The sequence below is a fragment of the Sorangium sp. So ce204 genome (assembly GCF_051526795.1).
GTDB classification, from domain to species: domain Bacteria; phylum Myxococcota_A; class Polyangia; order Polyangiales; family Polyangiaceae; genus Sorangium; species Sorangium cellulosum_B.
The window spans coordinates 8,659,934-8,717,604 of sequence record NZ_CP150317.1 but is presented as its reverse complement, the minus strand read 5'-3'; the positions used below and the strand labels follow the sequence as shown (position 1 = coordinate 8,717,604).

The window sequence follows — 57,671 nt, the reverse complement described above, 5'->3', positions numbered from 1 at the left end:
GGCGCATAGCGGAGCCCCAGGTTGAACCGGAAGCGCGGCGCGGTGAACGCGCCGCCGGAGGCGAACGGGATGGCGCCGCCGCCGCCCGCGGACAGCGAGACGTCGCCTGCGAGCAGCGGGGCGCTCGTGGCCGAGAGGATCCACTCCGCCGGCACAAGCGCCGGGGCTCCGGCGGGCTGCTCGGCGAGCGTGTAGAGGGCGAACGCCTCCGCGGACGCCGTGAGCCAGCGGTCCGGGAGCACGTCGACCGAGGCGCCGAGGGCGCCGAGGAGCTGTGGGCCGACCTCGGCGTCGATCAGCGTGCTCGATCCGCGGAGCCGGGCCCCGACCTCGGTCGCGAGCAGGAGCTTGCCGAGCCGGTACGCTGCGGTGACGCTCGGCGCGAGCGTCACGGTCCCGGCGCTGGCGAACACCGACCCATCGCCGGTCGGCACGCCCAGATCGAGGCGCGCTGCCAGCGAGAAGCCATCGAGCGGACCACGCTGGGCCGGCGGCACGATCGCGAGCGCGGCGCCCAGGCGAGCGTCGCGCATCACGCTGCGCTGGAGCTCCGTGTCGGTGCCGAGGACGTCGGAGAAGCCCGCCCCGTCCTGGTACAGGGTGACGGGAGCGGCGACCGTGACCTCGAGGCGATCGGTGAGCCCGAACGACGCCAGGAAGGTCGCGTCGACCATGTTGTCCAGCGCGTGGATGACCGTCCCCTCGGGGTCGGGCGAGGCGGTGCGCAGGCCCACTGGCCGCGACAGGTAGCTCGCCACGAGGCCGAACGAGGCCTTCGCGCTCGGAGCCGTCCCTGTGCTCCCCACGGCGAAGAAAGGGCCGCCGCCCGCGTGAGGCCAGAGGTTGTCGGCATCGATACAGCCCGACAGCCCGCTGGCCGGCGCGCACTCGTCCGCGCGCACCGGCGCCGGAAGGAGGGTCGCCATGAAGACCCCGGACGCCACCAGCAGCGGGAGGCTCGATCGTGCAGGCTCCCTCCGGTTGGCGCGCATCGCGCCCGACCCTCTACTACTGCCGGGGGGAGAGTCAAAAGAGCAATCGACGCGTCGCGATGCGCTGGCGTCCGACGCTGGGTTTGCGTCGGATTGCGCCGGATTGCGTCGTGCTCCGCGGTCGCGCTGGCGCCGTGCTAGGACCACGCCCGGCCGGGGCCGGCGCCGCCGGCGTCCGCACGACCATGATCGACGACTCCCACCCGCTTCTGCTCGGCTCCGGCTCGCCGCGCCGGCGAGAGATCCTGACCACGCTCGGCCTGCCTCTCCGCGTCGCGGCAGCCGAGGTCGACGAGGCGGGGCGCGCCGACGAGGACGCCGCTGCCTACCTGGAGCGCGTCACCCTGGCGAAGCTCGCGGCCGCGCGGCGCCTGCGCCAGGCGGCCGGGGCGGGCGCGATCCTCGTGGCCGACACGTCGGTCATCCTCGGCGATTCCATCCTCGGCAAGCCGCGGGACGAGGTCGACGCGCGCGCCATGCTCCGCGCCCTCTCGGGCCGCGAGCACCAGGTCTGGACGAGGTTCGCGATCGCCGGCGGCGATCGGGCCGACGTCACGACGGCATCCGCCCCGGCCCTCGCCGAGGCGCTCCACGCCGAGACGGTCGTGACGCGGGTGCGCTTCCGCGAGCTCGACGACGGCGAGGTGGCGTCGTACGCGGCGACCGGCGAGGGGCTCGACAAGGCCGGCGCCTACGCGATTCAGGGGATCGGCGCCTTCGCCGTCGCGCGCATCGACGGCTCCTATTCGAACGTCGTCGGTCTGCCCGCGTGCGAGGTCGTCGCTGCGCTGCGGGCCACCGGCTTGCTTGCGCGCTTCCCGCTGTCGCTCGCGCGCTCGTCATGAGCGACGGCGCCTCGGTCGCCGCGCGCCGGCGCGATGCGGGCGCGATCTTCGCGCTCGCCCTCGCCGCGCGGCTCGCCATGGTCGCCTGGGCGGCCGGGCGCTTCCCGCCCACCGCCGACGGGGCGTACTACCAGCGCATCGCCGAGCGGATCGCGGCGGGGCTCGGCTACACGTGGCTATGGCCGGACGGCGTCGTCACGTACGCCGCGCACTACCCGGTGGGCTATCCGGGCGCGGTCGGCGCGCTGTACGCGCTGCTCGGCGCGCACCCCGCGGTCGCGATGCTGCTGAACGCCGTGCTCGGCGCGCTCGCGGCGCTCGCCGTCCATCGCCTGGCGGCCCGCGCCGCGCCGCGGTCGCGCGCCGTGCCGGCGCTCTCCGGCGGGCTCGTCGCCCTCCACCCCGGGCTCGTGGCGTATACCCCGGCGCTCATGACCGAGGGCGTCACCGGTTCGCTCGTCGCCTGCGCGGCGTGGGCGGCCGCGAGGGCGCGCGAGCGCCGCCCCGCGCTGGCCCCGTTCGCCGTCATCGGGCTGCTCATCGGCGCCGCCACCCTCGTCCGCCCGCAGGCGCTCCTGCTCGCGCCCCTGTTCGCCGGCCTCGCCCTCTCGGGCTCTCCGCCTGCAGGCGGTCCCCGGCTCCTCCCCTCGTTCGCCGCGCGCGCGGCGCCCGTCCTGCTCGCCGTCATCGTGGCGCTCCTCGTGTGCGCGCCCTGGACCGCGCGCAACTGCCTGCGGATGAACCAGTGCGCCCTGGTGAGCGTGAACGGCGGATGGAATCTCCTCATCGGAGCGGACCCGGCGTCCACCGGCGCGTGGGCGCCGGTCCAGGTCCCCGAGGCGTGCCGCGAGGTCTTCGACGAAGCCGGCAAGGACGCCTGCTTCGGCCGCGAGGCGCGCCGGTACATCGCGGAGCACCCGGGCGAATGGCTCGGGCTCGTGCCCAGGAAGCTCGCGGCGACGTTCGACTACTGCGGCGCGGCCGGGTGGTACCTCCACGCCTCGAACCCGTCGGCGTTCAGCGAGGCCGACAAGGTCGCGCTCGGCGCCGTCGAGACCGTCTTCGAGCGCGTCGTCCTCCTCGCCGCGCTCGTGTGGGCGGCGCGCAGGCCCGCGCAGGCGCCCGGCGCAGCTCGCCGCCCCTCGCTCGCGCACCGCGCGCTCGACGTCGCTCGGCTCGCGCTGTTCGCGCTGGGGGTCGTCGCCGCGCTGCACGTCCATGCATGGGTGGGCTACCTCGCGCTCCTCGGCCTCGCGCTGCTCAAGGGCCGCGCGCTCCTCCGGGCGCCGGTGCTCGTGGGCGCCGCGCTCGCCGTCCTCGCTGCGACCGCGGCGACGCACGCCGTGTTCTTCGGTGCCGGGCGCTACGCGCTGGTCGCGTTCCCGCTCCTCTCGGGGCTCGCCGCCCTCGCCGCGGCGCGGCAGGAAGCGGAGGAAGCGGAGCGGCCTGCCGCCGGCGCGCCCGGCGCGACCACCCACATGCGCGCCGCGCCCCTCGCGCCGCCGCGCGGGTGGGGGGGCGGGTCGTCGGACGACGAGCTACTTTGACAGCGCCGCCTGGGCTGCTGCATCCTAGGCCCCCGTCGGCTCGGGAGCGCGTGCCCCCGGCTGGCGAACCTGGAGGAGAGACGGATGCCCTTGATTGAAACGGAAGAGGCGGCGCGCCGCCTCGCGCGCGCCATCGCGAGCGATCTCTCGCTCTACAACGAGGAGAAGATCGTGCAGGGCATCCAGCAGGATGACCTCTTCACGGTCCTGTCCGAAGAGATCGAGGAAGGGCGCGCCCTCTACAAGAGCCGCGTCTCGCCGGACCTCTACCAGAAGAACTTCTACGACCGCGCCCTCGTCGACATCCTCATCAAGTCCAAGGGCCACATCAAATCGAAGATCTGGTAGCGAGCGCCCGCAGCTGGTCGAGCGCCTTGCGCATGTCCGCTGGCAGCGCGCTCTCCCAGCGGACGGGCTTCTGCGTGACGGGGTGGATGAACCCGAGCACGCGCGCGTGGAGGGCTTGCCGGCCCAGCTCCTCCGCGATCGCCCGTACCGCCGGCTTCTTCGGCGGCTTGCCGTAGAGGGGGTCTCCGAGGACGGGTGTCCTGCCGCGCTCGGCGAGGTGCACCCGGATCTGGTGGGTGCGGCCCGTCTCGAGCGAGCACGCGACGACGGTCGCGGCGTCGCCGAGCCTCTCGAGCACGCGGACGTGCGTCACGGCGCGGCGCGGCGCGGCGACGTGTGAGCCGGGCGCGCCGGCTCCGGAGCCGGGGGCGCCCGCGCCGCCGCGGATCCACGACGTGAACCGGAGCCTGTCGGTCGGGTGCCGGCCGTGGAGCGTGTCGTACGTGGCGTCTCGCGCCTCGCCGGCGACGATCGCGGCGTACTCGCGCTCGATCGCGTGCCTGGCGAACCGATCTTTCAGCGCCTCGCGGGTGGGCTCGTCCTTCGCGACCACGAGCAGGCCGCTCGTCCCTCGGTCGAGCCTGTGTACGATCCCCGGGCGGACATGGCCCATGGGATCGCGCGGATCGGCGGGCGCCAGGGCGAACCCGGGCAGGGCGAGCAGCCCGTTGACCAGCGTGCCGGACGCGTGGCCGCGGGCCGGGTGCACGACGAGCCCGGCAGGTTTGTCGATGACGAGCAGGTGCTCATCCTCGTACACCACCGCGATGGCCACGTCGGGCTCGGCCGCGGTGGGCGAGGGCGACGGCTCTTCGGGGCGGACCTCGACCAGCGCGCTTGCGCGCACCGCCACCGACGCGCGCGCGGGCTCCCCGTCGACGAGGACCCGACCGGCGGAGATCCACCGCTGCACCGCCGCGCGGGAGGCCGCATGGCCGGCGCGGTCGAGCAGGTGGACGACGAGCTTGTCGAGCCGGTCACGAGGATCGCCGTCATCCACCCGGAAACGGAAGTGGAGCGCCCCTGCACCGGCAGCCATCGCGTTCGTCACGGACGTCGTTCACGGCCGAGCGGCGCCAGGGTGAGGGCGTCGCGGCCGCGCGATCAATACTCCGTGTCGCCCTCGTCGTCCTCTTCGGCGGACCCGAGCTCGGGGTTGAGCGCCACGTGCGACTCGAGGTCCTCGAGCCGCTGCGATTCGCGCAGCTTGATGAGGCCGCACTGCTCGGCGAGGTACAGGTCGAACGCGGTGTAGCGCGGGAAGACCCGGACGTTCGTGTCCTCGTTGTCGAGGCCGAGGATGACGAGCTCGCCGTCCCGCCTGGCCTCCCCGAGGTAGAGCGCGTTCCATGGCTGACCGGGGAGGTTGGGCAGCCTCACGACCTTGGCCCGGAGCCGCGATTCGGTCCAGCCGAGGTCGGTCTTCGCCTCGGCCAGCTTGCGGACCGAGGTGAGCTTCGGTCGAGGCGCCGACGGGTCCTGGCCGAAGCGATGCCGCCCCTTGAACCGCGGGCCCAGGCTATCGAGCGTGAAATCGAACTCGAGGAACGCCCGCAGCGTGGGCGGCAGCTCGACCATCAGCCTCGACTCGAGCGCATCGAGAGCCGCCTGGCTCGCTCCCACGGCGGTATGGCTGGAAGGGCGCTTCTTCAGTTGCGCGATCACGCGATGCACAAGCTCAACGCCACGTTCGATCGGTGCCATGTATCCACGGGCCGCGGTTGCGCGGTGTTCTTCAGGACCCAAAGGGCCTCATTGGGGCCTCGTCTCTGGGCCCCGGCTGTTGCAGGCTCATCGCGCGCTCGGTCGGCTCTCTACATCGGCCGACCGGGTGCGCATCCCTCTATGGTGCCTACCGGTCCGGTCCGCTCGATGTCAACCGGCGATCGCACCGCGGTCGATCATTCCTCCTCCCCCTGAAGTGATCGCCTGGTTTCCCGTTTCCCGTCACCCTCGTCTCGAGGAGCGCGGTCCGCCTCTCCCGCGTGCGCTGAAGGCGCGCCGCGCGCGCCAGATCAGGACGGCGGCTGCGATGAGCACCACCGCGGCGCCGATCCCCAGGATGACCCATTGTGGCGCAGGGTAACGCCCGCGCTGAAGACCAGGAGGCGGCCGCTCGTACTCGATCTGGAGCTGCGCGCCCACCGGCCCTCGTTACACGCGGATGCTCCGACCCGCAACTGATCCCGTGGCGCGAGCTGGCCGGCTCGGCGTGCAGGCCAGCTCGTGAGCAGCCCTGGCAGCTGCTCGGGCCGACCGCGCAGAGCGAGGAAGCGCGCTCCAGATCAACGCCTCGCCGAGCGGCCAGCGCCAACGGATCAGAACTTGCTTTCCTGGAAACTCGGGGTTGTAAAGTGGACCGAAGCGCGGGCACCGTGCGGTCGGTGCGAGAGGGGTGAGAGATGAAGCCGGGCTCTTCAGCGTGGGTCGAGGGGGCGCTTCCGCGGCCTTCCCGGGTTCGACGGTACCTCATCGCGCTCGGCGCATGGGCGGCGCTCGGCGTCCTGGCGGGAGCGTGCGGCCGGACGAGCCTCCCCGACCTCTCGAACACCAGCGCTGGAGGCGGCGGCTTTGGCGGCGCGACGAGCGGCAGCATGTCGACCTCATCGAACGGAGGCGAGGGCGTCGGAGGCTTCGACGCGTGTGGCGGCCCCACGGACTGTGACGACGGCGACGACTGCACGAGCGACGACTGCGCAGACGGGCGCTGCGATCACCGCCCCCGCGACGACGATCGGGACGGCGTCGGCCCGACGTTCTGCGGCGGGAGCGACTGCAACGACCTCAACCCGTCCGTCTTCCCGGGCGCGCCGGAGATCTGCACGGACGCCGCGGACAACGACTGCAACGGCGTCAGCGACTGCTTCGATCCCGCGTGCGCATCAGGCGAGGTCTGCGGCTGTACCCCGAGCCCTGGCGGCGAGCGCTGTCAGAACGGCGTCGACGACGACTGCGACACGATCGTCGACTGCTTCGACGCGGACTGCTCGGGGACGCCGGCCTGCGGCTGCTCCACCTCGGAGGCCGGCAAGTGCGGCAACGGCGCCGATGACGACTGCGACCTCGCCTTCGACTGCGACGACGCCGACTGCGCCTCCGAGCCGCTCTGCGCCTGCAGCTCCCAGCGCGAGCGCTGCGACAACCGCGAGGATGACGACTGCGATCTCCTCGTCGACTGCGGCGATCCGGACTGCCGCGGCGTCTTCCCTTGCGCGTGCGAGCCGCCCGGCTCGCCGGAGCGGTGCGAGGACGGCGCCGACAACGACTGCGACGGGCGCGTCGACTGCGCGGATCCGCAGTGCGTCTCCGCGCCGGCCTGCGCGCGCTGCGTGCCGGAGATCTGCGACGACGGCGTCGACAACAACTGCGACGAGCGCGTCGACTGCGCGGACAGCGCCTGCGCCTTCGCGCCGAACTGCGAGCCGACGCCGGAGCGGTGCAACAACCACGTCGACGACGACGGCGACGCCCTGGTCGACTGCCAGGACCCGGACTGCGCGAGCAGCCCCGTGTGCGTTCTCGAGCAGGCCAACTGCCTGTCGCCGAAGCGCATCCCCGGGACTGGCACCTACACGGGGGACACCACCGGGCACGTGAGCGAGACCCGGGGTGAGTGCGGCGGCGACGCCGGCGAGGCGGTCTTCTTCTTCGTGCTCACCGCGCCGTCGCGCGTGCGCGTCGACTCGCGCGGGTCGGCCTTCGACACGGCGCTCTACGTCCGCACGGGCGTCTGCAGCTCCGGCCGGGAGATCGGCTGCGACGACGACAGCGGCGGGTCGCGGGCCTCCCTGCTCGATTTCAGCATCCTGTACCCCGGCACCTATTTCGTCTTCCTCGACGGCTTCACGATCGATCCCGCGAGCGGACCGAACGAGGGCCCCTTCGTGCTCAACGTCGAGATCACCCCGAACCCGCGCGAGATCTGTGACGACGACCTCGACAACGACGGCGATCACTACGTCGACTGCGCCGATCCCGGCTGCGCCGCCTTCGGCTCGTGCCGGGGCTGCGCGAAGGGCGCCGCGCCTGGCCCCGAGCTCGGGACCGCCGCGTGCACCGACGGGATCGACAACGACTGCGACGGCGCGCTGGACTGCGCCGACGAGGACTGCAGCGCGAGCGACGTCTACGTGACCGAGTGCTGCAACGGCCTCGATGAAAACGGGAACGGGTTCCCTGACGATTTCACCTGTCGATGCGCCTCCGATGCCGATTGCGACGAGGGGCAGATCTGCTACACGCACACCTCGTTCACGTGCGGTTTCCCGTGCGAGAACTTCAGCGGGAGCATCTGTCCCTTCGTGGCGCCGGGCTCGCACTGCAACGATGCGACCCATCAGTGCGAGTTCTGATGGGCGTCGAGGTGGCGCCGCCGCCTCTTTCGCGCGCGCGGCGCTCCCCGGCTGGCGCTCGTCCGGGCTAAGGTCAGGCCATGGAGATCCTGATCATCCGCCATGGCCATGCCGTGGATGACGCGCCGGACCTCGGCGACGCAGGTCGCTGGCTGACGGGCAAGGGGCGCAAGCTGACCCGGCGCGTCGCCAAATGGCTCGCGAAGCAGAAGGACCGCTGCCCTGGGGTGATCTGGACGAGCCCCCTCGTGCGCGCCGTGCAGACCGCGGAGATCATCGCCGAGGCCGCCGGGCTGACCGACGAGGTGTCGGTGGTCGCCGAGCTCTCTCCCTCGCGCGACACGGCCGAGATCCTCCGCCGGCTCTCGCAGCACCAGGGGGCGCAGCCGCTGGCGCTGGTGGGGCACGAGCCTTCGTTGTCGGCGCTGGTGACGTCGCTGCTCGGCGACGGCGGCTGGGCGGGCCTGAGCCTGAAGAAGAGCGGCGTCGTCGCGGTGAGCTGGGACGGGCGCGGGCCGGGGACGCTGCGCTTCGCGCTGGATCTGAAGGCCATGAAGGCGGTCACGCCGGTGAAGGAAGCGCAGCAACAGGCGCCTCGCGCCCGGTGATGCGCGTCCGCGCCGCGGCGCCGCTCAGCGCACCGATCTCTCGACGGCGCTCAGCACGTCGACGTCGCGGACGCCGTCCGCCTCGGCGCGGTACGACAGCACGATCCGGTGCCGCAGCGCCGGGATCAGCAGCGCCCTCACGTCGTCCACGTCCGCGGCTGCTTCGCCGCGGAGCGCGGCGCGCGCCTTGGCCGCGATCACGAGCGCCTGGCTCCCGCGCGGCCCCGCGCCGTAGCGCACGTAGTCCCGGACCTCCTGCGCTGCGCGCTCCGCCCCCGGCCGCGTCGCCCTGGCGAGGCGCACCGCGAGGTCCACGGCCTCGTCGGTCACCGGGATCCTCGGGACGAGGCGCCCGATCGCCAGCACCTCTCTCGCCTTGAGCACCGCCGCGATCGCCGGCGGCTTCCCCGAGGTCGTCCGTCGCGCCACCTCGCGCTCCTCGGCCTCGCTCGGGTAGGTGACGTGAATCTCCAGCAAGAAGCGGTCGAGCTGCGCCTCTGGCAGCGGGTAGGTCCCTTCCTGCTCGATCGGGTTTCGCGTCGCGAACACCTGGAACGGGTCGGGGAGGGCGTGCGTGGTGGTCCCGACGGTCACCTTGCGCTCCTGCATCGCCTCGAGCAGGGCGGCCTGCGTCTTCGGCGGCGTCCGGTTCACCTCGTCCGCGAGGACGAGGTTGTGGAAGATGGGGCCGGGCTGGAAGCGCAGGCTCCGCGACCCGTGCTGCTCGTGCAGCACGTCGGTCCCCGTGATGTCCGCGGGCAGCAGGTCAGGCGTGAACTGGACGCGCCCGAAGCTGAGGTCGAGCGCCCTCGCGAGCGACGACACGAGCAGCGTCTTGGCGAGCCCCGGGACGCCGACGAGCAGCGCATGCCCGCGCGCGGCGAGCGTGATCAGCATGGCCTCGACGACATCGTCCTGCCCTACCACCGCCGCCGCGATCGCCGAGCGGAGCCGCCTGGCCCCCTCCGCCGTGCGCTCGAGGAGCGCGGCGTCCGAGAGGGCGGTCGATCCCTCCTCGGCGGTCGTCTCGGCGTCATTCCTGTGCTCGGGATCGCTCATACGGGCAGGGCTCGTACCCCGAGGCCGCGATGCCGACAAGGATCCGGCGAAGCCGGCTGTCCGCGCGGCGCTGGTCCTGGCCCGTGGAGGTTTGCTCGGACAGGTGAGCCGGTGTTAGCAATCGATCGCAATGGCGCAGAGCTCTGAGGCCCGGGAGAGGAGAGGGGCGTACGCGGCGGACGTGGAGGCGCAGCGCGAGCTCGAGGCGAGCGAGCCGGCGGGCGAGCCACGCAGCGGCAGCGCTGGCGCGGCGGAGGACGGCGCGGGAGCGGCCGCGACCGGCGGCCAGGGCGGCCCTGGGGAAGGCGGCGCGGAGAGCGGTGAAGCGCCGTCGGCGCCGCTCGAGTCCCTGAGCTTGCACGACGGGCCGATCCCGCACGCGCCGCTCCCGCCGATCGCGGGGCCGTGGCGTTCCTACAAGGAGATCCTCGCGACGCTGGCCCAGCGCGTGCTCGATGCGCAGCGGCCGATCCGCATCCTCCAGGCGCTCCGCTGGGAGGCGGACGTCGAAGAGCAATTTGTCCGCTCGAAGCAGCGCGAGCTGCCGCAGGTCGCCTACTCGGACGACCTGGGGTTCGACCCGGAGGCCAAGCAGCGCGAGCTCGAGGAGATCCTGCGCGACGCCGAGCGGGAGCTCGGCAAGCGCGATCGGCTCGGCCAGATCCTCCGCGCGACGGCGGACGAGTACCGGAAGGTCGTGAGCATGCTCACCGGGCGGGGAACGAAGGCGTTCTACGCGCTGTCCCGCGAGCTCTACGGATCCCCGAAGGACAAGCTGCCAGACGGAAAGACGAGCGTGCGGGACATGGGGTTCGTGCTCTACGACCTCCTGACGGCGATCGGCGGTGAGCGCCTCGGCCCGTCGCAGCAGCGGGAGATCACGGCGGAGATGGCGGCGCTCGATCTGAACGCCCGCTTCGACCGCTTCTTCGGCGGCGCGTCGATCCGCGTGCAGGTGGACGACTCGCTGCTCGCGGACGCCGCCGCCGGCAGCGACTACGTGAAGATCCGGAGCGGCGCGATGTTCGCCAAGAGCGATGTCGACATCCTCGAGGCGCACGAGGGGTGGGTGCACGTGGCGACCAGCTTGAACGGGCAAGCTCAGCCGGTGGCGCGCTGGCTCGCGAAGGGGCCTCCGCGCACCACGGCGGTTCAGGAAGGCCTCGCCGTTCTGTTGGAGATCCTCACCTTCAGGAGCACTCCGCGTCGCGCGAAGAAGCTGAACGACCGCATCCTCGCGGTGGACAAGGCGGAGGACGGGGCGTCGTTCCTCGACGTGTTCGAGTGGTACCGCACCGAAGGTTACGAAGAAGACGAGTGCTTCCAGAATGCCAGGCGCGTCTTCCGCGGCGGCGTGCTTGCGGGAGGGGCGCCGTTCACGAAGGACGCCTGCTACTGCAAGGGGATCGTCCTCAACTACGCCTTCATGCGCGCGGCCATTCAGCACGATCGGGCGATGCTGATTCCCTTCTTGTTCGTGGGGAAGGTCGCGCACGAGGACGTTCCTGTCCTCCATGCGCACGTGACCGACGGGATCATCCGCCCGCCCCCGTATCTCCCGCCGATCTTCGACGACATGAACGGGCTGGCGATCTGGATATGCTATTCTTCCTTCTTCTCCCGCCTGGGAGGGACGGCGCTCGCCGAGCACTACGGCAGGATGCTGGAGCGCTGAGAGCGGCCGGCCCCGGGGCCTCGGTCGCGCCGGCCTCCTTTCGGTGCGCGCGGCGGTCGCCTACGGAACTGGCGCGGCGCAAGCCGTGGGGGCCGGGCCCCCCGCGTGCGCCTCGGCGATCGCGCGCGTGACCGCGAGCCAGATCCTGCGCCGGGTAGCGTCCGGCACCTCGGGGATGAGCCTGGCGGCGCTCATGAGCGACTCTTCGTCCGCCCCGCGGGAGCGCTCGGCGACCTGGAGGCTCAACGGATGATGGAGCGCGCGTCGGTCCTCGGCGTTCATGCGCTTCACCGCCACGCGGAAGTCTTCGCGGGCCAGCCGGAGGCGGTTGCGCACCGTGTTCTCCTTCACGTCCAGGTCGCGCGCGATGTCGGCGGTCGCCACATCGAGCAGATCGTGCATGATCAAGACCACGCGTCGCTCGGTGTCGATCCCACCGAGCAGCCTGCCGACGAGCTGGCCGCTTTGCTCGCGCGCGAGCAGCTGTTCCGAGGTCAAGCCGGGGTCGGCGAGCTCGAACGGCCAGCTCGCCCCGGCGCCGGCCGCGATCTCTCGGCGGCGGTGGGCGCGCTCGCGGTAGTGGCCGACCTGTCGCCAGGCGATGCCGAACAGCCAGCGCCTGAGGGGCTCGCCGAGCGGGCTCGCCGTTTGTGGCGCCCCGCGTTCCAGGCCTGGGGCGTGGCCGCAGGGGGGGTGTCTGGTGCGCGCCTCGTCTGAGCAGCGCCTCGGATCGAAGCGATCCAGCGCGTGATACGCGGCGATCATGACGTCTTGCAGGACGTCGTCGACGTCGCGCTCTGCCACCCCGAGCCAGCGGAGCGCTTGTCGGAGAAATGACAGCCCAACAGTGTACACGGTCTCGAAGCTGGGCCGCTCCAGAAGGGGCCCATGCTCAACAAGCTGTTGCATGCCTGAACTTACGTGCAGCAGCCCTCTCTGATTTGAAAATCGTCCACCCCTACGACGTCGCCGCCAAAAATGTAAATTTTATTACATTCGAGGCGGCCTCAACCTGGGTCCGGCTGCGCACGGAGAAGAGCGGCGAGGCAGCGCATTGCTCGACGTGCGGCGTGCGCTCATTCGCTCATTCGCTCATTCGCTCATTTGCCTTGGAACACCGGCTTCCGCTTCTCCATGTACGCGGCGAGCCCCTCGCGGGCGTCCTCCGACGTGAACAGCTCGGCCTGGAGCTCTCGTTCGAGGGCGAGCCCCTGTTCGAGCCCTACCTCGAAGCCCGTCTGAACGGCGCGCTTGATGCGCCCGACCGCCAGCGCCGCGCGGTCCGGCAGCGTGAACGTGTGGCTGTACGCGAGGACCCGGTCCATGAACTCGTCGTGGGAGGCCGTCTCCCAGACGTCATTGATCAGGCCAACCGCGAGCGCTGTCTCGAAATCGAACGTCTGCCCCTCGCACATCAGCTGGATCGCCCGGGATTTGCCGATGAGCCTGGCCAGGCGCTGGGTGCCTCCGGTGCCTGGCAGGACGCCCAGCGCGACCTCGGGGAGGCCGACCTTGCCGGCGCCCTTGCGGGCGATGCGGAGGTCACAGGCCATCGCGATCTCGAGACCACCGCCGACCGCGTGGCCGTTCAGCGCGGCGATGCAGAGCTTCGGCGTGTGCTCGAGGCGGCTCAACGTCTCGTTCGCGTGGAGACAGAAGTAGTATTTGAACGTCGGGTCCGACTCGCGGAGCATGTTGATGTTCGCTCCTGCGCAGAAGAACTTTTCGCCGTGCCCGGTGATGACGATGACATGGACATCGTTGTCGAAGCGGGCCTCGAGGATGGCCGCGTCGAGGTCCTTCATCATCTCGTGGGTGTAGCCGTTGACGGGCGGATCATTGAGCGTGAGCAGCGCGACGCCTGCAGAGGTGGCGTAGTCGACGAGGGCCATGGGCGCTCTTTACCAAACCGTCAGAAAAAGCGCTGCCCCCTGGTGGAAAGGCGCGGAATTGTGCTACCCCGCAGGGACGTGCTCATGAACGCGCAGGACGTGCGGCAGAAGTTAAAAGAACTCATGGTCGAGGAGCTGAACCTCGAGGGGAAGACGCCGGCCGACATCGACGACGCCGCGCCGCTGTTCGGCGCGGGGCTGGGCCTCGATTCGCTGGACGCGCTCCAGCTCGCCATGAGCGTGGAGGAGCGCTTCGGCGTCCGCATCCCGGAGGGCGACGAAGCGAGGCCGATCTTCGCATCGGTGGACGCGCTCGTGGCCCACATCGTCAAGTCGACCGCGGCGGCGTGAACGCGCCGCAGAGAGCCGTTCGGGCGTGCGCATCTGGGTGACGGGCATCGGGGTCGTCTCGCCCCTGGGGCGCGGGGCGAGCGAGACGATGGACCGGCTCATCGCAGGAGAGCGGGCCTTCGCGCCGCTCTCCTTGTTCGAGATCCCCGGGACGCGCGGGCGCATCGCCGCGGAGGTCCGCGACCTCTCCCCCGAGGAGGTCGCGCCGCCCGGCGAGGCGGAAGGGTGGTCTCGCACCGACGCCATGGCCGTGCTCTCGGCCCGCGAGGCGCTCGGACACGCGGGCATCGACCCGAGGGCCGTTCCCGTCGACCTGGTGGTCGGCGGGACGACCGCCGGGATGTTCGAGACGGAGGACTTGCTCGCCTGGCTGTCGCACGACCCCAGCGCGATCGCCCCCCTGAAGCGGATGCTCTCGCATCCCCTCTCCTCGACGGCCGACCACGTCCGCGCCGCCGTCGGTCCGTTCCGTCGGGCGAGGAGCGTCTGCAGCGCCTGCTCGAGCGGCGCGAACGCCGTGTTGCTGGGCGCGGCCTGGCTCCGCGCCGGCCTCTCCACCCGCGTGCTCGCGGGGGGCGCCGACGGCCTGTGCCGGCTGACGTACACCGGCTTCGGCGCGCTCGCGGCCGTCGATCCGGAGCCGTGCCGCCCGTTCGATCGGCGGCGCGCCGGTCTGAACCTCGGCGAAGCGGCGGCGTTCCTGCTCCTCGAGTCCGAGGACGCCGCGCGCGCGCGCGGGGCGGAGCCGATCGTCGAGCTCCGCGGATGGGCGACCGGCGCCGAGGCGCATCACATCACCAACCCCGAGCGCGAGGGGCGCACCGCCGCGCGCGTCATGCGCGACGCTCTCCGGTGCGCGGCGCTCACGCCCTCGGATCTCGATTACGTCAACGCGCACGGCACCGCGACGCCGCTGAACGACGTCATGGAGAGCGCCGCCCTGCGCGCCTGCCTCGGCCCCGAGGTGAACCGCATCGCCGTCTCTTCATCGAAGGGGCAGATCGGGCACACGCTCGGCGCAGCGGGCGCGGTCGAGGCCGCGATCACCGCCCTCGCCATCGCGCGCGGCGTGATGCCCCCGACCGGCGGCCTCGAAGAGGTCGATCCGGAGTGCCAGCTCGCGCACCTGAAGGAGGCGCGCGAGGCGCCGATCCGGTCGGCGATGTCGAACTCCTTCGGCTTCGGCGGCACGGACAGCGTGCTCGTGCTCGCGCAGCCAGGCCGTTTTCCTCCGCCGCTCGACGCCGGCATCGCGCCCCGGCGGCGCTCGGTCGTCGTGACGGCGGCCGCGACGATCGGCCCGCTCGGCGTCCTCGCGTCCCGCGGCGGCGCCGCGTATCTCGAGCCTGGCCCTCCGCCAGCGGAAGGGGCCATCCCCTTCAACACGGCCGCGCACCTCGATCTCGCGCGGGCGAGGCGGCTCGACCGCGCTGGCCGGCTGACGACGGCCGCGATCCTCACGGCTCTCTCGGAGGCCGGGCTCGGCGGCGCGGTCCAGGCCGAGGCCGGCGCGGGCGATCCGGCGGCCGACGTCGCGCCGAGCCGCACCCTGCCTGGCGCCATCGTCGGCGCGTCCTTTGGCAGCGTCGACGCCTCGACCGCCTACATGCGGCGCATCTACGACAAGGGCGCGAAGTACGCGAGCCCCGCCGATTTTCCGAACCTGGTCCCCTCGTCGCCGGTCGGGCATGCCTCCATCTACCTGGGCCTCCGTGGCCCGGTGTTCGCGATGGCCGATCTCGGAGCGACAGCGGAAGCGGCCATGGTCACGGCCATCGAGCTCATCACGGCCGGGGAGGGGGAGGCGCTCGCCGCGGGCAGCGTCGAGGAGACGAGCCCGATGATCGAGCGGTGCCTCGGTCCGATCTGCTCGCAGGTCGTCAGCAGCGGTGTCCGCAGCGAGGGCGCTGCCGTGCTGCTCTTCGAGAGCGCCGCGCGTGTGCGTGAGCGAGGGGCGCGCCCGGTGGCGGTCGTGTCCTGGTGGAACTCCTGGCGGGGTGACGGCGTGGGGATGCTCGCGGGAGCGCCAGCGCCGGCGCGCCTCGGCGCTTCGGTAGACGTCGCCCTGCGAGCGCAGGCCACCGTCCCGTCGCCAGCCGCCGTGTTCGTCGGACGAGAGGAGGAGCGCCTCGTCGCCTGCCTGCAGGGCTCACCGTGGGCCGAGGTGCGGCGCTCCACGCTCGCGTCGCGCTCGGGTGATCACGAGGGCGCCGGCGGGTTCGCCGCTGCTGCGGCGGTCGCGGCGCTCGCCAGCCGCGACCTCGCGAGCGTGCTCGTCGTGGGCGGCGCACCCGACCGGGGATACGCCATCCTGCTGGTCGCTCCCGGCGACGCGTGACGACGTCGCCGCCCGCTCCCCGCCGTCGTTCGCGGCACCTCGTCAGCGCCGGGGGCCTCCTGCTCTTGCTCGCGAGCCTCCCTGCCTGCGCCGCGAGCGCGCCCTTCGATCGCCGGCACGGCGGCGCGCTCGACGCCGAGCTAGCGCGCCTCCTGCCTGGCCCATCGGCGGGCACGTCCGCTGCGCGGCTCGACCCCTCCGCGTGGCGAGAGGGGCGCGAGCGCCTCGCAGGTCTCCGCCGCGAGGTCGAGGGGGCTGGCCCGCGCACGCTCCGCGTCCGCCTGGCATTGCGGGAGCCGCGCACGGGCCACGTGCTCGAGGCGCGCGGCGCGATCGCGGTCGCCCCGCCGGCGATCGAAGGGCGCGCACGCGCGGCGGAGAGCGACCTCCTCGAGCCCGAGGGCGCGCTGCGGATGATCCTCCTCGGCCCGGGCGGCACCACCGCGCTCGACCTGTGGGCCCGCGGCGATCGCTTCCGTTTCGCCGTCCCCGCGCTCGATCTGCTGAGGCGCGGCGACGCATCGACGCCGCGGACCGCGCTCCGCGGTCTGCCGGTAGATTTCCTGCGCTGGTGGATGCTCCACCCGGCGGCGGGGACGCTGCTCTGGTACTCGCGCGCCGAGAGCACGGAGTCCTTCGTCCTGCGCGACGGCGACGCCGTGATCGATCTGCGGGTCAACGACCGCGGCGTGATCGGCGCGCGCCGCACCACGTGGTCGACGGCGGAGGGCGCCCGCCGGCGCCGGCTCGACGAGGAGGTCGTGATCGCCGAGGGCATGGGCTGCGGCAACGTCCGTTACGCGCAGGCCTCGACCGGGCTGCTCATCACGGTGATCTGCGAGGCCGAGGAGCGGGATCGCGCGCCGGATCCGCGCGCGTTCGTCGATCCCGACGCGCTCCGGCCGGGGGGCGGCTCATGAGCGACGCCTGCGTCATCGCCTCGGGCGCTGTCTCGGCGCTCGGCCTCGGCCAGCTCGCCTACCGCGTCCCTCGGGCTGGCGAGCCTGCGCCTGTCGCTATCGCGCGCGACGCGGAGCTGGCTCGCGCCGGCCTGCTGCGGCCCTTCGCCGCGCGCGCCCCGGCGGAGCTCGGCGTCGATCCAGGCGCCGATCGCGCCACGGACCTGCTGAAGGCGGCGCTCTCACAGACCCTCGCGGCGCTGGAGGGCGTGCGTCCTGGCTTTCGTGGCGAGCGCATCGGCATCGCCCTCGGCACCTCCAGCGGCGGCATGCTCACCGCGGAGCGGTTCTTCGCCGCCCGCGCCGAGGGGGCCGACGCCGGATCGCTCGCCGCGCTGGCCTCGCGCGCGACGTATTTCGCGCCGTTCAACGACGCGCTCGCGGCGTTCGGGCTCGAGCGGACGCCGCTGCGCACGCACCTGCTCGCGGCGTGCGCGGCGAGCACCCTGGCGATCGGCCTCGGTCTCCGCTGGCTCGATCGCGGCGCCTGCGATCTCGTGCTCGCCGGCGGCTACGACGCCCTCAGCATCTTCGTCGCCGCCGGCTTCGAGGCGCTCCGCGCGACAACGGCGTCGAGGTCGCGCCCGTTTCGGGTCGGCCGTGACGGCATGGCGCTCGGCGAGGGCGCCGCCGTCGTCGCCCTCGTCCGCGAGGATCGTCTCCGCGGCGCCCCGGTGATCGTCCGCGTCGCCGGCTTCGGCGCCTCCACGGACGCGGTGCACATCACCGCCCCGGATCGAACCGGCTCGGGGCTCGCGCGCGCCGGCGCCGCGGCGCTCGCCGACGCCGGGTGGCCTGCCTCGCGCGTCGGTCTGATCAGCGCCCACGCCACGGCGACGCCTTACAACGACGCGATGGAGTCGCGCGCGATCGCCGCGATGCTCTCGCCGCGCGGCGCCGCGGAGGGCTCGGACGCGCTGCCGGGCGTGGATGCGCCTCCTCCGGTGGTCCACCCGTTCAAGGCTCAGATAGGGCACACGCTCGGGGCCGCCGGCGTGCTCGAGGCGCTCGCCGCAGCGGCCGCCCTCCAGGCGTCCATCGCTCCACCGGCGGCCTCCGAAGGCGAGCTCGACCCCGACGCGCCGGCTCACCTGCTCGAGCGCGCCGAGCCCCGCCCGCTCTCTTCGGCGCTCAAGCTCTCGGCGGCGTTCGGCGGCGCCAACGCCGCCCTCTTGCTCACGTCCTCCGCCAGCGGGCGCCGCCCGCGGCGCCCGCGCGCCGTGGTCCTCCGCGCGCACGCGCACGTGACGGGCTCCGATCTCGGGCGCCTCGCCGAGGCGACCGGCATCGCGCGCGACCGCCTCGCGCGCCTCGACGCGCTCTGCCGGCTCGGGCTGACCGCGGTGGCAGCCCTCGCCGCCCTCGTCGGCGCCGATCGCTTGCGGGGGGCCGGCATCGTCGCGGGCCACGCGCTCGCCACGATCGACACCAACGAGGTGTACGACGCCCGCCGGCGCGCCCGCGGAGCCCGCTTCGTCGAGCCGCGCCTCTTCCCTGCGACGTCGCCGAACGCGATCGCGGGCGAGTGCGCCATCGCGTACCAGCTCACCGGGCCGAGCTTCGCGGTCGGCGCCGGGCTCGGCGGCGCGCTCGAGGCGCTCCGCGCCGCGGCCGATCTGGTCGCGTCCTCGGACGCCGACCGCATGGTCGTCCTCGCGGCCGACGACGCTGGGCCGGTCGCGCGCGAGCTGCTCGGCCTCACCGGCGCCCAGCACCGCGCGCTCGCCAGCGGCGCCGTCGCGCTCCTCCTGCAGGCGGATCCCGGCGACGAAGAGCGCCTGCGCAAGGTCGATCCGGACCTCCCTGTCGACCACGAGGGGCCGGTCGGCCATCTCGCCCTCCTCCGCTGGCTCGAGGAGCACGCGTAGCGGCGCGCCCGTCCCCGTCATCCTTGGTGATCGTGATCGCTTCGCTTGCCGATCCGCGCCTCGATCTGGCAAGGTTCTCAGCTGGAATCAGCTGCTTCCCCCGAGCGTTGTCCTGCCTGCGTATGTTCTGCCGCCAAACAAAAGCTGTCGCTTCGCTCCTCATCGTTGCTTCGGCCGTCCTCGCCGGGTGCGCGACCCACTACATCCCGAACACGGACGTGGAGGACAACGACGACAACCGCAAGATCATCTCGTTCTGCGAGAAGTATCGCAACGCGGTGGAGAGCAAGGACGTGGGCGAGCTGCTCAAGCTCGCGTCGCCCAAGTACTACGAGGACGGCGGCAACATCGATGCGGCGGACGACCTCGATTACGCTGGCCTGCGCGCGTACCTCACCGGCAAGTTCCAGGACGCTCGCGCCATCCGCTACGAGATCCGCTACCGGCGCGTCCTGAAGGGTGATGACGTCATCTACGTCGACTACACCTTCAGCGCGAGCTACCGCATCCCGGGGGGCAAGGGCGAAGAGTGGCGCCGCAAGGTCGACGACAACCGGCTGGAGCTCGTGGAGTACCAGGACGGGTTCCGCATCGTCGCGGGGATGTAGCCGCTCTAGTTTAGAGCGCTCTTCGAGGAGGGGGCGTCGAACACGCCCTTCTCCTTCGCGGCGGCGAGTATGCGGAGCGCAGTGCGGTAGCCGCGCAGGACGAGCGGCTTGGCGGCGAACCGGTTCATGTAGCTGTACCGGCCGATCGCGGGCGCCACGTCCAGGAAGGTGACGCTCGGGTAGAGCTTGGAGAGGAGCTCGACGCCGCGGCGCTCCTTCTCGGCCAGAAGGATGCTGAGCGACTGCCGGACGACGCTGGGCGCGCCGCTCCTCGCGATCGAGCGCTGCGACTCGTCGCGCTCCTCGGGACGGTAGATGTTGGAGATGATCACGATGTTCGCGCCGGCATTCACGGCCACGTCGGCGGAGAGCGTCCGGATCACCTCGCCGCTCAAGTGATAGCGGCCGTTGATGCGGTAGGGCCGGAACAGGCCGGGCACGCAGCAGCTGGCGGCCACCGCCTGGCTGATCGGCGTGGCCTCGTCGTAGCCCGGGCCGAACACGACGCGCTTGGCGCTGTCCACGTCCACCGCCGTCACGTAGACGGCGTGCGGCAGCTGCCGGAAGTCGTTGATCGGCAGCGTCCGGCGCACGTAGCGCTCGAGCCTGTCGATCGAGAACACCCCCGAGCAGAGGTATCCCGGGTCGAGCAGATCGCGCAGGGCGGGAGCGCCGAAGAAGCTCGACACGTGGAGGCGAGGCCCGCGGTGACGTCGTCGCCAGGGGAGGCGGTAGGCGTCGAGCAGCACGTCGAGCGGGATGTCTTGCCCGTACGTCGCGCTGACCAGCGCGCCCGCTCCCGCGCCCACGTAGATCTCTGGATGGATGCCCAGCTCCTCGCAAGCCTTCAGCACGCCGAGGTGCGCAAGGCCTCGCGCCGCTCCCCCGGAGCCCACGAACGCGATCTTGAGGCGGCTCATCGAGCCCCGATCTTGTCGGAGATATGGCACAAGCGCAAAGCCTACTGTAACTGGAAGTTCTCGAGCAGCCGATAGATCCTGAATCGCGGACCGTCGCGGCGCAGCCAGACGACGATCTCGTCGCCGAGCAGGCGATCCGTGGCGACCCGCGCGGTCGCGATCGGCACGCGGATCACGACGTCCTGGTCGTCGAGCGTCTCGGGCTGGATCGCGGGGTGTTGCGGCGTCGCGAGCACATCCTCCGCGCGGAAGATCTGGAGCTCCGACTCCCGATAGACCGGCTCTCCGGCGAGCTTTCCGTACTCGAGTCGCCGGAACCGCTGCTCCCACCAGAGCCCGGCGCTCGGCGGCTGCCCCGATCCGCCCGAGCCGGTGTGGATCGCGAGGGCATCGCGCGTCAGCAGCTCGCTCAAGGCTTCGCTGTCCTCGGCGACCACCCGCCGGAAGAACTCGTCCACGACGTCCAGCGCGGCGCCGATGCCGAGAGGCGTCCGGAGGGTCACGACGCTGTCCTCGACGTCTGCCTGGTTCGTCGGTGGCGGCGGGGTGCTCGCCGGATCGAGCGCCACGCCGTCGGGGCGGCGGCGCTCGTCAGAGAGCTCGGCGGCGGTGGGAAAGGAGGCCGGTCCTCCGCGGCCGCACCCCAGGAGCGACCCGCCCGCGATCACGGCGACGAGCAGCGATGGACACGCTCGCGACGGCCGAGAGGCGTCCGGAGCGCCGGCCGGCGGCGCATGGGCCCTGGCCTCCTGCGGGCCCTCCGGGCGTTCAGATCGGCTCGATCGCGGGAGCATCGGCGCGGGTGAACGTCACGATCGCACGCTCGCCAACGTGGGTCCACCCCGCGGGAGCCTGGTCGTCATCGAAGTCCGACGCGACGAGCGTCAACCGGCTCGCGGCATAGTCGGGCATGCGCATCCGGCCGAGCCCGCCGTCGCTGAGCAGCCGCTCCATGTCGTCGCTGCCCTGGTAGATGCGGTACGCCATCGACGTGCCGCCGTGGGCGGCGAGCAGGTACTCGGGGTTCGTGACCACGATGTTCATCGCGCTCGGCCCCGCCCCTTCCTCCGCGCAGAGCCGGTCCACGAGCGCGATGGAGGACCGGAGGGCCGTCCGCGCGCTCGCCGCGTCCACGTTGGGTCGATCGAGCTGGCCGCTGTCGTGGAGGAAGGACAGGAACAGGTGGAAGAGGAGCTCGCTGTCCGTTTCGCCGCGAACGTCGCGCTGGAGAAACTGCGGCAGCGAGTCGCTCAGCTGGTTCCGCAGGCGGGCGAACCCTTCGACCGTGCCCGTGTGGGCGAACAGCCACTGCCGATAGCGGAACGGGTGCGTGTTCTCGGTGCGCAGGCTGCCGACGGTCGCAGCCCGGACATGCGCCACGAGGATGTCGGCGCGCACGTCCTTGGTCATGTCGGCCAGGCTGATCTCCGGTCGATCATCGATCGGCCGGCGCTTGAGGAGAATCTCTCCTCCCTGGTAGAAGCCGACGCCCCAGCCAGGGATCACGCCCTCCCTTCGGCGAACCGTGAGGGCACGTTCTTCGAGCTCGATCGCACGCGCGCCGAGATCCGGACGGTTACCGATAAAGCCGACGAGACGAGCCATAGCTTTGTCCTCGCGAGTTGGGTCGGGGAGGCGGGGGCAGGGTCCGGCTCGCCGGTAGAGCGCTCCCTCATCTGCAAGCAGGGGTGGCTCCGTCGGTCGGCCGAGTGAGCGTGGGTCGCGGGTTGCGCCCTATGCTTTCTTGATACGACAGAGTCGCCCTGCAAGCGGAGCAAAAACGGATCCCCAGCGGCGAGGCGGGGCGCGGGCACGGCCTGACCACACTGCCCGCCGTTGTCGCGCGTCGCGTGGGCGTGGGCGTGGGCTTGCCGATCGCGTTACCTCTTACTCACGCTCCTCGCACAGCGTCGCGATTCCGACGCGTGGGTGCGCGCGAGGAGCGGCTAGCCTCGTCTGCTCCCACGCTTCCACGCTTCCACGCCCCCACGCGTCGGCTCGCCGCGTCGGCGCCGTGGCGCATCGCGCCGTGAACGAGGCGCTGCCAAGCGGCGCCCAGAATTTCCGGCAGGATCTCTGACGCGCGGCACTAAGGCGAGAGCCGATTCAGCATGCGCGGGAACGGGATCGTCTCGCGCACGTGCGGCAGACCGCAGATCCAGGCGACGCTCCGCTCGACGCCGAGCCCGAAGCCCGCATGCGGGAAGGTGCCATACCGGCGCAGATCCAGGTACCAGCCGAACGCCTCGGGGGGCAGCCGATGCGCCTCGATTGCCCGCTCGAGGGTGGCGAGATCATCCTCGCGCTGCCCGCCCCCGATCACCTCTCCATAACCTTCCGGCGCCAGGACATCGACGCAGAGCGCGAGCCGGTCGTCCGTCGGATCGCGCTTCATGTAGAAGGCTTTCACCTGAGCCGGATAGCGGTGAATCATGACGGGGCGATCGTACCGGCCGGAGATGATCGTCTCGTCCTCGCCGCCGAGGTCCTCTCCCCAGGGAAAATCAGGAATTTCGGCCTCTCCAGCCATTTTACGTTTCTCTGCGCGTGCCTCGTTCAGGATGGCGACGGCCTCGTCGTAGCGGATGCGCGGGAACGGCTTCTTGACGGCCTCGAGCTTGCCGACGTCGCGCTCGAGCACCGCGAGCTCGGGGCGGCGCCGCTCGAGGACCCGCTCGACGATGAAGCAGAGGAAGTCTTCCGCGAGGTCCATGTCGCCCGCGAGGTCCATGAACGCCACCTCGGGCTCGACCATCCAGAACTCGGCCAGGTGGCGGCGGGTCTTCGACTTTTCCGCGCGGAACGTGGGCCCGAAGCAGTACGCCTTCCCGAACGCGGCCGCTGCCGCCTCCATGTAAAGCTGCCCCGACTGGGTGAGGTACGCCTTCTCGCCGTGGTAGTCGGTCTGGAACAGCGTGCTCGTCCCCTCGCACGCGTTCGGCGTGAAGACCGGCGCGTCGACGAGCGTGAACCCGCGCCCGTCGAAGAAGTCGCGGATGGCCTGGATGATGGTGTGACGAACGCGCAAGATCGCGTGCTGCCGCTTCGATCGCAGCCAGAGGTGGCGGTGATCCATGAGGAAGTCGGTCCCGTGCTCCTTCGGGGAGATCGGGTACTCGCCGGCGGTGGGGCCGAGCACGCGGAAGCCGGACGCGGCGATCTCGTAGACCCCGGCGCGCTTCGGGTGCGCCTTCACCTCGCCGACGACATCGATCACGCTCTCCTGGGTGACCTTGTCGGCGGCCGCGAAGACCTCGTCGCCGACGTCGCTCTTCGCCATCACGCACTGGACGGTGCCGAAGCCGTCGCGCAGCTCGAGGAAGTGGAGCTTGCCGCTCGATCGCTTGTTGTAGAGCCATCCGCGGAGCACGACAGTGCTGCCGACGTGCGCGCTGAGGTCGCTGGTAGCAATGACGGGCTGATCCTGCATGGGCGCCCGAAATAGCACGGTTTAGTTGCGGCTGACGCCGGCTCCGGCCAAAAATGGCGCCATCTTGGTCCTCCAACGGCATCGCGCGCTCTCGCTCTGCTTGCCCGCGTTCCTCCTGCTGCTCGCCGCAGGTGGCACGCCGCTCGCCGCGGGCGGCTGCTCGGCGCTCTATCCCGAGCACTCGACCCGCCTGCACGAGCCTCCTTCAGACCAGGAGCTGCATCCTCCGCCGCCCGAGAACGTCCGATGGCTGCGGGTCGTCCGGGCGAGAATCCCGGAGCGCACTCGGGACGGCCGAGCCTGGGATTCCGGCGCCGGTGACCTCCCGGACCCCTATGTCCGCGTCTTCGTCAACGGCGCGGAGATCTTTCGGACGGCGGAGCAACCGAACACGCTCGAGCCGACCTGGCCCGAAGGACCCAGCGGGAACTTCGAGATCATGCCCGAGGACCGGCTCCGGGTGGAGGTCTGGGAAGCGGATCCGCTCATCGACAAGCCGATCGGGGTGCGCGACATCGGCCGTCCGAGCGATACGCACCGAGCCGCAGGGGAGATCGAGATCCAGCTCGACGCGGGCGGCTCGCTCACGCTCGCGTTCCAGCCGGCGCACGCCAAGCTCGGCCTCGGGCTCTGGTACCAGCTGCATTCCGGCTCGGCATTCATCTCGCGGACGATGGAGGGCGGGCCTGCAGAGCGCGCCGGGCTCCGCAAGGACGACGAGGTGCTGGAGATCGCCGGGCAGCCAGTGCGGCGCATGTCCGTCGCGGCGATCCGGGGCGCGCTCGACGCCGTGCCGCGCGCCGGGCTCGTGCTCCTGGTCAAGCACGCCACGGGCACGACCGAGCGGATCAGGGTCCACGAGGGGCCCATCTATCCGCTGTTCGATCGCTTCGCCGCCGAGTAGGGGAGCCAGCGCGCCGTGAAGATCCCGCCCTTCGGGCTCACCACCCGGGAGATCCGCGAAGAGCTCGCCCCCTTGCGGAACGACTTCTCCGTCGCCGTCTGCCGCGCGAAGAACCCGTTCAACATCGGCGCCATCATCCGCGTCGCGCACTCGTTCCTTGTGCGGGAGATCTTCCTGATCGGGACCGAGCCCTACTACGAGCGCGCTTCGATGGGCATGCAGAAGTACGAGACCATCGTCGAGTGCCCCGACGAGGCGAGCTTCCTCGAAGCGGCGCGCGGCCGCCCGCTCATCGGCGTGGAGCGCGATCACGCGCGGCGCACCCTCTGGGAGGCGCCGTTCCCCCGCGGGCTCGTGTTCCTCTTCGGCAGCGAGGATGACGGGCTGCCGCAGGCGCTGCTCGACGCGTGCGAGGACGTGATCGCGATCCCCATGTACGGGATCAACCACTCGTACCCGGTGGCGATCGCGGCGGGCATGACCCTGTGCGAGTGGGCTCGGCGGCGCGACCCGCGCGGCGGCGTGAGCCGCGCAGGAGGGTGAGCGGCGCCGAGGCGGGCCGCCGTCCACGGGGACGGAGGGGCGCTACTCGGGGTAGCGCTCGAAGACGAGGAGCTCGCCCAGGAGGTCGTGATCGAGCGTTCCTGCAGGGCGCATCCCGAGCTTCTCGATCACCCGGAGCGACGCGCGGTGCCAGGCCGGCGTGGTCGCGATGACGCGCCTCACGCCCGGCTGCTGCAGCGTCCAGTGCAGGACGGCGCGCGACCCCTCCGTCGCGTAGCCTTGGCCCTGGGACTTGCCCTCGACGCCGTAGCCGATCTCCACCGTGCCGGTCGCGTCGGGCCGGCCGTTCAGCACCACGCTGCCGACGACGACGCGCTCCTCCTGCCCGCGCGTCACCATCAGCCGCGTGCCCCACAGGAACGCCTCTGGATCGTCGCGCAGCCGGTCGAGCGGCGAGCTGAAGGCGCGCTCGACGAGCGCGCGCCCGGGCCAGGCGCCAGGGAAGCGCGCGCCGGACAGGGTCTCGGCCTCGGCGCGATCTCCGCGGATGACCGCCTCGAGCAGGGGCAGCGAGACCGGGGTGAGCGCCAGGCGCTCGGTAGTCAGGGTGCTCATCGCGAACCTGCGCCGGATCAGATCATGCGCCGCGGCCCGCCGGAAGTCGAAATGGCGAAGGGCCGACTTCCTGAGGAGGAAGTCGGCCCTCGCCCGCCGGGCTTAGCGGTCAGCGCGGCGCTCCGCGATCAGAAGTCGTGGCCGTGGCCCGCGTGGGCGCCACCAGCCGCCGCCTTCTCCTCCTTCGGCCGCTCAGCGATGAGCGCCTCGGTGGTGAGCATCAGGCTGGCGACGCTGGCCGCGTTCTGGAGCGCCGACCGGACGACCTTGACCGGATCGATGACGCCCATCTCGAGCAGGTTGCCGTAGTCGCCCGACGCCGCGTTGTAGCCGTACGAGTCCTTGCCGTCGCGCACCTTCTGCACGACGATCGAGCCCTCTTCCCCGGCGTTGGCCGAGATCTGGCGGAGGGGCTCCTCGATGGCGCGGCGGATGATGTTCACGCCGAACCGCTGCTCGTCGTTGACCTTGAGCTTCTCGAGCGAGCTCTGCGCGCGGATGAGCGCCACGCCGCCGCCCGGGACGATGCCCTCCTCGACGGCCGCGCGGGTCGCGTGGAGCGCGTCCTCGACGCGGGCCTTCTTCTCCTTCATCTCGGTCTCGGTCGCGGCGCCGACCTTGACGACCGCGACGCCGCCCACGAGCTTCGCGAGCCGCTCCTGGAGCTTCTCGCGGTCGTAGTCGCTCGTCGTGTTCTCGATCTGAGCGCGGATCTCCTGCTGCCGGGCCTTGATCTTGTCCTTCTTGCCCTGGCCGCCGACGATCGTGGTGTTGTCCTTGTCGATGAGGACCGTCTTCGCGCGGCCGAGATCGCTGATCGTGACGTTCTCGAGCTTGAGGCCGAGCTCCTCCGCGATCACCTGGCCGTCCGTCAGGGTGGCGATGTCCTTCAGCATCTCCTTGCGGCGGTCACCGAAGCCCGGCGCCTTGACGGCCGCGCAGTGCAGCGTGCCGCGGAGCTTGTTCACGACGAGGGTCGCGAGCGCCTCGCCCTCGACGTCCTCGGCGATGATGAGGAGCTGCTTCTGGCTCTTGGCGATCGCCTCGAGCACCGGGAGCAGGTCCTTCATGTTGGAGATCTTCTTCTCCGAGATGAGGATGTAGCAGTCCTCGAGGTTCGCCTTCATGGCCTCGGGATCGGTCACGAAGTACGGCGAGAGATAGCCGCGGTCGAACTGCATGCCCTCGACCACGTCGAGGGTCGTGTCGGCGCTCTTGGCCTCCTCGACCGTGATCACGCCCTCCTTGCCGACCTTCTCCATGGCGTCGGCGAGGAGCTTGCCGATCGTCTCGTCGCCGTTCGCGCTGATCGTGCCGACCTGCGCGATCTCCTTCGCGTCCTTGGTCTGCTTGGCGGAGCTGCGGAGGTGCTCGACGATCGCCTCGACCGCCTTGTCGATGCCGCGCTTGATCTCCATCGGGTTGTGCCCGGCCGCGACGAGCTTGGAGCCCTCGCGGTAGATCGCCTGGGCGAGCACCGTCGCGGTGGTCGTCCCGTCGCCGGCGATGTCGCTCGTCTTCGAGGCGACCTCGCGGACCATCTGGGCGCCCATGTTCTCGAAGCGGTTCTCGAGCTCGATCTCCTTGGCGACCGTCACGCCGTCCTTGGTGACCGTCGGCGAGCCGAAGCTCTTCTCGATGACGACGTTGCGCCCCTTCGGGCCGAGGGTGACCTTGACCGCGTCGGCGAGGGCGTTGACCCCCGCGAGGATCATGCTGCGGGCGGACTCGTTGTAGATGATTTCCTTGGCTGCCATGGTGTCTCTCCTAAGTTCCTTCTGTCGCCCGCGTCACTTCTCGATCACGCCGAGGATGTCGTCCTCGCGGAGGATGAGGTGCTCCTCGCCGTCGATCTTGACCTCGGTGCCCGAGTACTTGCCGAAGAGGACGCGATCGCCCTCCTTGACGTCGAGCTTCCGCACGGTACCGTCCTCGGCGACCTTGCCGTTGCCGACGGCGACGACGGTCCCCTCGATCGGCTTCTCTTTCGCGGTGTCGGGAATGTAGAGACCTCCCTTGGTCTTCTCTTCTTCCTTCACGCGCTGAACGATCACGCGGTCCTGGAGCGGTCGAATCTTCATCTTTGCAAGTCCTCCGGGGACGAGCGCCGCGTCCCACGAACGGCGGACCCAGCCGGCGCAACGGAGCGCGCCGGAAGGCCCCCTACGATTGCAGTCTGGGCACTTTGCTAGCACTCACCTGTGGCGAGTGCTAGCGAGCGCGCGGAAGATAGCCACCCCCTGGAGGGTGTCAAGAGTGGCCCCAGGCCGGCACTTTGCGCGTTGGCAGCCAGGCGCGGAGGTGGCTGTAAGTTCTGGAGATCGCAGGGGAAGGTGCGTTGCGCAAGGCTGGGCCCGGCGGAGCCCCTCGGCTAAAATGCCCTTATGAGGGCAAAGCTGCGGCAGCACAGTGACGCGATGCCCTCAGGGCCTCCAGCCCGAGGGAGGCCGTCAGGACGTGTCTGGTTGACCTGAGCGCGCGGTGGCCCGGGTTACGTCGGTATCCAGGGCACCCGCATAAGTGAGGTGCCGCTGTGAGCCAAGCGATCTCTCTCTCCCCGAGCATGACCCGCTATTTCCAGGAGGTTGTGGACGAGGCGCTCCGAGTTCGGAACGTCGCTGCCACCGAGGCGGCGTCGAGCTACCTCGTCGGTCTGCTCTGTGCTTTTGCTCACCCGGACGAGCATGCCGAGTCTGCCTTCAACCAGCCCCTGACCTTTCTTCTGCGCGACGCGCTGGAAGCCTCCGGAGCCGAGCGTTTCCAGCGGCTGCGTAACCTGGGAGACAGCGTGCTCTACGTGGTCGGCTTCTTCGGCGGCCACATCGAGCTGAAGGGGGTCGATCGCGGCTACGTGGTCGGGGTCGGGTCGACCGCCTACCACCATGCGGCCGCTATGCTGCGCCTCAATGCGCGCGTCGGCCAGGGGCCCGATGTTCTTTCGGAGATGGCTGAGAAATTCGAGCGGTTCGTGAGCGTCCTGAACGATGTGGCCGACGGTACGCTCGCGTCGGGGGCTCGGGACGAGCGCTCGGTGCTCCGGCTGTACGAGCGCTGGGTTCGTACGGGATCGAGCCGCCTCGCGGATGAGCTCGGGGCACGAGGGCTCGTGCCGAGCCGTGGTACGGGCGGGCTCAACTGATGCAGGGGGCGACCTTCCCGTCCCGGATCCAGCAGCACCTGGCGCGCACGTATGCGCTCGATGACGCGCCCGCGGTCGACGATTTCATCCGGCTGACGGACGGGAGCGCACGCGAGGCGCTGCTGATCCGGCACGCCGACGGGGATATCGAGATCGCGCTGCACCTGCCCCGCCGGGCGATCACGCGGGGGCGAGAGCGGACGTTCGACGAGATCTGCCAGATCGTCGAGGGCGTGAGCCACTTCCTCTATGTGGCCGAGCGGGCCCGCAGGGAGCTGCCGGCGACCCAGCTCGAGCTCGAGCTCCAGGCCGAGGTCGACAAATACGTGCTGCTCGTTCATGGCGATCTGGCGGACGAGGTCGAGCCGCCAGGCCCGCCGCTCCGGCGCCGCCACGAGGCGGCCCCACCGGGGGCGGGGCGCTTCGAGCCCGAGCGCGCCGCGCGGATCCGCGCCCATCTCTTCGAGCGGGTCACCTTCATGGATCCACCGGGCACGGAGACCGGTGATCGCTACCGGATCGCGAACGATCTGGCGGCGCGGTTCGCGGGCCGACTCGAGTCCGAGTTTGCCCGCCACGGGCGACATGCCGAGCTGCTCGCGGCGCTGCGACGCTTCTATGCGGCGGGGCAGACGGAAAAGATCGCCCTCGCGCGCGCCGCGTGAGCGCATCCTCCCGAACGCTCGGGGTCGCTCGGGAGGACGGGGACGGGCGGGGACGGGCGGGGACGGTGAAGCGCGCTCGCCGCGGCCGCGCGCTCTCGTTCTCTCTTGACCGGTTCGCGCGCACGTACTCTCATCCGCATCCACGATGCCTTCCGCGAGCACGATGCCGCCCCGTGTGCTGGTGGCCGAAGACGAACCGGCGATGTTGAGCCTCGTTGCGCGTCACCTGAGGAACCTAGGGTTCTCTGTGATCGAGGCTTCCGAGGGCGATGCCGCCTGGGAGCTCGCGCGTGAGCACCAGCCGGATCTGGTGATCCTGGACGTGATGATGCCCGGCATGAGCGGCTGGGAGATCTGCAAGCGGCTGAAGAGCGACACGTCGGACGGACGGCCGTTCGCGAGCACCGGCGTCATCATGCTCACCGGGATCGGCGAGAACCTGAACGAGATGACCTCGCCGCTCTTCGCCGCGGACGCCTGGTTGAACAAGCCGTTCGATTTCGCGGATCTGGACGCGCGGGTGCGCGAGACGCTCGCGCGTTATGCGAAGCAGGTTCCCGATGCGAACGGCGCCAGGGCTCAGGCAAGCGCGGTTGGCGAGGAGCCTGAAGCCGCGGCGCAGCCGCCTTCCAGAGAGCGGGCGACGGGGGCGAAGAAGTCGGCGGCAAACGGTGCCATGGCGAGCACGGCGGCTGCGAAACGATCGGCCGTAACGAAGAAGCCGGCCGCGACGAAGAAGCCGGCCACCAAGGCAGCGAAGAAGCCGGTCGCCAAGGCGGCGAAGAAGCCGGCCGCCAAGGCGGCGAAGAAGCCTGTCGCGGCGAAGAAGCCGGCCGCCAAGGCGGCGAAGAAGCCGGTCGCGGCGAAGAAGCCGGCCGCCAAGGCGGCGAAGAAGCCGGTCGCGGCGAAGAAGCCGGCCGCCACGAAGGCGGCGTCCAAGAAGAAGTCGATGAAGTGATCCAATCCGAGGCGGGCGCCGTGCGCGGCGGCCCGTCACCTTGTTCCCACGCAACGTACGCGTGCCGCTGCCGAGCCGGGCGCAGAAGAGCCGTCCGATCAGCGCCTCGAGGGAAGACCCCCACCCACCACCGGCAGCGCGCATGCATGCCGGCGGCGCGCTGAGCGCAGAGGCTGCCCCGCACGGGAATCATCAGGGCTCGCCGCGCGTCATTCCCTCGTACGTCGCGCGCAGCCTCCCACGTACGTCGCGCGGAGCCTCCCAGGAACTTTCGGGCGCCTGACCCGTCAGCAGGTACAATGCTGCGACGTTTCCCCTTCGAGGGCCCCCGCGGGGGGCGCCCGGAGCGCTGAGCACCGTGAGCGACTCTCGCACGAAGCAACTGGACCGCATTCGCAGCGCCGCGCTCGCGGTCGAGCTGAGGCTCCGGTTCGGGCGCGCGCTGCGCGCGCTGCCGAGCGCGCTGACCCTCGCGCTCGCGCTCGCCGCCGGGACGCTCGCGGTGCACAAGGCGCTCCCGGCGTACCTCGGCGAGCCGCGCGCGCGCCAGCTCCTCCTCGGCGCGGGGCTGCTCGTGCTGGCCACCCTCGTCGTGGCGATGCTGCGCCGCCTGCCTCCCCGCGCCGGCACCATCGCCCTCGATCGGCACCACGGCCTCCACGACCGGCTGACGATCGCGCTCGCCTTCGACGCGCTACCCGCAGCGCAGCGCACCCCCCTGATGGAGGCGGCGATCGACGACGCCTGCGAGCACGCCGCAGGGCTGCGCCCCGCTGGCGCCGCGCCGCTCGCGCTCCCTCGCGAGCTCTGGACCTCCGCCGCGGTGGGCCTCGGCGTGCTGGCGGTGGCACTGCTCGAGGTGCGCACCCCGCGGAAGCAGGCGCCCGTCGCGGCGACCATCGACGCGCTCACCATGTCGCCCGACGACATCGAGCTCTTCAAGGACGCGGCCAAGGCGCTCGATCGGCAGGACCAGAGCCCGGAGATGAAGTCCGCGGTCGAGCGGTTCAACCAGCTCATCGAGGACATCGCCAACAAGCGCCTCGATCGCACCGAGGCGTTCCGCCGCATGGAGGCGCTCGAGCGAGAGCTCCTCAAGGGCGCGGAGGCCGACCTGAAGGCGCTCGAAGAGGCGCTGAAGGAGACGGGGCTCGACCTCAAGAAGAGCGATCTGGCGAAGGGCGTGGGGGAGTCCCTCGAGAAGAAGGATCTCGAGAAGGCGAAGAAGGACCTGAAGGAGCTCGCCGAGAAGCTCCGCGACAAGAAGAAGAAGCTCGACAAGGCCGAGATCGAGCGGCTGCGCAAGGCGCTCGCCGAGGCGGCGTCGCGCCGCAAGGAGGCCCTCGCCGCGGTCAACGAGAAGCGCGCCGAGGCGCGCGAGCAGCTCCTCAAGCAGAAGCAGAAGGCCTCCGCGAACGATCAGCAGAGATCCGAGCAGGAGAGGCTGCTCAAGAAAAAGGAGCGGGAGCTGGAGCGGCTCGACCGCGAGGCCGAGCAGAAGGAGCGGACCGGGCGCCAGCTCGACCGGCTCGATCGCGAGCTCGCCAAGGCCGCCGAGGATCTGATGCGCGACCTCGGGATGTCAGCGGACGATCTCGAGCAGGCGGCCGAGGACATCAACCGGATGCAGCAGGAGGAGATGTCCGAGCAGGAGAAGGAAGAGCTGCGCCAGCGGCTCGAGGAGCTCCGGGAGCTCGTGCGCCAGCAAGGGCAGGGGGGCAAGCAGCGGATGGCCAGGATGCTCCGCTTCGGAAAGCGCGCGCGCGGCAGCCAGGGCGGCGGCGAGGAGCAGCAGGGGCAGGGCCAGCAGGGGCAGGGCGACGGCGAGCAGGAAGGGCAGGAGGGCCAGCAAGGCCAGGGCGGTCAGGGCAAGGGCGGGCAAGGCCAGGGGCAGGAGCTGGTGATCGGGCCTGGCGGCAAGAAGATCCTGATGCCCGGCGGCGGGCAGGGGCAGGGGCAGGGGAGCGGCCAGGGCAACAGCAACGGCGGCAACCAGCCCGGGGGTGACGGCGTCGGCTCCGGCCGCGGCGGCGAGATCGCTGGCAAGCGCACCGACCCGAAGATGGGGACCCAGGACGTCCAGGCGCAGGGGCTCGACACGCAGCAAGGGCCCTCGAACAGCGAGGTGATCCTCAGCGCGGCCGAGCGGGGCTTCAAGGGGACCGGCTACAAGAAGGTCTTCACCGACTATCACACGGTCGCAGAGCAGCAGATCAACAAGGATCAGATCCCTGATGGATACCGGTTCTACGTGAACCGGTATTTCCAGCTCATCAGGCCGCGCGAGTGAGTCGAGCCGGCGGCTCGAACGCGACCGCGCCTTACCAGGCGCTCCGCGACAGCGGGCGCGAAGCAGGAAGTCATGGCCGAGAAGACGAAGGAAGCAGCGCGGGCCGAGGTGGACGAGTTCCGCGCGAGCATCGGAGAGCTGCGCGAGGAGGTGGGGAAGGTCATCGTCGGCAACCGCGAGGTGGTCGACGGCGTGCTCACGTGCATGCTCGCGGGCTCGCACGCGCTGCTCGAGGGCGTGCCGGGGCTCGGCAAGACGATGCTCGTCCGCACCATGGCCGAGGCGCTGGACCTCCAGTTCTCGCGCATCCAGTTCACGCCCGACATGATGCCCGCGGACATCATCGGCACCACCGTCATCGATGAGAACGCGGGCGGGCAGCGGTCGTTCTCGTTCCGCAAGGGGCCGATCTTCGCGAACATCGTCCTCGCCGACGAGATCAACCGGGCCACGCCGAAGACGCAGAGCGCGCTCCTCGAGGCCATGCAAGAGCACCGGGTCACGGTCTCGCGGCAGAGCTACACGCTGGAAGAGCCGTTCTTCGTCCTGGCGACGCAGAACCCCCTCGAGAGCGAGGGGACGTACCCACTGCCCGAGGCGCAGCTCGATCGGTTCTTCTTCAAGCTGCACGTGCCGTTCCCCAGCCGCGACGAGCTGAACTCGATCCTCGAGCGGACGACCGGCACCGACGCGATCGAGGTGCGGCCGGTCCTGAACAAGGAGCGGATCATCGCCATGCAGCGGCTCGTCCGCGAGGTGCCCGTGGCGAAGCACGTCCAGGACTACGCGGTGCGGCTCCTCCAGGCCACCCACCCCGCCGAGGGAGGCAGCCTCGACGAGGTGAAGCGGTTCGTGAAGTTCGGCGGGTCGCCGCGCGGGGCGCAGGCGCTGCTGCTCGCCGCGAAGATCCGCGCCCTCTTCGAGGGGCGGTTCGCGGCGTCGGTCGACGACGTGCGCGCGTGCGCGCTCCCCGCCCTGCGGCACCGCGTGCTGCTCAACTTCGAGGGCGAGGCGGAGGGCGTGAAGACCGACGAGGTGCTGCAGGCGATCCTCAAGCACCTTCCGGAGAGCAAATGAGGCGCCGTCGAAGGTAGCATGGGGCTCTTCGACGCGTTCAAGAGGGCCGCCGCGCCGCTGCGCCGCTTCTCCGCGCTCTCCGCGAGCGCCCCCGACGAGGAGCTCTTCGACGACGAGTTCCAGCGCAAGCTCGACTATCTCGCGATGGTGAGCCGCCGCGTCTTCTCGGGGGCGATGCGCGCGGAGCGGCGGACCAAGAAGACCGGCTCCGGGGTCGAGTTCGCCGACCACCGCGACTACGCGCCCGGCGACGATTTCCGGTACCTCGACTGGGCCGCGTACCAGCGCTTCGACCGGCTCCTCATCCGGCTCTACGAGGAGGAGGAAGACCTCTCGATCTACTTCATCGTCGACACCTCGGCGTCGATGGCGTTCGGCGACGGCGAGAAGCTGCGGCACGCGAAGCGCCTCGCCGCGGCGCTGGCGTACGTGGGGCTCGCCAACCTCGACCGCATCGCGATCGTCACCGCGACCGACGAGATCAGCGGGCGCATGCAGTCGACCCGCGGCAAGGCGCGCATCTTCAGGATCTTCCGCTTCCTCGGACAGGCGCGCGCCGAGGGCCCGACCGACCTCGGCGAGGCGATGAAGACCTTCGTGGCGCAGCACAAGCGGCGCGGCCTCGCCGTGATCCTCAGCGATCTCTACGATCCGGCGGGCTTCGAGCGCGGCATCAACGTCCTCCGGTACAACCGGTTCGAGCCGTTCGTGCTCCACCTCGTCGACGCGCGCGAGGCCCGGCCTGCGCTGCGCGGGGACGTGCGCGTCTACGACTGCGAGACCGGCGACGAGCGCGAGGTCACGGTGACCCCCAAGGTGCTCGAGCGCTACGCCGAGGCCTACGAGCAGTACCTCGACGAGATCCGCCGCTTCTGCACGTCGCGGCAGGTGAGCTACTTCCGCGCGGACGTGTCCGTCCCCTTCGATGAGCTGATCCTTCGCGTGTTCCGCAGAGGCGGCTTCCTCCGGTAGCGATGCTGCATTTCACCGGCGTTCCGCTGCAGACACTGCTCCAGATCGGCGCCCTCGCCGGGGCCGTGGTCGTCGTCTTCTACATCCTCAAGCTGCGGCGGCGGCCCGTCGCGGTCCCCTTCTCGAGGATCTGGGAGCGCATCCTCCGGGACAAGGAGGCGACGAGCCTGTTCTCGCAGCTGAAGCGGCTCCTGTCGCTGCTGCTGCAGCTCGCGCTCCTCGCGCTGCTCCTGCTCGCGCTGGGAGATCCGCGCCCGCAGGCGAACCTCGTCGAGGGGCGCAATATCGTCGTCCTCATCGACGCGAGCGCGAGCATGCAGGCCATCGACGTCGCGCCCTCGCGCATCGAGCTCGCGAAGGAAGAGGTCAGGAAGATGGTCCGCGGCCTCTCCGGCAGCGACCGCATGCTGCTGGCCCAGATGGACGCGGCCATCACGCCCCTGTCGACGCTCACCGGAGAGATCTCGGAGCTCGAGGCGGCCGTCGCGGCGGTGAGGCCGACCGACGCCACCGCGGACTTCGCGCGCGCGCTCCGCTTCGCGAGCGACACCCTGAGCGGGCTCCCGTCGCCGGAGGTCATCGTCGTGAGCGACGGCGCGCTCGGCGAGCCGACCGACGCCGGCGGACATGTGCGCCTCGGCGACATCAAGCTCTCGTACCTGCCGGTCGGCAAGGGATCGAGGAACGCCGCCATCACCGAGTTCTCGGTGCGGCGTTACCCGCTCGACAAGAGCCGCTACGAGGTGATGCTCGAGGTCACCAACACGAGCGACGAGCCCCTCGATCTCGAGCTGTCGCTGCTCGGCGACGGCCAGCTCACGGATCTGACGCGCATCCGGCTCAAGCCCAAGGAGAAGCTGCCCCGCTTCTACCCGAACCTCTCCGGCGCGTCGAAGACGCTCGAGGCGAAGCTCGCGCTGGCCGACGGCAGCTCGGACGACCTCCCCGCGGACAACCGCGCCTACGCGCTCCTCCCCGAGCGGCGCCGCGCGCGCGTCCAGGTCGTCTCCGCGGGGAACATGTTCCTCGAGGCGGCGCTGCTCCTCGACGAGTACCTCGACGTGACCTTCGTCGATCCGCAGCGGTACCCGGCGGCCTCGTCGTTCGACGTGACCATCTTCGACGGCGTGGCGCCGAGCGTCGCGCCGGGGAGCGGGAGCCTGCTCTACCTCAACCCGACCGGGACCAGCGTCCCGTTCGAGGTGGGCAAGGAGGTCCTGGACGACGACCCGAACTACCGCCTGGGCTTCGACGAGCTCGACGCGAAGCACCCGCTCCTGCGCTACACGGCGCTCAGCGACGTGAACGTCGCGCGCGCCCACGTGCTCAAGGGCAACAAGGAAGACAGGGTCGTCGGCCGGAGCTACAAGGGGCCGCTGCTGCTCGAGGGGCGTCGCAGCGGCGTGAAATTCGTCGCGCTCGGCTTCGACGTGCGCGAGAGCGATTTCCCGCTCCGCATCGCCTGGCCGCTCTTCCTGCTCAACGCGATCAACAACTTCGTCGAGGAGGACACGAGCTACATCTCCTCGTTCCGCACGGGCTCCGTCTGGCACATCCCGGCGTCCTCGTCCGCGGAGGTGGCCAGCCTGGAGCAGCCCGACGGGACGACGCGCGCGGTCCCCATCCAGGAGGGGCGCGCCGTGTTCCTCGGGCAGCACGCCGGCTTCTACACGCTGCGCGTCGGCGCCGCGGGCGCGCAGGAGGAGAGCATGTTCGCCGCGAACCTCTCGGCGCCGGAGGAGAGCGCGATCGCCCCGGCCGCCGAGCTCAAGGTCGACGGCCGCGGCGCGGGCGCGGTGAGCGAGTTCAAGATCGGCGTCCGCCGTGAGCTCTGGGTCTACCTGCTCGCGGCGGTGCTCCTCGTGACCGCGATCGAGTGGTTCACGTACCACAGGAGGGTGACGGTGTGAGCGCGTTCCGTGGTCGCAGGCTGCGCATCGCCGCGTGGGCCATCACATGCGCCGCCCTCGGCGGGATCCTGTTCTGGGCGTACCGGAGGTATGTCCTCCTGCACCCGGATCCGACGCTGACGTGGGTGCGCGACGGGGTGACGTACGAGCTCCTCAACCCGAAGATGCTCGGCGCGATCCTGCTCGCGCCCTGGTTCGTCGGGGTGCTCGCGGGATCCCTCGCCGACCTCCCCCTGCCGCAGCGCGTGCTCTCGGTGCTGCTGCGGGTCGCGTTCGTCGCGCTGATCGCGCTCGGGCTGTCGCGGCTCGCGAGGTCCGCGACAACGGAGAAGGTCGCCACCATCTACCTCATCGACGTCTCCGAGTCGGTCACGGACGAGGCGCTCGACGACGCGCGAGCGGCGCTCGACAGGGCGTTCGCAGAGAAGCCCGAGGACGGCGTCATCAAGGTGATCACCTTCGCGCGGCGGCCGCGGCTCGCCGAGCGCGCGGCCGGCGAGGCGGCAGGTCGCGAGGAGGAGCGGCGCGCGCCGCCCATCGCCCGCCACGCCGACGCGAACGGACAGCGCGGCGATCTCGGCGCGGGCTCGAACCTCCAGGCCGCGCTGCAGCTCGCGTACGGGCTGTATCCGCCCGGCTACCTCAAGCGCGCCGTGCTGATGTCGGACGGCGTGCAGACGGACGGCGACGTGCTCGCAGAGGCCAACCGGGCGCGCGACGTCGGGGTGCGGCTGTTCTCCATCCCGTACCGGCGGCCCGCGCCGCCCGAGGTCGCGGTGCGAGAGCTCAGGATGCCCGACCGGGTCAAGGTCGGGGAGACGTTCGAGATCCACGCCGACATCTACGCCAGCCGCGCCACCAAGGCGCGCGCGCGGCTCTACCAGGGGGAGGCGCTGAACGGCCTCGAGGGCATCCGGGACCTCGAGCTCAAGGCAGGGCCGAACGACGTCGTGTTCAAGAGCGTCGTGCGCATCGCGGGGCAGGTGACCTACGCGCTCGAGCTCGACCAGATCGCGGACGACAAATTCAAGGAGAACAACCGGTACGCGACCACCATCGACGTGCCTGGGCGCCCGTCGGTGCTCTACGTCGAGGGGACGCCGCAGCACGCCGGCCCGCTCTCGAGCGCGCTCACCGCGCAGCAGCTCGACGTCGACGTCAGGCCGCCGGCAGGCTTCCCCGGCTCCCTCAAGGAGATGGAGCGCTACGACTTCCTGATCGTGTCCGACACCCCGAAGGAAGCGCTCAGCCTGCAGGGGCAGGAGATCATCGAGAGCTACGTGCGGGATCTCGGCGGGGGGTTCCTCTTCGCCGGCGGCGAGTCGGGGTACGGCCTCGGCGGCTGGTACCGCACCACCATCGAGCGGATCCTGCCCGTTCGGATGGACAACGAGCGAAAGAAGGACATGCCGAGCGTCGCGATGGCGCTCGTCATGGATCGCTCGGGATCGATGACCGGGCTGCCGCTCGAGATGGCCAAAGCCGCGGCGAAGGCGACAGCGGGGGTGCTGTCGTCGGACGATCTCATCGAGGTGATCGCGTTCGACTCGGCGCCGACGCGCTACGTGAAGATGCAGCCCGCGCGCAACCGCTCGCGGATCGCGGGCGAGATCGCGCGCATCCAGCCGGGCGGCGGGACCGAGATCTTCTCCGCGCTCGACGCCGCCTACCAGGACATGACCGTCACGCAGGCGCGGAAGAAGCACGTCATTCTCCTCACGGACGGCAAGGCGTCGACGGGCGGCATCCGGGACCTCGTGTCCGCCATGATCGCCGAGTCGATCACCGTGACCACGGTGGGCCTCGGGAACGACCTCGACGAGCAGCTGCTCAAGATGATCGCCGACGTGGGCGGGGGGCGCTTCCACGCGGTCCCGGATCCGAACAACCTGCCGCGGATCTTCACCAAGGAGACCGAGATGGTGGCGCGCGCCGCCGCCGTCGAGGAGTGGTTCCCGGTGACCCAGGTCGGCGACGCGGCGTTCCTCCGCGGCGTCGACGTCCGCACGGCGCCCAACCTGCACGGCTACGTCTCGACCAAGCTGAAGCCGCCGCCCGCCCAGGAGCTGCTCACGAGCGACACCGAGGAGCCGATCCTCGCGCGCTGGCGCGTCGGCCTCGGGTGGACGCTCGCCTGGACGACCGACGTCAAGGCGCGCTGGGCCGTCGAGTGGCTGAGGTGGCCAGGCTTCGAGAAATTCTGGGGGCAGCTCGTCCACGAGCACATGCGCCAGAAGCACCGGCGCGAGCTCGACATGAAGGCCGAGATCGTCGACGGAGAGCTGCGCGCGTCCGTCGACGCGTTCGGGGCCGACGACCGATTCGAGAACAACCTGACCTCCCGGCTCAGCATCATCGGGCCCGAGCCGGGCGGCGCGACGCGGGTCGTCGACATGCGTCAGACCGCGCCGGGGCGCTACGAGACGGCGCTTGCGCTGGATCGGTACGGCTCGTTCCTCTTGCGGGCGGAGCACCTGCGCGAGGCCGAGGACGGCTCGCTCCGGCCCGTCGCCGTCAGCTACGGCCACGTCTCGAACCCGTACCCCCGCGAGTACGCGAGCTTCGAGCCCGAGCTCGCGATCCTCGAGAAGGCCGCGACGTCGACAGGCGGGGCGGTCGATCCGAGCGGCGTGGCGGCCATCTTCGACCCGGCGGGGGAGAAGGTGACGTTCCACGAGGAGCTCTGGCAGCAGTTCATCTACGCTGCGATGGTCGTGTTCCTGCTCGATCTGTTCGTCCGCCGGGTGCGGCTCTTCGACCGGAAGTTCGTCGCGCGCCGGGGCCGAGGGGTAGGGGGCCGGCGCCTCCCGGCCACATGACGGCCCATGGCAAAGCGGAGCCCCTCATGACGGCCGATCCCCCGTTCTTCCCCGGCGCCGCGCCGAGCGCAGGTGCGCGTCCGTCAGGTTGTCCCCGACTCCGCTGCGTGGAACGCTGTGCTCCAGCCCGCTGGCCTGCACCATTTCGCGACGCGGAAGGGCCGTCTTGGGCTAGTTTCCCCTTATAGACCGGTGGTAGAGGAGCCCTGGAAAGCAGCGAAGGACGTGAATGCGCTCGAGGCCTCCACCTCTCGGCCTCCCGTGGGTCGTCCGCTCATCATCAGCGGCGATCCGCTCGCTTCGCTCCGTGGACGAGGCACCGCGGTGTCCTCCACCACCGCCCTCGGCCGGCTGCTCCGCGAGTCGCCGCGGGCGATCGCTGAGCTGCACGAGCAGGAGATCGCGCTGGGGATCGACGTGGTCCGGGCGCTCACGTCCGCGACGACGACGCGCGCCCTGGCGCCCATCGGCATGGCGTTCCGCGCCGCCGCGCTGACCGGAACCGCGGTCGAGCTCGCCACAGAGGCGGCGGGCGGGGCCGCGCGCCGCGTGGCGGTGGCGGGTATCCTGGGCCACACTGCTGCCGCGCCCATGGCCGACCGGATCGCGGAGGATTACGCCGTCCATGCGGCCAGGCTGGCGGCGGCCGGATGCGAGATCCTCGTCGCGTGCGGCTTCGATCCTGCCCAGGCAGCGTGCGTCGGCCCCACGGTTGCGCGGCTCGCGCGCCGCGCCGCGGTGGTCAGCGCCAGCACGACGCAGCTGGCGACGTGGGCGCTCGTGGAGCTCGACGGCGCAGGGCGCACCGCCGATGGCGAGGGCTTCGAGGAGGTCGCCCGCTCGGCCCTCGACAGCGGCGCGGACGCGTTGCTCTTCGAGGTGCCGTCGGTCGAGCTCGGGCTCAATGTGCTCCGGCGCCTCGAGGGCGTCGCGCATGAGGTCCAGGTCGGCGTGCTGCTCGGCGCGGAATCCGCGCAGGCGGACGGCGCCGACCGCGTCACGCCCGCCGAGATCTGCGATGCTTGGGCGGCGTCGGCGGCGCGGCTCATCGAGGCGGGCGCGCGAATGCTCGGGGGAGGGACGGGGACAACGCTGGCGCACCTGGGCGCGCTCGCGAAGATGCTCCGGACGACGCAGCGCGCGCCCCTTCTCAGGCGCGCGCTCTAAGCGAGAACGAAACCCAACCGGAAACGTGATGATGGCCGATGCAAGCCACGGGAGTGAGTCGAAGTCTCAACCGTTGGAGACGTTCGACGACCTGCTGTTTCCCTTTCACGAAGCCACGAAGCCCGAGGCCCTTCACCGGATCGGCGCCGAGGCGGAGAAGTTCGGGGTCGACGCCAGGACGGGCGCTGCCATCCCGTACGAGGGCGAGCGGAGCGTCCTCAACGTCCTCCAGGCGCTCGTCGAGCGGCACGGGTGGACACCCGAGCACGAGACCCCCGGCGGTCCGCTGATCGCGCTCGCCCGGGCTGGCGCCTCGGTGACCCTCGAGCCAGGCGGGCAGCTCGAGCTGTCCGGAGCGCCCCTCGAGAACATCCACCAGATCTGTATGGAGATGAGCGGGCACCTCGCGGAGCTGCGCGACATCTCCGCCGAGCTCAAGCTGACCTGGCTCGGCATCGGGTTCCACCCCTTCGCGTCGCAGGCCGATCTCTCCTGGGTGCCCAAGGCGCGCTACGCGATCATGCGGCGCTACCTGCCGACGCGCGGCGCGCACGGCCTCGACATGATGCGCCGCACCGCCACCGTGCAGGCGAACTTCGACTACGCCAGCGAGGAGGCGGCGATGCGCGCGCTCCGCGTGTCGCTCCGGCTCTCCCCGCTCGTGACGGCGATGTTCGCCAACTCCCCGTTCTACGAGGGGGCGCTGTTCGGCGGGCGGAGCTACCGCGCCAAGGTCTGGCTCGACGTCGACGCCGCGCGGCAGGGGCTGATCCGCGACGTGCTCGAGCGCGGGCGCCGCTTCTCGGATTACGTCGCGTGGGCGGTCGACGCGCCGATGTTCCTCATCAAGCGCGACGGCGAGGTGATCGAGAACACGGGGCAGACGTTCCGCGACTTCCTGGCGCGCGGCTTCGAGGGGCACCGGGCCACCCGCGGCGACTGGGAGATGCACCTCAACACCCTCTTCCCGGAGGTCAGGCTGAAGCGGACCCTCGAGGTCCGCGGCGCGGACTCGCTGCCGGCCAACCTCGTCTGCGCGCTCCCGGCGCTCTGGGCGGGCATCCTCTACGACGCGCGCGCGCTCGACGAGGCCGACGCCCTGTCCGAGAGCTTCAGGTTCGACGAGCTCGAGGCCGTGCGCCCGAAGATCGCCGAGCGCGCGCTCCGCGCCACGTTCCGCGGCAAGCCGCTCGCGGCGCTGGCCGAGCGGCTCGTCTCGATCGCCTCGGGCGGCCTCGAGCGGCGCGCGCGCCTGAACAAGAACGGCAAGGACGAGCGCGTCCACCTCGATCGGCTCAGCGCGCTCATCGCCAAGGGGCAATCCCCGGCCGATGCTCTCGTCGATGGACTCAGCAACGACGACCCGGGCCTGCGAAGCAAGATCCTCGAACGTGCGAGGATCTAGCCGCGGCTCGTCGCCGAGGAGGCGCGGGGCGGCGGGCGCACCGGGGGGAGGACGTCGACCGGCATGACGTTCGTCTACCTCCTGGGCACCGCGCTCCTGGTGCTCCTCAACGCGTTCTTCGTCGCGTCCGAGTTCGCCATCGTCAAGATGCGGCCGACGCGGCTGGAGCAGCTCGTGCGCGAGGGGGACGCGCGGGCCCGGCTCGCGCTGCAGATGTCGCAGCGGCTCGACGCGTACCTGTCCGCCAACCAGCTGGGCATCACGCTCGCGTCCCTCGGGCTCGGCTGGATCGGCGAGCCGGCCATCGCCCACCTCATCGAGCCGTTGCTCGCGCCGCTCGACGCCTGGTCGGGGGTCGGCGCGCACGCCATCGCCATCGGCATCTCGTTCATCCTGATCACGGCGCTCCACACCGTGATCGGGGAGCTCGCGCCGAAGTCGCTCGCGATCCAGCGGACCGAGAAGGTTACGCTCTGGGCGGCGAGGCCGCTGCACGGGTTCTTCGTCCTGATGTGGCCGGTCATCTGGGTGCTCAACTCGATGGCGAACGGGTTCGTCCGCCTCTTCGGGCTCCGGCCTGTGGGCGAGGAGGAGATCGCGCACACGTCGGAGGAGCTCCGGCTGCTCTTGACGAAGAGCCCCGCGGGGCTCGATCCGGCGCTGCGCAGCATGCTGGTGCGCATCTTCGACCTGCGCCGGCGCACGGCGAGGCACGTGATGTCGCTCCGCTCCGACGCGGCGACGCTGCGCGCGAACATGACGATCGACGAGGCGGTGCGGATCGTGGCCGACGCGGGGTACTCCCGGTACCCGGTGCTCGACGAGCAGGGCAAGAACGTGCTCGGCTACCTGCACCTGCGCGACCTGTTCGACGTCCTGAGCCACCGCCGCCGCGCGGCGCGCGTCGCCGAGCTGCTCCGCAAGCCGATCTTCGCGCGCGAGAACACCTCGGTCGAGCGCCTCCGCCTCGAGATGCAGGCGCGCCAAGTGCCGGTGGCGATCATCACGTCGGCCTCGGGCGAGTTCATGGGGCTCGTGACGATGGAGGACCTCATCGAGGAGATCGTCGGCGAGATCCGCGACGAGAACGACGAGGAGGTGCCGCCCATCCACCGCCGCGGCGGCGGCATCGTCGACGTCGACGGCCGCGTCCTGCTGACGGACCTGGAGCGCGACGGGCACATCGTGCTGCTGCCCGAGGTGAAGACCGTCGAGACGGTCGGCGGCTACATGCTCGGCCGGCTCGAGCACCCACCCGAGGCGGGCGAGCGCGTCGAGTGCGAGGGTTACACGCTCGTGGCGATGGATGTCGCCGGCCGGCGGGTACGGCGCGTCCGCATCGTCCCGACCGACGCGGCCGGGGGCGAGCGGTCATGACGAGCGCGGCTCCCCGCGCCGCGGATCCGCGCGCCGGCGCCGTCCGTCAGGGGCGCCGCCTCCGAGCGTACGCGGCGAGGCGCGCACCCTGGAATCGGTCGCCCCGGGGACGAACGGCGCGCGGATCCAGGTACAAACTTCGGCGGACAGGTACTACCCTGGCTTCGTAAGTGGAAACGCTTGCAACTCGGATCTTGCGCGATGGCCCGCTGAACGAGCTCGACGCCGTCGGCTGGGCCATTCGTCTTGCGAAGCGGATCGAGGCGCTTCACGCCCTCGGCGTCGCGCACGGCGCGATCTCGCCGGAGTGTGTGCTCACGACCGCGGTCGATCGCACCTCGAAGGCAATTCTGGCCGACCTGCGCCAGACGCCGAGCCGCATCGCGTACCAGTCGCCCGAGCGGGTCGGGGGCGGGACGCTCTCGGCCGGCGACGACGTGTGGGCCATCGCGGCGACGCTCTACGAGGTGCTGACCGGGGCGAGCGCCTTCGGCGGAGGGAGCGACGCCGAGACGCGGCAACGGATCTCGGGCTCCTCGCCGGCGCCGCTCGCCGTCTTCGACGTGGGCGACGACGATCTCCAGCGGGTCCTCGACGACGCGTTCCAGCGCGATCGCTCCGCGCGCACGACGAACGCCGCCGCGTTCCGGCGCGCTCTCGAGGAATGGCACCCCGATCCCGCGGTGCGCACGCTGCTCCCGCTCGACGACGAGGACGCGACGAACGACGAGGACGACGACGAGGTGCGCACGCTGATGCGGGTCTCGCCGTTCAGCTCGAGCCAGCTCGACGAGGTCATCGCGCAGCGCGCGGCGGCGGCGGCCGCGGGTCAACCGGCGCCGCCCCTCCCGGCCGAGCGCGCGCGGCCCCCGGCGGCGCAACCGGGCGCGTCGGCCCCCAGGCCGGGCGCCGCCCCGATCCCCAGGGCGCCCGCCGCGGCTCCGGCCGCGCAAGGGCGCGCCCCGGTCGCGCGAGCGCGCGTTCCGGGCGTGGGGGCGGTCCCGGTGACGCAGACGTCCGGCGACGCCCGCGAGGGCTCGGAGCCCAGGATGGCCACGCGGGAGGCGACGCCCCTGAACCTCCGCGGGCCCGCTGGGCCAGCGGCCGCAGCGCCTGCGCGCTCCGGAGGAGCGGCGCCCGCCGCGCTCCGCGCGCCCGACGCGGGGCGGCCCGCGCCAGGCGCGGCGCCGCCGGCTGGAGGGCCTCGAGAGCCGCCCGCGGTCGCAGCGCCAGCGCCGGCGTTCCCGGGGCGCGAGCGCCCGGACGCGGAGCCCGAAGCTGTCGCGAGACCTCGGCCCCGGAGCGGCGAGCTGCCTTTCCTCGGCGATCTCGACGGGGACATGCTCGACGAGCCCACGCTCGATGCGCCCACGGTCGTCGACGACCGCGACGATGACGATGACGACGTCCCCACGCGGTCGCGGGAGGCTCCCACGCCGGTCGTGCCGCCCCCGGTCGACGCGACGCCGATGCTCGGCGCGCCAGAGGCGCTCGCCGATGCGGCGGCGGCAGGTCGCTCCGCTGCGGCGCCGCTCGAACGAGCCGCGGGGGCGCCCGCGGCCGCGTCGTCCACGAGGGGCGGCGCGCTCCTCGGGCCGGGCTCCGCCGCGGCCGGCGCGCTCAGCCCATCGCAGCAAGCCTCGGCGGCCACGCACGGCGCCGTCGCCGCGCAGCAGAGCGCGGCGCCCGCTCAGAGCCCGGCGCAGGGCTCAGCCGCGCCGGCTCCGTCGCCCCTCGGCACGGCCGGCGGCTTCGACCTGATCACCGACGCGCCGCCCGACCGCTCGGGGCGGCTCGGGATCATCATCGCGGTGGTGGTGGCGCTGCTCCTGGCGGGGGGGGCGATGCTGTTCGCCGCGCAGCTCGGCCTGCTGGGGGCCGCGCCCACCGCGCCCGGCAGGGGGGCGGTCGAGCCGGTCCCCGCGCTGGCCGTCGCGCCGATCGGGGCTCGCCCGCGGCCGGAGCGCTTCCTTGTGGAAGCTCTGGATCTGCGCGTCGAAGCCGCCCATGTCCACGCGCAGGAGCACCTCGGGCCGGAGGCCTGAGCGGCGCGCGGCGGCCTCGGTCCGCTCGGGGAACGGCGAGATCCACACCATCCTGCCGCCCGGCGCGAGCGCGCGCGCGGCGCCCTCGACGAAGCGATCGAGCATGGCGTCGAGATCTCCCGTGCGCTCGACGCGCCGCCCGAGGGGCGGGTTCGTCAGGATCAGCGTGGGCGCCTCGCCCGGGGGCGGCGCGCCGCCCGCGTCGCGCTGGAGGAGCTCCGCGCCCCGCGCGCCCGCGGCGTCGAGGTTCTCGCGCGCGATCTGCAGGGCTCGAGGATCGCGATCCGAGCCCACGAGCCGCCGGTACGGTCCGAGCAGGGCGCGCTCGCAGAGCTCCAGGCCCGAGCCGACGAACGGATCCCAGACGACGTCGTCGCCGCGCGCCCCCGCGATGCGCGCGAGCGCGGCCGCGATCGTCGGGTGCGACGCCGCGGGCACGTCGCCCCGGCGGTACGCGAACCGTGGGTCGGGCAGGCGCGGCGCGAGCTCGACCCGGACACGGCCCGCGCCCTCGTAGACGACCACGTCCCACGTGCTCTGGGTCGGATCGTTCACGAGCTCCGGGGCCTCCGCCTCCACGGCGGCCGCGGCGCGGAACACCGCCGCCCGGCGCTTGCCGCCGCCGGCCCAGTCGATGCGGTAGCGGATCGCGCCCTGGGTGAAGCGGCGCAGGATCTCGCGCGCCTCCCGCGAGAGCAGCCGCTCCGCGACCGCCGCGGCGAGGTCGGCGCCCTGGTCGAGCTTCCGCAGCGGCAGCGGGAACGCGAACGACAGCATCGTGCGCGCCCCGAACAGGGCGTCGAGGCGGCCGCTCAGCATCACCTCGACCCGCGCGCCGCCGCACGGATCGCTCCGGAGCTCGGGGACGAGCGCCCCGCCGGGAGAGCCCGCGCCGAGCGCCGCGAGCTCCTCGGCGAGGATCGCCTCGAGCCCGCGCCGGCAGCGCACCGCCACCCGGAGGGGGCGCTCCGGCGCGCGATCGCCGGCGATCTCGGACGGCTCGCCGCGCGTGAGGGTCCTCCTGGCCAGGAGCTCGGCGCGCGCGCGCACGCCGGCGATGTCGTCGCCGTCGAGCTCGGCCAGCGCCTCGAGCGCGGCGCCGCCGCCGACCTTGCCGAGCGCGTCGATCAGCGCGCGGCGGACGTCGGGAGAGCGCTCGCTGCGCGCCGCCTCGGCGAGCGCCTGCTCGACGAGCGATCGCCCGGCGTCCGCCGCGCGCGGCTTGCCGAGCGCCACCGCCGCCATGCGGCGCGTGCGGCGATCGTCGTCGCCGAGGCAGGCGAGCAGGTAGTCGCGCGCCCGCTCCGAGACCTCGGGATCGATCGGCCCCGCGGCCATCAGCTTGCCGACGAGCCGGGTGAGCGGCGCGCGCAGCGCCGGCGGCGCGCCGGCCGCGCGCTCGAGCGCGGCGGGCAGCGCCGCAGCGCCGGCGCGCCGCAGGGCCCGCTCCGCCAGCTCGGCGGGCTCATCGGCCGTCTCGAGCAGATCCATCAGGGCGGCGAAGTGGCGGCGCCCCGGCGTGAAGCCCGGATCGGAGAGGGCGCGCTGGAGGTCGGGGTCGAGCGTGGCAGGGGGGGGCATCGTGGCTTGTAACTCCGCGTTTTTATGTGGATCCCGGCGGTCACAGCGGGCCGGAATCTCGGGGGACGCCTGCGCCGCTCTCCGAGCGCGCTCGACTTTCGGTACAAGCGCGGCGTTCCAGCAAGCTCTTTCGGCGCCGGGGCTCTCGGCGCTCTCGTTTTCGGTCGCCGGGTCGCTAGAGTCTCAATCATGCCGGATCTGAGCCAGGTGATCCCGAGGACGGCGTTCCCGCACGACGTGCTTCGGGCGGCCCTGGACGCGCTCGAGGCGGGGCGGCGGGTGGTGCTCGCCTCGGTGGTGGCGCGGCACGGCTCGGCGCCGTCGACGCCGGGGCAGAAGCTCTGCCTCATCGACGATCTCACCGCGATCGGCACGATCGGCGGCGGCGCCGTCGAGCGGGCGGCGCTCGGCATCATGGGGCGCGCGCTCGACGAGCTCGCCAGCGCGCCGAAGCTCGAGACGTTCCGCCTGGGCCCGACGCTGGGCATGTGCTGCGGCGGCTCGGTCGAGGTGCTCATCGAGCCGTTGCTGCCCGCCGTGCACGTCCTCGTGATCGGCGCCGGGCACGTGGGCGCGTTCGCCGCGCCGCTCCTCGCGTCGCTGGGCTTCCGCGTGACCCTCTGCGACACGCGCGCCGCCGCCGCCGACCCCGCCCGCGTGCCGGCGGCGGCGCCGCTCGCCCGCGCGCCGTCGGCGTACGACGATGCGCCGCGGGATCTCGCGCCGGCGCCCGGGGAGCAGGTGCGGCTCGTGCTCGCCGAGCACGACGACCCGGAGGTGCTGACGGGCCTGCCGAGGGAGCTCGGCGAGGCGGCGGCGCTCGTGATGACGCACGACCACGCCCTCGATCAGGAGGCGCTCGCGTGGGCGCTCGCGCGCGGCTTCGGGTACGTGGGCGGCGTCGGGAGCCGCGCGAAGGCCGCGCGAACGCGCGCGCGGCTCGAGGCGAGGGGGGTGCCGGAGGGCGACGTCGCGCGGGTCAGGATGCCGGTCGGCATCGACATCGGGGCGCGCACGCCGGCCGAGATCAGCGTCGCCCTGGCCGCGGAGCTCGTCGCGTGGCGCGCGGGGCGGCAGCGCGCTCGATGGTCATCGGCCGGCACGACGTCCGCCGGAGAGGAGCAGGCTGGATGAATCGAGTGACCACGATCGTGCTCGCCGCGGGCGCGGGCAAGCGGCTCGGGGGGCCGAAGGCGCTCCTGGCCTGGCCGTCATCGACGAAGGGCGGGGCCGAGCGGCCGCTGGCGATCGCCCACGCGGAGGCCCGCCTCTCGGCCGAGAGCGCGCGGGTGCTCGTGGTGGTGCGCAGCTCCGTCTTTCACGCGCTGCTGGCCCATGTGCAGCCGGGCATCGACCTGGTCTCGTGGTCCGCGCCGGACGACCTCGGGCCGGCGGGCTCGCTGGCCGTCGCCGCGCCGCGCATCGGCGACGCCGACGCCGTCATCGTGACGCCTGTCGACGTGCCCCCCGCGCGCGCCGCGACGGTGGCGCGGCTGCTCGCCCGCCTCGAGGCGGGCGCCTCCCTGGCGACGTCGCCGCTCGCGGTGCGGCCGCGGCACATCGGCCGCGGCGGGCACCCGGTGGTGCTGCGCACCGAGGCGCTCCAGCGTTACCTGGAGGCCGATCCGCCGCCGCTCCGGGATCACCTGAGGGCGCTGGGCGACAGGTGCGTCGATGAGGAGGTGGACGATCCAGGGGTGCTGCACGACCTGAATGTGCCCGTCGACGTGATCCGCGTGCTCGGGGGGCCGCCGCGCTTTCTCGCCTGAAGGCGGCCGGCGATCGTCCAGCTGCGCGGGCCGCGCCCCACGGCGCGCTCGGGTCGACGCCTCCCGGGGGACCGGGCTATCGTCGGTGAGGAGGAGCATCCGAATGGCGACGAACCCTCCAGCGTCAGCGAGCACCGTGGGGAGCAGCGTGCCCCGTACGGACGGCCCTCCCAAGGTCACGGGGGCGTCGCGCTACGTCGACGACATCCCGGCGATGCCGGGGGAGATCTTCGGGCGCACCGTGCGGAGCCCCGTGCCCCGCGGGATCCTCCGGGGGGTTCGCTTCGACCCCGCGTTCGACTGGAGCGACGTCACGGTGGTGCTCGCCGAGGACGTCCCGGTCAACGTGGTCGCGCTGATCCTGGACGATCAGCCGATCCTCGCCGCCGGCAGGGTGAACCACGCCTACGAGCCGATCGCCCTGCTCGGCTGCGCGGATCGGCTCAAGCTCGCGCGGGCGGTCCAGGCGGTCACGCTCGACATCGATCCCTTGCCGCCGGTGCTCGACGCGCGCGCCGCGCTCGAGGGCGAGGATCTCGTCTGGGGCACCGACAACGTCTTCAAGCGCTTCCTCATCACGAAGGGGCGCGCCGACGTCGACCGGGAGCGCGGCGAGGCCGAGATCGACGCGGCGCTCGCTCGCTGCGACGTGGTCGTCTCCGGCACGTACGCCACGCACCACCAGGAGCAGCTCTACATCGAGCCGCAGGGGGTCGTCGCGTGGTGGGACGAGGCCGGCGCGCACGCGATCGGCTCGCTCCAGTGCCCGTTCTACGTGCACAAGGCGTTTCTGAAGGCGTTCGGGCTCCCGCCCGAGCGGATCCACGTCACGCAGTCGGTGACCGGGGGCGGCTTCGGGGGCAAGGAGGAGTACCCGTCGGTCATCGCGCTCCACGCGGCGCTCCTCGCGAAGAAGAGCGGCCGCCCGGTCCGGATGATCTACGACCGGACCGAGGACATCGAGGCGACGACGAAGCGCCACCCGGCCTCCTGCGAGATCACGAGCGGCTGCGACCGCGACGGGGCGCTCCGCGCGCTGAAGATCCGGATCCTCATCGACGGCGGCGCCTACGCGACGCTGTCGCAGGTGGTCCTGTCGCGCGGCGCGCTGCACGCGACGGGCGCCTACCGCTGGGACGACGTCTGGATCGAGGCGACCGCGGTGGCGACGAACACGCCGCCGAACGGCGCCTTCCGCGGCTTCGGCGCGCCGCAGACGATCTGGGCGATCGAGCGGCACATCGACCGCGTCGCGCAGGAGCTCGGCTGCGATCCGCTCGATCTGAAGGCGAAGAACGTCCTGCGCCCCGGCGACTCGACGGCGACCGGCCAGGTGCTCCGCGCGAGCGTCGCGGGCGAGGAGTGCGTCGCCCGGGCGATCGCGGCGAGCGGCTACCGGCAGAAGCGCGCGGCGGGGCCGATCGTGAGCGGGCGGGTGGCGCGCGGGATCGGGCTGAGCGTGTTCATGCACGGCGCGGGCTTCACCGGGGCGGGCGAGCGCTTCCTCAAGGGCAAGGTCGCGCTGGATCTCGCGCCTGGCGGCCGCCTCCGCGTCCGCACCGCGTCGACGGACATCGGCCAGGGGACGGAGACGGTGTTCCGGCAGATCGCCGCGGACGCCGCGGGGCTGCCGATCGATCGGGTCGAGTTCGCGGTGCCGTGCACGACGACCGTGCCTGACTCGGGGCCCACCGTGGCGTCGCGCACGGTGATGGTGGTCGGCTCGATCCTCGAGGCTGCGGCGCGCGATCTGGCGGGCCGCGTGCGCGCGGAGCAGGATGCGGCGCGGGCTGCATGGCAGGCGAGCGCCCCGCAGGGCGGCGCGACCGGGGCGCCGCCGGCGCTGACCTTCGAGGAGGCGGCCGACCGGCTGCTCGCGCGCGAGGGGCAGGTGACGTCGCTGAAGCAGTACGAGCCGCCCGGCTTCGTGCGCTGGGACGACGAGGCGTACAAGGGCGACGCGTACCCGTGCTTCGGCTGGGCGTGCGACGTGGCCGAGGTCGAGGTGGACCTCGACACCTTCGAGGTGACGGTCGTCGACTTCTGGTCGGCCGTCGACGCGGGCAAGGCGATCCACCCGGTCATGTGCACGGGGCAGATCGAGGGCGGCAGCCTCCAGGCGATCGGCTGGGCGCTCTCCGAGGAGATCGTCTGGCAGGACGGCAAGATCAGGAACCCGCGGATGAGCAACTACATCATCCCGACGTCGCTCGACGCGCCGCCGTTCCACGTCGTCCTGGTCGAGGAGCCCTTCCCGTTCGGCCCGGGCGGCGGGGCCAAGGGCATCGGCGAGCTGCCGATGGACGGCGCCGCGCCCGCGATCGCCGCGGCGGTGGAGCATGCGACGGGGATCGCCGCGCGCGCGCTGCCGCTCACGCCGGAGCGCCTGTTCGAGGCGGCGCGCGCCGCCGCAACGCCGCGGCAGGCGGCAGGGGGAGGGGATCGCGCATGAAGGTATCGCTCGTCGTCAACGGCTCGCCGCGCGAGGTCGATCTGCCGCCGCTCTCGCGGCTGCTCGACGCGCTCCGGGGGCCGCTCGGGCTCACGGGCACGAAGGAGGGGTGCGCGGAGGGCGAGTGCGGCGCGTGCACGGTGCTGCTCGACGGCGACCCCGTGAACGCTTGCCTCATCGCGATCGGGCAGTGCGAGGGGCGGCACGTGACGACGGTCGAGGGCCTCGCCTGCGCCGGACACCTGTCGCCGCTGCAGCGCTGCTTCGTCGAGGAGGGCGGCGCGCAGTGCGGGATCTGCACGCCGGGCATGCTGCTCTCGGCGGAGGCGCTGCTCGCGCGGAGCCCGGATCCGTCGGAGCTCGAGGTGCGCGAGGCGCTCGCCGGCAACCTGTGCCGCTGCACCGGGTACCAGCGGATCGTCGAGAGCGTCCGCGCCGCCGCCGCGCTGCGCCGCGGCGGGGGAGGGGCGGCGCCGTGAGCCTCGCCGATCTGCGCCTGTTCGAGATGCGGCACGTCGCCGGGCTCGGTCCGCTGTGCGAGATCGTGGCGGAGCGGGCCGCGCTCGGCGCGCCGGTCACGCTCCTGGCCGGCGGCACCGACTGGGTCGTCGAGCAGGAGCTCAGGCCTCCGCTCGAGGTCGCGGCAGGGAGCCCGGCGGCGCCGCTCGTCGTCGACGTGTCCCGGCTCTCGGAGCTGCGAGGCATCTCGCTCTCCGGCGACACGCTCCGGGTCGGCGCCGCGACGACGTACCTGGAGCTGCTCCGGAGCGACGCGATCGCCGCGCGGGCGCCGCTCCTCGCGCGGATGAGCCGCGACGTGGGCGCGGTGCAGATCCAGGCGCGCGGCACGCTCGGCGGCAACCTGGCCACGGCGTCGCCGGCCGCCGACGGCGTCGCCGCGCTCGCCGCCTACGACGCGACCGTCGTGGTGCAGAGCGTCCGCGGGGAGCGGCGCGTCCCGATGAGCGCCCTGCAGACGGGCTACAAGCGCACGTCGCGCGCGCCGGACGAGGTGATCGTCGCCGTGGAGATCGCGCTGCCGGCGCCCGGGTCGCCCTGGTACTGGCGGAAGATCGGCGCGCGGCGGGCGCAGGCGATCTCGAAGGTCGCGCTCGCGGGCGTGGCCGAGGTGCGATCCGGGCGCGCCGCGCGGCTCGGGCTGGGGATGGCGTCGGTCGCGCCGACGACGGCGCTGCTGCCGAGCGTGCGCGCGCTCTGCGTGTCCCGTCCGCTCGCCGAGCTCACCGCGGCGGAGATCGACGCGGCCGTCGCGCAGGACATCTCGCCCATCGACGACCTGCGCTCGACGCGCGCCTACCGGGAGCACTGCGCCTGCGGGGTGGTGCGGGAGCTCCTTCGGCAGCTCGGCGCGCCGGTCTGATCATTCCATCCAGTCGAGCTGCGCGGCCTCGGGCCTCCGGCTGCGCCCGCCGGGGAATGTCGGCCGCTCGTACGACGGCGGCGGGAGCGGAGCCTCCGCGTCCATGTCGTGGCAGCGCGCGCATCGCCGCGGGGTGGTGGTGCCGGCCTGGAAGATGGTGACGCAGCCGCAGGCTGGGCAGATCATGCCGATGTCGTAATTCATGAGCACTCCTCGACGACGAACGCTCCGGGGCGGTCCGAGCGGCGGGAGGATGCGCTGAAGGGGCGACGTGGTTGCGACGGCGCGGCAACATCGCGTGGAAGCTTCGGCCCTGCAGGGGCGGCCTCTCTCGGACCGGCGGAGACCTTCCGTGGCTGCGCGGACGGCGGTGCGCGCTCCTTGTCGTCTGCGCTGCCGTCTGGCGTGAGCGCACGTCGGCCTGCGCTGTTCAAGGGCTACTCGATGCTGACTTTCATTTGTAGTAGGCCCCTGTTGACCGCGCGTTCGACACGCCGCGAGCCCACCGAGCTCGCGATGCGGTTTGATTCGGTGGATTCGTAATATATATTACATGTCAACGCAGACCCGTCCCTTCCGGGCCCGTCTTGGGCTCGCTGTTCCCGTGCTTCTGATCACCGTGGCCGGGGTCGCTCATGCGCAGTCTCCTGAACCGAGCTCGGAGGCCCCGGGGGATCCAGCGATGCCGGGAGCGCCTCCGGGCACGGGAGCGCCGGCGGCGGGCCGGGACGCACCTGCACCGGCGCCGGCGGCGCCTCCCGGCGATGCGCCGGCGGCGCCTCCCGGCGATGCGCCGCCGGGGGACCAGCATGCTGCTGCGCCAGCGCCGGCGGCTGCTCCCGGCGATGCGCCGGCGGCACCCTCCGATGGCGCGCCGGCGGCGAGCCAGGAAGGCGCTGCACCGGCGCCGGCGGCGCCTGCAGGCGATGCGCCGGTGGAGGTGACGGTCGCGGGCACGCGCGTGACGCGGACCGCGGGCTCGGCTCATGTGATCAAGAGCCGCCAGCTCGAGCGCTTCGAGCACGACGATCCCCACGCCGTGCTGGTCAGCGTTCCCGGCGTGTACGTGAGGGGCGAGGACGGGCTGGGCCTGCGGCCGAACATCGGTGTTCGCGGCGTCAACCCCGATCGCAGCAAGAAGGTGACGCTCATGGAGGACGGCGTCCCCATCTCTCCTGCGCCGTACTCCGCGCCAGCCGCTTATTACTTCCCGCTCATCACCCGCATGTCGAACGTGCGCGTGATCAAGGGGCCAGGGGCCATCGCCTATGGCCCGCAGACCGTGGGCGGCACCGTGGATCTCGTCACCCGCTCCGCCCCGTCGCTCGCGTCGGGCGCGCTCGATCTCGCGCTGGGCCAGTACGGCTACGGCAAGGCGCACGCCTATCTCGGGACGAGCGACGGTCAGATGGACTTCCTCGTCGAGGGCGTGCACCTGCGGAGCGACGGCTTCAAGGAGCTCCCGAGCGGCGCGGACACAGGGTTTTACCGCAACGAGGTGATGGTCAAGGGCAGCTACCTCGTCGACCCGGCCGCCCGCATCAAGAACGAGCTCCGCCTCAAGCTCACCTACTCGGAAGAGCTCTCCAACGAGACGTACCTCGGCATCACGGACGGGGATTTCGAGGAGGACCCGCTCCGCCGTTACGGGGTGAGCGCGCTCGACCGCATGCGCAACCACCGGACCGCGGTCGCCTTGACCCACGTGCTCGAGCCGTCGCGCGACCTGTCGGTGACGACGACCGTGTACCGGAACGACTTCTCGCGCGTGTGGCGCAAGGTGAACGGCTTCCGCGGGGCCAACCTGTTCGACGTGCTCGCCGCCCCGGACACGCCGCAGAACGCGGTGTACTACGCCGTGCTGACCGGGCAGCTCGACAGCTCGACGCCGGGCGAGGCGCTGCTCATCGGCCCCAACGAGCGCGACTTCGTGTCGCAAGGCGTGGAGACCCGCGTCCGCTGGAACGTCGCCACGGGGCCCGTCTCGCACCGCGTCGAGTACGGCCTGCGCCTGCACCACGATCGGGTCGAGCGCCGCCACAGCGAGAACGGGTTTCTCGTGCTCGGCGGCGCGCTCGTGCCGGACGGCGGACCGACCGTCGTGACCCAGTTCAACGAGGCGTGGACCGAGGCAATCGCGCTCCACGCGAGCGACGCGATCACCTGGAGAGCGCTCACGGTGACGCCCGGCGTCCGGATCGAGCTCATGCGCTCTGCCCTCGTGGATCGCGCGGCCGGGAGCGAGCAAACGCGGCTCGCGCAGGCGCTCCTGCCCGGCGCCGGCGCCTACCTTGCGATCACCGAGGCGCTCGGCCTCCTGGCCGGGGCCTACCGAGGATTCAGCCCCCCGGCGCCGGGGAGCGACGAGCACGTCGAGCCCGAGCTCAGCGTGAACTACGAGGGCGGCGCTCGCTTCGCCGACGGGCCGCTGCGCGCGGAGATCATCGGCTACTTCAACGATTACTCGAACATCACGGATGTCTGCACGCTCTCCAGCGGCTGTCTCGACGCGGATCTCGATCGCCAGTACGACGCGGGCGAGGCCCGGATCTATGGCATCGAGGCGTACGCGGAGCACGAGGTCCCGCTCGGCCAGCTCAAGCTGCCGATCACCGCGGCCTACACGCTCACCCGCACCGAGTTCCTCTCGAGCTTCGCCTCGGACGACCCCATCTTCGGCCGCGTCGTGAAGGGAGACGAGATGCCCTATGTCCCGCGGCACCAGGCGAGCCTCTCGGTCGGCGTCGAGCACGAGCGCGCCGGCGTCGCCGTGGGCGCCACCTACATGTCCGCCATGCGGGAGAAGGCCGGCAGCGAGCCCATGTCCCGGGCGCTCGCCACCGACGAGCAGCTCCTCTTCGACGCGAGCGCCAGGGTGCGTGTCGTCGGGCCGCTCGTGCTCTACGCGAACGCGCGGAACATCCTCGGCTCCCAGGTCATCGTGTCGCGCCGGCCCTTCGGCGCCCGGCCGAACGCGCCGCGCTGGATCCAGGTCGGCGCCAAAGCGTCGTTCTGACCTGGCGTCCGACGTTGCGTCGCGCGTGGAGCCCGACGGGGACGCGCGCGCCGATCAGAGGGGGCGGATGTGGGGGGGAGGCCCCTCGGGAGCTGGAAGGATGTAGGGCGCCGGGCCGAGGCCGTCGCTGACCACGGCGAGATCGACGCCGGGATCGATGAGGCGCGCGATGCGGCGGCCGTTGAGCGAGACGAGGGCGTCGGCGCGCACCTCCACCGGCCCGCGGCCGCGGCGCTCGAAGTCCTCGCGGATGTGACGGGAGAGCTGCAGGATGAGATCGGGCTGGCCCGCCATCTCGCGCTCCTGCAGGCGCGTCAGGTACTCCCGCGGGCTCACATGCCATGTCCGGCCGGTCCGCCTGCTGCGGACGATGAAGGTGACGCTCCCGTTCTTCTCGCGCACCATCACGCGCCAGGAGAAGCGCATCCCCTGCTCGTGCCAGCGCACGTTCCCGCCGTACGCGAGGAAACGGAGCGGCATCGCGAGCTGAACCGCGCAGTACGCGGCGCCCAGCGCGAGCCCGAGGGCGCGCAGCGATCGCGAGGGCGGCGCCGCCGGGGGGAGGGCGGGTTCGTCTGTGGTCGGTTGCGGCGCTTGCGGCGCTCGCGGCGCGCCGGCGCCGCCGTGGGCGGGGAGCGCGCGCGCTCGGAGCCGGGAGAGGAGCCGCCGGGGCCACTCCGGGGGGAAGAACACGAGCGCGGAGAGGACCATGATCACCGGGAACATCCCGATCGGAAACAGCGCGCGCGTGACGACGTGGAACAGGATCACCGCGGCGTACGCGAAGGGGCGGAGCCTCCGGCAGAGGAGCAGCCAGACGATGCTGGTGTCGAACAGGAAACCCGCCCAGCTCATGAGCGGCGCGGCCCACGGGTGCGTGAAGAGCGGGCCGAGGACCGGCATGTCCGTGCGCGAGCCGAGCCAGATGCGGAGCGGCTGCGCGTGCAGGAGCCAGTCGGCGTGGGCCTTGGCGAGCCCCGCGAACGTGTACACGACGCCGACCTGGAAGCGCAGCAGGTAGAGCCACGCAGCGGAGACCGAGCGCTCGCTGCGCCGCGAGAGCAGCGCGTCGATGGACCAGGCGCGGTGCGCCGGCGACGCCGCGAGCAACAGGCCCAGCAGGCTCGCCAGGTAGTAGTGGTTGAGGTACGTCGTGACGTCGATGAGCTGCAGGTAGGTGAAGCCGACGACGAACAGGGGCGCCGCGACGCGGAACATGAAGCCGAGGGCGAGCGCCAGGGCGAGCGCCGCGAGCGCCCAGAACAGGGCGTGCATCCCGGCCGGCGAGAGCGGCTCGACCCACGCGAGGCCCCAGTACTTGAAGTGAAAGCCCGGCTTGACGAAGAACTCGTCGATCCACCCATACGCGATGAAGCGCGCCATGCTCACGCACATCGTGAGCCCGAACAGGGCGCGGAACGCCGCGAGCCAGGCGATGTCGATCGGGCGAAACAGCGCTCGATGCAGCGCCGCGGCCGCGCGCGACCACGCCGCCGCGAGCCCAAGGGGGCCCGCGCGGCCGGGGGGCTCAGTCGTTGTCACCTTCCGACGACTGGGGCAGCTCGAGGTTCAGCGCGCTGACGAACTCCGTCTTGAGCAGGTCAGTCAGGGCCTTCACGGCGGTGTAGACCGACTCGACCTTCGCCCGGTCGGTCGAGAGCGCCTGCTCCAGCGGCAGGTCGAGCGCGTCGACGGCCGACTGGGCGCCCGACAGCGCCTGCAGCATGCGATCGGCGAGATCGGCGGAGCCCGCCGCGCGCAGCCAGTCGTCGAACCCGACGCCCTCGCCGCCCTCGCCGCAGCCCTGGAACAGGCGCCGGAAGCCGCGCAGGT

General features: G+C 71.9%; 47 protein-coding genes (2 of these 47 running past the window's edge). 30 read left to right on the top strand and 17 right to left on the bottom strand.

From position 1 onward, the window contains the following. Positions 1–992: the 5' portion of an OmpA family protein gene (locus WMF22_RS32495; RefSeq protein WP_438032297.1), read on the bottom strand. Its footprint begins 1,030 nt before the window's first position; the window shows 992 of its 2,022 coding nt (coding positions 1–992); its start codon is at positions 990–992; the stop codon falls past the left edge of the window. A 185-nt stretch (positions 993–1,177) separates the two neighbouring features. On the opposite strand from WMF22_RS32495, the gene WMF22_RS32490 reads away from it, so the two are divergent. From WMF22_RS32490 to WMF22_RS32480, 3 genes are all read left to right on the top strand, one after another. Further along, a complete protein-coding gene (locus tag WMF22_RS32490; protein ID WP_437293843.1) occupies positions 1,178–1,837 on the top strand; it encodes a Maf family protein in 660 nt (219 codons plus the stop codon). After that, complete coding sequence (locus tag WMF22_RS32485; protein WP_438032296.1) at positions 1,834–3,384, top strand: hypothetical protein; 1,551 nt, start codon at positions 1,834–1,836, stop codon at positions 3,382–3,384. The genes WMF22_RS32490 and WMF22_RS32485 overlap by 4 nt, the downstream gene beginning before the upstream one ends. A gap of 84 nt (positions 3,385–3,468) precedes the next feature. Then, complete coding sequence (locus tag WMF22_RS32480; protein ID WP_012238561.1) at positions 3,469–3,732, top strand: hypothetical protein; 264 nt, start codon at positions 3,469–3,471, stop codon at positions 3,730–3,732. Here the strand turns inward: WMF22_RS32480 and WMF22_RS32475 are convergent. Both WMF22_RS32475 and WMF22_RS32470 read right to left on the bottom strand, forming a co-directional pair. Continuing rightward, positions 3,713–4,771, bottom strand: coding sequence for an RluA family pseudouridine synthase (locus tag WMF22_RS32475; RefSeq protein WP_437293841.1), 1,059 nt, complete (start codon positions 4,769–4,771; stop codon positions 3,713–3,715). The two genes, WMF22_RS32480 and WMF22_RS32475, sit on opposite strands and share 20 nt — an antisense overlap. 65 nt (positions 4,772–4,836) lie before the next feature. Then, a complete protein-coding gene (locus tag WMF22_RS32470) occupies positions 4,837–5,397 on the bottom strand; it encodes an SMI1/KNR4 family protein (RefSeq protein WP_437293840.1) in 561 nt (186 codons plus the stop codon). A gap of 737 nt (positions 5,398–6,134) precedes the next feature. On the opposite strand from WMF22_RS32470, the gene WMF22_RS32465 reads away from it, so the two are divergent. Together WMF22_RS32465 and sixA are read left to right on the top strand one after the other, a co-directional pair. Continuing rightward, complete coding sequence (locus WMF22_RS32465; protein ID WP_438032295.1) at positions 6,135–8,084, top strand: MopE-related protein; 1,950 nt, start codon at positions 6,135–6,137, stop codon at positions 8,082–8,084. Positions 8,085–8,164: 80 nt separating this feature from the next. Continuing rightward, the gene (sixA, locus tag WMF22_RS32460) at positions 8,165–8,692 is read left to right on the top strand and encodes a phosphohistidine phosphatase SixA (protein WP_437293838.1); all 528 of its coding nucleotides are present in this window, start codon (positions 8,165–8,167) and stop codon (positions 8,690–8,692) included. A gap of 24 nt (positions 8,693–8,716) precedes the next feature. Here sixA and WMF22_RS32455 read toward each other — a convergent pair whose 3' ends face one another. Next, positions 8,717–9,751 (bottom strand): AAA family ATPase, encoded by a 1,035-nt coding sequence (locus tag WMF22_RS32455; protein ID WP_438032294.1) that lies wholly within the window; start codon positions 9,749–9,751, stop codon positions 8,717–8,719. Between the two features lie 130 nt (positions 9,752–9,881). Between WMF22_RS32455 and WMF22_RS32450 the strand changes: the two genes are divergently transcribed. Then, positions 9,882–11,426: a flavohemoglobin expression-modulating QEGLA motif protein gene (locus WMF22_RS32450; protein WP_437293836.1), complete on the top strand. Its 1,545-nt coding sequence runs from the start codon at positions 9,882–9,884 to the stop codon at positions 11,424–11,426. 60 nt (positions 11,427–11,486) lie between these two features. On the opposite strand, the gene WMF22_RS32445 is transcribed toward WMF22_RS32450, so the two are convergent. Next, positions 11,487–12,335, bottom strand: coding sequence for an RNA polymerase sigma factor (locus WMF22_RS32445; protein WP_438032293.1), 849 nt, complete (start codon positions 12,333–12,335; stop codon positions 11,487–11,489). Between the two features lie 191 nt (positions 12,336–12,526). Continuing rightward, positions 12,527–13,318 carry an enoyl-CoA hydratase/isomerase family protein gene (locus WMF22_RS32440; RefSeq protein WP_437293834.1) on the bottom strand — a complete coding sequence of 264 codons (792 nt, stop codon included), beginning with the start codon at positions 13,316–13,318 and terminating at the stop codon, positions 12,527–12,529. A gap of 84 nt (positions 13,319–13,402) precedes the next feature. On the opposite strand from WMF22_RS32440, the gene WMF22_RS32435 reads away from it, so the two are divergent. The 5 genes from WMF22_RS32435 (at position 13,403) to WMF22_RS32415 (ending at position 19,442) form a co-directional block, all read left to right on the top strand. Continuing rightward, positions 13,403–13,669, top strand: coding sequence for a phosphopantetheine-binding protein (locus tag WMF22_RS32435; protein ID WP_044969499.1), 267 nt, complete (start codon positions 13,403–13,405; stop codon positions 13,667–13,669). A gap of 25 nt (positions 13,670–13,694) precedes the next feature. After that, positions 13,695–16,007: a beta-ketoacyl synthase N-terminal-like domain-containing protein gene (locus WMF22_RS32430; RefSeq protein ID WP_438032292.1), complete on the top strand. Its 2,313-nt coding sequence runs from the start codon at positions 13,695–13,697 to the stop codon at positions 16,005–16,007. Then, positions 16,004–16,927: a hypothetical protein gene (locus tag WMF22_RS32425; RefSeq protein WP_438032291.1), complete on the top strand. Its 924-nt coding sequence runs from the start codon at positions 16,004–16,006 to the stop codon at positions 16,925–16,927. The genes WMF22_RS32430 and WMF22_RS32425 overlap by 4 nt, the downstream gene beginning before the upstream one ends. Next, positions 16,924–18,834 carry a beta-ketoacyl synthase N-terminal-like domain-containing protein gene (locus WMF22_RS32420; RefSeq protein WP_437293831.1) on the top strand — a complete coding sequence of 637 codons (1,911 nt, stop codon included), beginning with the start codon at positions 16,924–16,926 and terminating at the stop codon, positions 18,832–18,834. The genes WMF22_RS32425 and WMF22_RS32420 overlap by 4 nt, the downstream gene beginning before the upstream one ends. Positions 18,835–18,956: 122 nt before the next feature. Then, positions 18,957–19,442: a hypothetical protein gene (locus WMF22_RS32415; RefSeq protein ID WP_438032290.1), complete on the top strand. Its 486-nt coding sequence runs from the start codon at positions 18,957–18,959 to the stop codon at positions 19,440–19,442. A 5-nt stretch (positions 19,443–19,447) separates the two neighbouring features. Here the strand turns inward: WMF22_RS32415 and WMF22_RS32410 are convergent, their stop codons facing one another. The 4 genes from WMF22_RS32410 to asnS all read right to left on the bottom strand — a co-directional run bounded on the left by WMF22_RS32410 (position 19,448) and on the right by asnS (position 23,792). Then, positions 19,448–20,362, bottom strand: coding sequence for a patatin-like phospholipase family protein (locus tag WMF22_RS32410; RefSeq protein ID WP_437293829.1), 915 nt, complete (start codon positions 20,360–20,362; stop codon positions 19,448–19,450). Positions 20,363–20,403: 41 nt separating this feature from the next. Continuing rightward, on the bottom strand, positions 20,404–21,030 hold the full coding sequence (locus WMF22_RS32405; protein WP_438032289.1) for a hypothetical protein: 627 nt from the start codon (positions 21,028–21,030) through the stop codon (positions 20,404–20,406). Positions 21,031–21,130: 100 nt separating this feature from the next. Continuing rightward, positions 21,131–21,868, bottom strand: coding sequence for a class II glutamine amidotransferase (locus WMF22_RS32400; protein ID WP_231864318.1), 738 nt, complete (start codon positions 21,866–21,868; stop codon positions 21,131–21,133). Between the two features lie 583 nt (positions 21,869–22,451). Next, positions 22,452–23,792 carry an asparagine--tRNA ligase gene (gene asnS, locus WMF22_RS32395; protein ID WP_437903286.1) on the bottom strand — a complete coding sequence of 447 codons (1,341 nt, stop codon included), beginning with the start codon at positions 23,790–23,792 and terminating at the stop codon, positions 22,452–22,454. Positions 23,793–23,856: 64 nt separating this feature from the next. Here asnS and WMF22_RS32390 point away from each other — a divergent pair, with 64 nt between their 5' ends. Further along, positions 23,857–24,696, top strand: coding sequence for a PDZ domain-containing protein (locus WMF22_RS32390; protein ID WP_438032288.1), 840 nt, complete (start codon positions 23,857–23,859; stop codon positions 24,694–24,696). 15 nt (positions 24,697–24,711) lie between these two features. Beyond that, positions 24,712–25,239, top strand: a complete 528-nt coding sequence (locus WMF22_RS32385; RefSeq protein ID WP_012238542.1) for a TrmH family RNA methyltransferase — start codon at positions 24,712–24,714, stop codon at positions 25,237–25,239. Between the two features lie 42 nt (positions 25,240–25,281). On the opposite strand, the gene WMF22_RS32380 is transcribed toward WMF22_RS32385, so the two are convergent. The 3 genes from WMF22_RS32380 to groES all read right to left on the bottom strand — a co-directional run bounded on the left by WMF22_RS32380 (position 25,282) and on the right by groES (position 27,896). Further along, positions 25,282–25,815, bottom strand: a complete 534-nt coding sequence (locus tag WMF22_RS32380) for a GNAT family N-acetyltransferase (RefSeq protein ID WP_438032287.1) — start codon at positions 25,813–25,815, stop codon at positions 25,282–25,284. Between the two features lie 128 nt (positions 25,816–25,943). Beyond that, positions 25,944–27,572, bottom strand: coding sequence for a chaperonin GroEL (gene groL / locus WMF22_RS32375; protein WP_437293824.1), 1,629 nt, complete (start codon positions 27,570–27,572; stop codon positions 25,944–25,946). Positions 27,573–27,605: 33 nt separating this feature from the next. Next, the gene (gene groES / locus WMF22_RS32370) at positions 27,606–27,896 is read right to left on the bottom strand and encodes a co-chaperone GroES (protein ID WP_012238539.1); all 291 of its coding nucleotides are present in this window, start codon (positions 27,894–27,896) and stop codon (positions 27,606–27,608) included. A gap of 482 nt (positions 27,897–28,378) precedes the next feature. Here groES and WMF22_RS32365 point away from each other — a divergent pair, with 482 nt between their 5' ends. The 11 genes from WMF22_RS32365 to WMF22_RS32315 all read left to right on the top strand — a co-directional run bounded on the left by WMF22_RS32365 (position 28,379) and on the right by WMF22_RS32315 (position 43,594). Next, positions 28,379–28,954: a hypothetical protein gene (locus WMF22_RS32365; RefSeq protein WP_012238538.1), complete on the top strand. Its 576-nt coding sequence runs from the start codon at positions 28,379–28,381 to the stop codon at positions 28,952–28,954. After that, complete coding sequence (locus WMF22_RS32360; RefSeq protein WP_437293822.1) at positions 28,954–29,619, top strand: hypothetical protein; 666 nt, start codon at positions 28,954–28,956, stop codon at positions 29,617–29,619. Before WMF22_RS32365 ends, WMF22_RS32360 begins: the two co-directional genes overlap by 1 nt. Before the next feature lie 145 nt (positions 29,620–29,764). Further along, positions 29,765–30,577 (top strand): response regulator transcription factor, encoded by an 813-nt coding sequence (locus tag WMF22_RS32355; RefSeq protein WP_438032286.1) that lies wholly within the window; start codon positions 29,765–29,767, stop codon positions 30,575–30,577. A gap of 358 nt (positions 30,578–30,935) precedes the next feature. Continuing rightward, the gene (locus WMF22_RS32350; RefSeq protein ID WP_438032285.1) at positions 30,936–32,867 is read left to right on the top strand and encodes a hypothetical protein; all 1,932 of its coding nucleotides are present in this window, start codon (positions 30,936–30,938) and stop codon (positions 32,865–32,867) included. 72 nt (positions 32,868–32,939) lie between these two features. Next, complete coding sequence (locus WMF22_RS32345; RefSeq protein WP_437323898.1) at positions 32,940–33,944, top strand: AAA family ATPase; 1,005 nt, start codon at positions 32,940–32,942, stop codon at positions 33,942–33,944. A gap of 18 nt (positions 33,945–33,962) precedes the next feature. Further along, complete coding sequence (locus WMF22_RS32340; RefSeq protein WP_437293818.1) at positions 33,963–34,916, top strand: DUF58 domain-containing protein; 954 nt, start codon at positions 33,963–33,965, stop codon at positions 34,914–34,916. 2 nt (positions 34,917–34,918) lie between these two features. Further along, on the top strand, positions 34,919–36,826 hold the full coding sequence (locus WMF22_RS32335; protein WP_438032284.1) for a vWA domain-containing protein: 1,908 nt from the start codon (positions 34,919–34,921) through the stop codon (positions 36,824–36,826). Next, complete coding sequence (locus WMF22_RS32330; RefSeq protein ID WP_438032283.1) at positions 36,823–39,645, top strand: VWA domain-containing protein; 2,823 nt, start codon at positions 36,823–36,825, stop codon at positions 39,643–39,645. Before WMF22_RS32335 ends, WMF22_RS32330 begins: the two co-directional genes overlap by 4 nt. A gap of 324 nt (positions 39,646–39,969) precedes the next feature. Beyond that, complete coding sequence (locus tag WMF22_RS32325; RefSeq protein WP_438032282.1) at positions 39,970–40,812, top strand: homocysteine S-methyltransferase family protein; 843 nt, start codon at positions 39,970–39,972, stop codon at positions 40,810–40,812. 73 nt (positions 40,813–40,885) lie between these two features. Continuing rightward, positions 40,886–42,217, top strand: coding sequence for a glutamate--cysteine ligase (locus WMF22_RS32320; protein ID WP_438032281.1), 1,332 nt, complete (start codon positions 40,886–40,888; stop codon positions 42,215–42,217). Positions 42,218–42,280: 63 nt separating this feature from the next. Then, a complete protein-coding gene (locus WMF22_RS32315; protein ID WP_437293813.1) occupies positions 42,281–43,594 on the top strand; it encodes a hemolysin family protein in 1,314 nt (437 codons plus the stop codon). A 1,709-nt stretch (positions 43,595–45,303) separates the two neighbouring features. Here WMF22_RS32315 and WMF22_RS32310 read toward each other — a convergent pair. Next, the gene (locus WMF22_RS32310) at positions 45,304–47,220 is read right to left on the bottom strand and encodes a HEAT repeat domain-containing protein (protein ID WP_438032280.1); all 1,917 of its coding nucleotides are present in this window, start codon (positions 47,218–47,220) and stop codon (positions 45,304–45,306) included. 189 nt (positions 47,221–47,409) lie between these two features. Between WMF22_RS32310 and WMF22_RS32305 the strand changes: the two genes are divergently transcribed. From WMF22_RS32305 to WMF22_RS32285, 5 genes are all read left to right on the top strand, one after another. After that, positions 47,410–48,354, top strand: a complete 945-nt coding sequence (locus WMF22_RS32305; protein ID WP_438032279.1) for an XdhC family protein — start codon at positions 47,410–47,412, stop codon at positions 48,352–48,354. Then, positions 48,351–48,989 (top strand): nucleotidyltransferase family protein, encoded by a 639-nt coding sequence (locus WMF22_RS32300; protein ID WP_438032278.1) that lies wholly within the window; start codon positions 48,351–48,353, stop codon positions 48,987–48,989. The genes WMF22_RS32305 and WMF22_RS32300 overlap by 4 nt, the downstream gene beginning before the upstream one ends. A gap of 103 nt (positions 48,990–49,092) precedes the next feature. Beyond that, positions 49,093–51,441 (top strand): xanthine dehydrogenase family protein molybdopterin-binding subunit, encoded by a 2,349-nt coding sequence (locus WMF22_RS32295; RefSeq protein ID WP_438032277.1) that lies wholly within the window; start codon positions 49,093–49,095, stop codon positions 51,439–51,441. Next, positions 51,438–51,920, top strand: a complete 483-nt coding sequence (locus WMF22_RS32290) for a (2Fe-2S)-binding protein (protein ID WP_437293807.1) — start codon at positions 51,438–51,440, stop codon at positions 51,918–51,920. The genes WMF22_RS32295 and WMF22_RS32290 overlap by 4 nt, the downstream gene beginning before the upstream one ends. Next, positions 51,917–52,822, top strand: a complete 906-nt coding sequence (locus tag WMF22_RS32285; RefSeq protein WP_438032276.1) for an FAD binding domain-containing protein — start codon at positions 51,917–51,919, stop codon at positions 52,820–52,822. Before WMF22_RS32290 ends, WMF22_RS32285 begins: the two co-directional genes overlap by 4 nt. Here WMF22_RS32285 and WMF22_RS32280 read toward each other — a convergent pair whose 3' ends face one another. Then, entirely contained in the window at positions 52,823–53,026 is a 204-nt protein-coding gene (locus WMF22_RS32280; protein WP_437293805.1) for a hypothetical protein, read from the bottom strand. Between the two features lie 478 nt (positions 53,027–53,504). On the opposite strand from WMF22_RS32280, the gene WMF22_RS32275 reads away from it, so the two are divergent. Beyond that, the gene (locus tag WMF22_RS32275) at positions 53,505–55,838 is read left to right on the top strand and encodes a TonB-dependent receptor family protein (RefSeq protein ID WP_438032275.1); all 2,334 of its coding nucleotides are present in this window, start codon (positions 53,505–53,507) and stop codon (positions 55,836–55,838) included. A gap of 54 nt (positions 55,839–55,892) precedes the next feature. Here WMF22_RS32275 and WMF22_RS32270 read toward each other — a convergent pair whose 3' ends face one another. Together WMF22_RS32270 and WMF22_RS32265 are read right to left on the bottom strand one after the other, a co-directional pair. Beyond that, complete coding sequence (locus WMF22_RS32270) at positions 55,893–57,380, bottom strand: HTTM domain-containing protein (RefSeq protein ID WP_438032274.1); 1,488 nt, start codon at positions 57,378–57,380, stop codon at positions 55,893–55,895. Then, positions 57,367–57,671, bottom strand: the 3' end of a protein-coding gene (locus tag WMF22_RS32265; RefSeq protein ID WP_438032273.1) for an imelysin family protein. 1,147 nt of this gene lie beyond the right edge of the window; only the last 305 of its 1,452 coding nucleotides appear in the window; the start codon falls outside the window, past its right edge — the gene reads right to left on this strand; it ends in the stop codon at positions 57,367–57,369. Before WMF22_RS32265 ends, WMF22_RS32270 begins: the two co-directional genes overlap by 14 nt.

Bases quoted from the DNA above. Each gene is read 5' to 3' on its own strand.
- WMF22_RS32490 (WP_437293843.1), top strand. From the start codon at position 1,178: ATGATCGACGACTCCCACCCGCTTCTGCTCGGCTCCGGCTCGCCGCGC.
- WMF22_RS32485 (WP_438032296.1), top strand. From the start codon at position 1,834: ATGAGCGACGGCGCCTCGGTCGCCGCGCGCCGGCGCGATGCGGGCGCG.
- WMF22_RS32480 (WP_012238561.1), top strand. From the start codon at position 3,469: ATGCCCTTGATTGAAACGGAAGAGGCGGCGCGCCGCCTCGCGCGCGCC.
- WMF22_RS32475 (WP_437293841.1), bottom strand. From the start codon at position 4,771: ATGGCTGCCGGTGCAGGGGCGCTCCACTTCCGTTTCCGGGTGGATGAC.
- WMF22_RS32465 (WP_438032295.1), top strand. From the start codon at position 6,135: ATGAAGCCGGGCTCTTCAGCGTGGGTCGAGGGGGCGCTTCCGCGGCCT.
- sixA (WP_437293838.1), top strand. From the start codon at position 8,165: ATGGAGATCCTGATCATCCGCCATGGCCATGCCGTGGATGACGCGCCG.
- WMF22_RS32455 (WP_438032294.1), bottom strand. From the start codon at position 9,751: ATGAGCGATCCCGAGCACAGGAATGACGCCGAGACGACCGCCGAGGAG.
- WMF22_RS32450 (WP_437293836.1), top strand. From the start codon at position 9,882: ATGGCGCAGAGCTCTGAGGCCCGGGAGAGGAGAGGGGCGTACGCGGCG.
- WMF22_RS32445 (WP_438032293.1), bottom strand. From the start codon at position 12,335: ATGCAACAGCTTGTTGAGCATGGGCCCCTTCTGGAGCGGCCCAGCTTC.
- WMF22_RS32440 (WP_437293834.1), bottom strand. From the start codon at position 13,318: ATGGCCCTCGTCGACTACGCCACCTCTGCAGGCGTCGCGCTGCTCACG.
- WMF22_RS32435 (WP_044969499.1), top strand. From the start codon at position 13,403: ATGAACGCGCAGGACGTGCGGCAGAAGTTAAAAGAACTCATGGTCGAG.
- WMF22_RS32420 (WP_437293831.1), top strand. From the start codon at position 16,924: ATGAGCGACGCCTGCGTCATCGCCTCGGGCGCTGTCTCGGCGCTCGGC.
- WMF22_RS32415 (WP_438032290.1), top strand. From the start codon at position 18,957: ATGTTCTGCCGCCAAACAAAAGCTGTCGCTTCGCTCCTCATCGTTGCT.
- WMF22_RS32410 (WP_437293829.1), bottom strand. From the start codon at position 20,362: ATGAGCCGCCTCAAGATCGCGTTCGTGGGCTCCGGGGGAGCGGCGCGA.
- asnS (WP_437903286.1), bottom strand. From the start codon at position 23,792: ATGCAGGATCAGCCCGTCATTGCTACCAGCGACCTCAGCGCGCACGTC.
- WMF22_RS32380 (WP_438032287.1), bottom strand. From the start codon at position 25,815: ATGAGCACCCTGACTACCGAGCGCCTGGCGCTCACCCCGGTCTCGCTG.
- groL (WP_437293824.1), bottom strand. From the start codon at position 27,572: ATGGCAGCCAAGGAAATCATCTACAACGAGTCCGCCCGCAGCATGATC.
- groES (WP_012238539.1), bottom strand. From the start codon at position 27,896: ATGAAGATTCGACCGCTCCAGGACCGCGTGATCGTTCAGCGCGTGAAG.
- WMF22_RS32365 (WP_012238538.1), top strand. From the start codon at position 28,379: ATGACCCGCTATTTCCAGGAGGTTGTGGACGAGGCGCTCCGAGTTCGG.
- WMF22_RS32360 (WP_437293822.1), top strand. From the start codon at position 28,954: ATGCAGGGGGCGACCTTCCCGTCCCGGATCCAGCAGCACCTGGCGCGC.
- WMF22_RS32355 (WP_438032286.1), top strand. From the start codon at position 29,765: ATGCCTTCCGCGAGCACGATGCCGCCCCGTGTGCTGGTGGCCGAAGAC.
- WMF22_RS32345 (WP_437323898.1), top strand. From the start codon at position 32,940: ATGGCCGAGAAGACGAAGGAAGCAGCGCGGGCCGAGGTGGACGAGTTC.
- WMF22_RS32340 (WP_437293818.1), top strand. From the start codon at position 33,963: ATGGGGCTCTTCGACGCGTTCAAGAGGGCCGCCGCGCCGCTGCGCCGC.
- WMF22_RS32335 (WP_438032284.1), top strand. From the start codon at position 34,919: ATGCTGCATTTCACCGGCGTTCCGCTGCAGACACTGCTCCAGATCGGC.
- WMF22_RS32315 (WP_437293813.1), top strand. From the start codon at position 42,281: ATGACGTTCGTCTACCTCCTGGGCACCGCGCTCCTGGTGCTCCTCAAC.
- WMF22_RS32310 (WP_438032280.1), bottom strand. From the start codon at position 47,220: ATGCCCCCCCCTGCCACGCTCGACCCCGACCTCCAGCGCGCCCTCTCC.
- WMF22_RS32305 (WP_438032279.1), top strand. From the start codon at position 47,410: ATGCCGGATCTGAGCCAGGTGATCCCGAGGACGGCGTTCCCGCACGAC.
- WMF22_RS32300 (WP_438032278.1), top strand. From the start codon at position 48,351: ATGAATCGAGTGACCACGATCGTGCTCGCCGCGGGCGCGGGCAAGCGG.
- WMF22_RS32295 (WP_438032277.1), top strand. From the start codon at position 49,093: ATGGCGACGAACCCTCCAGCGTCAGCGAGCACCGTGGGGAGCAGCGTG.
- WMF22_RS32290 (WP_437293807.1), top strand. From the start codon at position 51,438: ATGAAGGTATCGCTCGTCGTCAACGGCTCGCCGCGCGAGGTCGATCTG.
- WMF22_RS32280 (WP_437293805.1), bottom strand. From the start codon at position 53,026: ATGAATTACGACATCGGCATGATCTGCCCAGCCTGCGGCTGCGTCACC.
- WMF22_RS32275 (WP_438032275.1), top strand. From the start codon at position 53,505: ATGCCGGGAGCGCCTCCGGGCACGGGAGCGCCGGCGGCGGGCCGGGAC.